Source organism: Neobacillus sp. BP17 (assembly GCF_059579525.1).
This window is the reverse complement of record NZ_CM184198.1, coordinates 12,501-70,171: the sequence shown is the minus strand read 5'-3', so window position 1 is coordinate 70,171 and position 57,671 is coordinate 12,501. Positions and strand designations below refer to the sequence as shown.

At 41.6% G+C, this 57,671-nt stretch carries 51 protein-coding genes, 3 tRNA genes, 5 rRNA genes, 1 other RNA gene and 1 other annotated feature (2 of these 61 cut by a window edge); of the genes, 5 read left to right on the top strand and 55 right to left on the bottom strand.

Annotation, left to right across the window (positions count from 1 at the left end; translation table 11 throughout):
• From spoIIE to metG, 27 genes are all read right to left on the bottom strand, one after another.
• Positions 1-2,441: the 5' portion of a stage II sporulation protein E gene (gene spoIIE, locus AC4QJR_RS00350; protein ID WP_496524962.1), read on the bottom strand. It extends 37 nt beyond the left edge of the window; 2,441 of the gene's 2,478 nt are visible here — the first part of the coding sequence; the start codon lies at positions 2,439-2,441; the stop codon falls past the left edge of the window.
• A gap of 298 nt (positions 2,442-2,739) precedes the next feature.
• Complete coding sequence (locus AC4QJR_RS00345; protein WP_098576773.1) at positions 2,740-3,177, bottom strand: S1 domain-containing RNA-binding protein; 438 nt, start codon at positions 3,175-3,177, stop codon at positions 2,740-2,742.
• Positions 3,178-3,423: 246 nt separating this feature from the next.
• Complete coding sequence (locus tag AC4QJR_RS00340; protein ID WP_496524961.1) at positions 3,424-3,828, bottom strand: FtsB family cell division protein; 405 nt, start codon at positions 3,826-3,828, stop codon at positions 3,424-3,426.
• Positions 3,821-4,453, bottom strand: a complete 633-nt coding sequence (gene yabQ / locus AC4QJR_RS00335) for a spore cortex biosynthesis protein YabQ (protein WP_098576772.1) — start codon at positions 4,451-4,453, stop codon at positions 3,821-3,823. Before yabQ ends, AC4QJR_RS00340 begins: the two co-directional genes overlap by 8 nt.
• Positions 4,450-4,752: a sporulation protein YabP gene (gene yabP, locus AC4QJR_RS00330; RefSeq protein WP_098576771.1), complete on the bottom strand. Its 303-nt coding sequence runs from the start codon at positions 4,750-4,752 to the stop codon at positions 4,450-4,452. Before yabP ends, yabQ begins: the two co-directional genes overlap by 4 nt.
• A 76-nt stretch (positions 4,753-4,828) precedes the next feature.
• Positions 4,829-5,104, bottom strand: coding sequence for an RNA-binding S4 domain-containing protein (locus AC4QJR_RS00325; protein WP_098576770.1), 276 nt, complete (start codon positions 5,102-5,104; stop codon positions 4,829-4,831).
• A gap of 17 nt (positions 5,105-5,121) precedes the next feature.
• Positions 5,122-6,591, bottom strand: coding sequence for a bifunctional methyltransferase/pyrophosphohydrolase YabN (yabN, locus tag AC4QJR_RS00320; RefSeq protein WP_496524960.1), 1,470 nt, complete (start codon positions 6,589-6,591; stop codon positions 5,122-5,124).
• Positions 6,585-8,201 carry a putative polysaccharide biosynthesis protein gene (locus AC4QJR_RS00315; RefSeq protein WP_496524959.1) on the bottom strand — a complete coding sequence of 539 codons (1,617 nt, stop codon included), beginning with the start codon at positions 8,199-8,201 and terminating at the stop codon, positions 6,585-6,587. The genes yabN and AC4QJR_RS00315 overlap by 7 nt, the downstream gene beginning before the upstream one ends.
• Positions 8,202-8,449: 248 nt before the next feature.
• On the bottom strand, positions 8,450-8,986 hold the full coding sequence (spoVT, locus tag AC4QJR_RS00310) for a stage V sporulation protein T (RefSeq protein WP_098576767.1): 537 nt from the start codon (positions 8,984-8,986) through the stop codon (positions 8,450-8,452).
• A 422-nt stretch (positions 8,987-9,408) separates the two neighbouring features.
• Positions 9,409-12,954 carry a transcription-repair coupling factor gene (gene mfd, locus AC4QJR_RS00305; protein ID WP_496524958.1) on the bottom strand — a complete coding sequence of 1,182 codons (3,546 nt, stop codon included), beginning with the start codon at positions 12,952-12,954 and terminating at the stop codon, positions 9,409-9,411.
• A 102-nt stretch (positions 12,955-13,056) separates the two neighbouring features.
• Entirely contained in the window at positions 13,057-13,287 is a 231-nt protein-coding gene (gene fin, locus AC4QJR_RS00300) for an anti-sigma-F factor Fin (RefSeq protein WP_098576765.1), read from the bottom strand.
• A 143-nt stretch (positions 13,288-13,430) separates the two neighbouring features.
• Positions 13,431-13,994: an aminoacyl-tRNA hydrolase gene (pth, locus tag AC4QJR_RS00295; protein ID WP_496524957.1), complete on the bottom strand. Its 564-nt coding sequence runs from the start codon at positions 13,992-13,994 to the stop codon at positions 13,431-13,433.
• A 176-nt stretch (positions 13,995-14,170) separates the two neighbouring features.
• Positions 14,171-14,803: a 50S ribosomal protein L25/general stress protein Ctc gene (locus tag AC4QJR_RS00290; protein WP_496524956.1), complete on the bottom strand. Its 633-nt coding sequence runs from the start codon at positions 14,801-14,803 to the stop codon at positions 14,171-14,173.
• A gap of 156 nt (positions 14,804-14,959) precedes the next feature.
• Positions 14,960-15,916, bottom strand: a complete 957-nt coding sequence (locus AC4QJR_RS00285) for a ribose-phosphate diphosphokinase (protein ID WP_251463043.1) — start codon at positions 15,914-15,916, stop codon at positions 14,960-14,962.
• A gap of 23 nt (positions 15,917-15,939) precedes the next feature.
• On the bottom strand, positions 15,940-17,313 hold the full coding sequence (gene glmU, locus AC4QJR_RS00280) for a bifunctional UDP-N-acetylglucosamine diphosphorylase/glucosamine-1-phosphate N-acetyltransferase GlmU (RefSeq protein WP_496524955.1): 1,374 nt from the start codon (positions 17,311-17,313) through the stop codon (positions 15,940-15,942).
• Between the two features lie 229 nt (positions 17,314-17,542).
• The gene (spoVG, locus tag AC4QJR_RS00275) at positions 17,543-17,833 is read right to left on the bottom strand and encodes a septation regulator SpoVG (protein ID WP_026565468.1); all 291 of its coding nucleotides are present in this window, start codon (positions 17,831-17,833) and stop codon (positions 17,543-17,545) included.
• A 140-nt stretch (positions 17,834-17,973) separates the two neighbouring features.
• A complete protein-coding gene (locus tag AC4QJR_RS00270) occupies positions 17,974-18,348 on the bottom strand; it encodes a RidA family protein (RefSeq protein WP_251463040.1) in 375 nt (124 codons plus the stop codon).
• A gap of 15 nt (positions 18,349-18,363) precedes the next feature.
• Positions 18,364-19,182 carry a pur operon repressor gene (gene purR, locus AC4QJR_RS00265; RefSeq protein WP_251463037.1) on the bottom strand — a complete coding sequence of 273 codons (819 nt, stop codon included), beginning with the start codon at positions 19,180-19,182 and terminating at the stop codon, positions 18,364-18,366.
• Between the two features lie 56 nt (positions 19,183-19,238).
• Entirely contained in the window at positions 19,239-20,108 is an 870-nt protein-coding gene (ispE, locus tag AC4QJR_RS00260) for a 4-(cytidine 5'-diphospho)-2-C-methyl-D-erythritol kinase (RefSeq protein ID WP_251463035.1), read from the bottom strand.
• Between the two features lie 309 nt (positions 20,109-20,417).
• The gene (locus AC4QJR_RS00255; protein WP_098576757.1) at positions 20,418-20,603 is read right to left on the bottom strand and encodes a small, acid-soluble spore protein, alpha/beta type; all 186 of its coding nucleotides are present in this window, start codon (positions 20,601-20,603) and stop codon (positions 20,418-20,420) included.
• Between the two features lie 164 nt (positions 20,604-20,767).
• Positions 20,768-21,031: a biofilm formation stimulator Veg gene (gene veg / locus AC4QJR_RS00250; protein ID WP_066249244.1), complete on the bottom strand. Its 264-nt coding sequence runs from the start codon at positions 21,029-21,031 to the stop codon at positions 20,768-20,770.
• A 208-nt stretch (positions 21,032-21,239) separates the two neighbouring features.
• Positions 21,240-22,130, bottom strand: a complete 891-nt coding sequence (gene yabG, locus AC4QJR_RS00245; protein WP_496524954.1) for a sporulation peptidase YabG — start codon at positions 22,128-22,130, stop codon at positions 21,240-21,242.
• Positions 22,131-22,574: 444 nt separating this feature from the next.
• Complete coding sequence (gene rsmA / locus AC4QJR_RS00240; RefSeq protein WP_496524953.1) at positions 22,575-23,456, bottom strand: 16S rRNA (adenine(1518)-N(6)/adenine(1519)-N(6))-dimethyltransferase RsmA; 882 nt, start codon at positions 23,454-23,456, stop codon at positions 22,575-22,577.
• Positions 23,449-24,009 carry a ribonuclease M5 gene (gene rnmV / locus AC4QJR_RS00235; RefSeq protein WP_496524952.1) on the bottom strand — a complete coding sequence of 187 codons (561 nt, stop codon included), beginning with the start codon at positions 24,007-24,009 and terminating at the stop codon, positions 23,449-23,451. The genes rsmA and rnmV overlap by 8 nt, the downstream gene beginning before the upstream one ends.
• 204 nt (positions 24,010-24,213) lie before the next feature.
• Entirely contained in the window at positions 24,214-25,398 is a 1,185-nt protein-coding gene (locus AC4QJR_RS00230; protein WP_496524951.1) for a ubiquitin-like domain-containing protein, read from the bottom strand.
• Positions 25,399-25,633: 235 nt separating this feature from the next.
• Positions 25,634-26,401, bottom strand: coding sequence for a TatD family hydrolase (locus tag AC4QJR_RS00225; protein ID WP_098576792.1), 768 nt, complete (start codon positions 26,399-26,401; stop codon positions 25,634-25,636).
• A 229-nt stretch (positions 26,402-26,630) separates the two neighbouring features.
• Entirely contained in the window at positions 26,631-28,598 is a 1,968-nt protein-coding gene (metG, locus tag AC4QJR_RS00220; protein ID WP_496524950.1) for a methionine--tRNA ligase, read from the bottom strand.
• A gap of 482 nt (positions 28,599-29,080) precedes the next feature.
• Between metG and abrB the strand changes: the two genes are divergently transcribed.
• Positions 29,081-29,365: a transition state genes transcriptional regulator AbrB gene (gene abrB / locus AC4QJR_RS00215; RefSeq protein ID WP_098576751.1), complete on the top strand. Its 285-nt coding sequence runs from the start codon at positions 29,081-29,083 to the stop codon at positions 29,363-29,365.
• A 55-nt stretch (positions 29,366-29,420) separates the two neighbouring features.
• Here abrB and rsmI read toward each other — a convergent pair whose 3' ends face one another.
• The 22 genes from rsmI to tadA all read right to left on the bottom strand — a co-directional run bounded on the left by rsmI (position 29,421) and on the right by tadA (position 46,305).
• The gene (gene rsmI, locus AC4QJR_RS00210) at positions 29,421-30,293 is read right to left on the bottom strand and encodes a 16S rRNA (cytidine(1402)-2'-O)-methyltransferase (protein WP_496526586.1); all 873 of its coding nucleotides are present in this window, start codon (positions 30,291-30,293) and stop codon (positions 29,421-29,423) included.
• Positions 30,271-30,558 carry a GIY-YIG nuclease family protein gene (locus AC4QJR_RS00205; RefSeq protein ID WP_251463023.1) on the bottom strand — a complete coding sequence of 96 codons (288 nt, stop codon included), beginning with the start codon at positions 30,556-30,558 and terminating at the stop codon, positions 30,271-30,273. The genes rsmI and AC4QJR_RS00205 overlap by 23 nt, the downstream gene beginning before the upstream one ends.
• Positions 30,545-31,288 carry a tRNA1(Val) (adenine(37)-N6)-methyltransferase gene (locus AC4QJR_RS00200; RefSeq protein WP_496524949.1) on the bottom strand — a complete coding sequence of 248 codons (744 nt, stop codon included), beginning with the start codon at positions 31,286-31,288 and terminating at the stop codon, positions 30,545-30,547. The genes AC4QJR_RS00205 and AC4QJR_RS00200 overlap by 14 nt, the downstream gene beginning before the upstream one ends.
• 61 nt (positions 31,289-31,349) lie before the next feature.
• Positions 31,350-31,721, bottom strand: coding sequence for a DNA replication initiation control protein YabA (gene yabA, locus AC4QJR_RS00195; protein WP_375377428.1), 372 nt, complete (start codon positions 31,719-31,721; stop codon positions 31,350-31,352).
• A 13-nt stretch (positions 31,722-31,734) separates the two neighbouring features.
• Positions 31,735-32,562, bottom strand: a complete 828-nt coding sequence (locus AC4QJR_RS00190; RefSeq protein ID WP_098576747.1) for a PSP1 domain-containing protein — start codon at positions 32,560-32,562, stop codon at positions 31,735-31,737.
• Positions 32,555-33,562 carry a DNA polymerase III subunit delta' gene (gene holB / locus AC4QJR_RS00185; protein WP_098576790.1) on the bottom strand — a complete coding sequence of 336 codons (1,008 nt, stop codon included), beginning with the start codon at positions 33,560-33,562 and terminating at the stop codon, positions 32,555-32,557. Before holB ends, AC4QJR_RS00190 begins: the two co-directional genes overlap by 8 nt.
• 47 nt (positions 33,563-33,609) lie before the next feature.
• Positions 33,610-33,939: a cyclic di-AMP receptor DarA gene (darA, locus tag AC4QJR_RS00180; RefSeq protein WP_026565487.1), complete on the bottom strand. Its 330-nt coding sequence runs from the start codon at positions 33,937-33,939 to the stop codon at positions 33,610-33,612.
• A 105-nt stretch (positions 33,940-34,044) separates the two neighbouring features.
• Positions 34,045-34,680 carry a dTMP kinase gene (gene tmk, locus AC4QJR_RS00175; RefSeq protein WP_098576746.1) on the bottom strand — a complete coding sequence of 212 codons (636 nt, stop codon included), beginning with the start codon at positions 34,678-34,680 and terminating at the stop codon, positions 34,045-34,047.
• Between the two features lie 33 nt (positions 34,681-34,713).
• Complete coding sequence (locus AC4QJR_RS00170; RefSeq protein ID WP_496524948.1) at positions 34,714-36,153, bottom strand: aminotransferase class I/II-fold pyridoxal phosphate-dependent enzyme; 1,440 nt, start codon at positions 36,151-36,153, stop codon at positions 34,714-34,716.
• 93 nt (positions 36,154-36,246) lie between these two features.
• Positions 36,247-36,465, bottom strand: a complete 219-nt coding sequence (locus tag AC4QJR_RS00165) for a sigma factor G inhibitor Gin (protein ID WP_098576744.1) — start codon at positions 36,463-36,465, stop codon at positions 36,247-36,249.
• A gap of 206 nt (positions 36,466-36,671) precedes the next feature.
• Positions 36,672-36,788 (bottom strand): 5S ribosomal RNA (rrf, locus tag AC4QJR_RS00160).
• A gap of 80 nt (positions 36,789-36,868) precedes the next feature.
• Positions 36,869-39,804, bottom strand: a 23S ribosomal RNA gene (locus AC4QJR_RS00155).
• 141 nt (positions 39,805-39,945) lie between these two features.
• A tRNA-Ala gene (locus AC4QJR_RS00150) sits at positions 39,946-40,021 on the bottom strand.
• An 18-nt stretch (positions 40,022-40,039) separates the two neighbouring features.
• A tRNA-Ile gene (locus AC4QJR_RS00145) sits at positions 40,040-40,116 on the bottom strand.
• A 102-nt stretch (positions 40,117-40,218) separates the two neighbouring features.
• Positions 40,219-41,756, bottom strand: a 16S ribosomal RNA gene (locus AC4QJR_RS00140).
• Together the 16S, 23S and 5S rRNA genes with 2 tRNA genes alongside form the textbook arrangement of a ribosomal RNA operon.
• Positions 41,757-42,058: 302 nt before the next feature.
• Complete coding sequence (locus tag AC4QJR_RS00135) at positions 42,059-42,322, bottom strand: pro-sigmaK processing inhibitor BofA family protein (RefSeq protein ID WP_098573014.1); 264 nt, start codon at positions 42,320-42,322, stop codon at positions 42,059-42,061.
• An 85-nt stretch (positions 42,323-42,407) separates the two neighbouring features.
• Positions 42,408-42,629, bottom strand: coding sequence for a YaaL family protein (locus AC4QJR_RS00130; protein WP_026565814.1), 222 nt, complete (start codon positions 42,627-42,629; stop codon positions 42,408-42,410).
• Positions 42,630-42,650: 21 nt separating this feature from the next.
• On the bottom strand, positions 42,651-43,247 hold the full coding sequence (gene recR / locus AC4QJR_RS00125) for a recombination mediator RecR (protein ID WP_496524947.1): 597 nt from the start codon (positions 43,245-43,247) through the stop codon (positions 42,651-42,653).
• A 17-nt stretch (positions 43,248-43,264) separates the two neighbouring features.
• Positions 43,265-43,588 carry a YbaB/EbfC family nucleoid-associated protein gene (locus AC4QJR_RS00120; RefSeq protein WP_373561683.1) on the bottom strand — a complete coding sequence of 108 codons (324 nt, stop codon included), beginning with the start codon at positions 43,586-43,588 and terminating at the stop codon, positions 43,265-43,267.
• Positions 43,589-43,616: 28 nt separating this feature from the next.
• Entirely contained in the window at positions 43,617-45,305 is a 1,689-nt protein-coding gene (gene dnaX / locus AC4QJR_RS00115; RefSeq protein ID WP_496524946.1) for a DNA polymerase III subunit gamma/tau, read from the bottom strand.
• A 137-nt stretch (positions 45,306-45,442) separates the two neighbouring features.
• Positions 45,443-45,707, bottom strand: an RNA gene (gene ffs, locus AC4QJR_RS00110) — signal recognition particle sRNA large type.
• 76 nt (positions 45,708-45,783) lie between these two features.
• On the bottom strand, positions 45,784-46,305 hold the full coding sequence (gene tadA / locus AC4QJR_RS00105) for a tRNA adenosine(34) deaminase TadA (RefSeq protein WP_496524945.1): 522 nt from the start codon (positions 46,303-46,305) through the stop codon (positions 45,784-45,786).
• A 148-nt stretch (positions 46,306-46,453) separates the two neighbouring features.
• On the opposite strand from tadA, the gene AC4QJR_RS00100 reads away from it, so the two are divergent.
• The 3 genes from AC4QJR_RS00100 to AC4QJR_RS00090 all read left to right on the top strand — a co-directional run bounded on the left by AC4QJR_RS00100 (position 46,454) and on the right by AC4QJR_RS00090 (position 49,312).
• Complete coding sequence (locus tag AC4QJR_RS00100; RefSeq protein WP_496524944.1) at positions 46,454-47,740, top strand: LysM peptidoglycan-binding domain-containing protein; 1,287 nt, start codon at positions 46,454-46,456, stop codon at positions 47,738-47,740.
• Positions 47,741-47,939: 199 nt separating this feature from the next.
• Complete coding sequence (locus AC4QJR_RS00095) at positions 47,940-48,581, top strand: deoxynucleoside kinase (protein ID WP_496524943.1); 642 nt, start codon at positions 47,940-47,942, stop codon at positions 48,579-48,581.
• A gap of 35 nt (positions 48,582-48,616) precedes the next feature.
• Positions 48,617-49,312: a deoxynucleoside kinase gene (locus tag AC4QJR_RS00090; RefSeq protein WP_496524942.1), complete on the top strand. Its 696-nt coding sequence runs from the start codon at positions 48,617-48,619 to the stop codon at positions 49,310-49,312.
• A 297-nt stretch (positions 49,313-49,609) separates the two neighbouring features.
• Here the strand turns inward: AC4QJR_RS00090 and AC4QJR_RS00085 are convergent.
• The 4 genes from AC4QJR_RS00085 to guaB all read right to left on the bottom strand — a co-directional run bounded on the left by AC4QJR_RS00085 (position 49,610) and on the right by guaB (position 54,655).
• Positions 49,610-49,702 (bottom strand) — tRNA-Ser (locus AC4QJR_RS00085).
• Between the two features lie 273 nt (positions 49,703-49,975).
• A complete protein-coding gene (gene serS, locus AC4QJR_RS00080; RefSeq protein WP_496524941.1) occupies positions 49,976-51,256 on the bottom strand; it encodes a serine--tRNA ligase in 1,281 nt (426 codons plus the stop codon).
• Between the two features lie 93 nt (positions 51,257-51,349).
• Positions 51,350-51,573, bottom strand: a binding site (T-box leader).
• 100 nt (positions 51,574-51,673) lie between these two features.
• A complete protein-coding gene (locus AC4QJR_RS00075; protein WP_375377739.1) occupies positions 51,674-53,050 on the bottom strand; it encodes a D-alanyl-D-alanine carboxypeptidase family protein in 1,377 nt (458 codons plus the stop codon).
• A gap of 141 nt (positions 53,051-53,191) precedes the next feature.
• On the bottom strand, positions 53,192-54,655 hold the full coding sequence (gene guaB, locus AC4QJR_RS00070) for an IMP dehydrogenase (RefSeq protein WP_375377738.1): 1,464 nt from the start codon (positions 54,653-54,655) through the stop codon (positions 53,192-53,194).
• A 107-nt stretch (positions 54,656-54,762) separates the two neighbouring features.
• On the opposite strand from guaB, the gene AC4QJR_RS00065 reads away from it, so the two are divergent.
• Complete coding sequence (locus AC4QJR_RS00065) at positions 54,763-55,713, top strand: YaaC family protein (RefSeq protein WP_496524940.1); 951 nt, start codon at positions 54,763-54,765, stop codon at positions 55,711-55,713.
• A gap of 98 nt (positions 55,714-55,811) precedes the next feature.
• Here AC4QJR_RS00065 and rrf (AC4QJR_RS00060) read toward each other — a convergent pair.
• Positions 55,812-55,928: ribosomal RNA gene (rrf, locus tag AC4QJR_RS00060) — 5S ribosomal RNA — on the bottom strand.
• Positions 55,929-56,006: 78 nt separating this feature from the next.
• Positions 56,007-57,671, bottom strand: a 23S ribosomal RNA gene (locus AC4QJR_RS00055); it runs 1,271 nt beyond the window's last position.

Here is a 57,671-nt window from a genome sequence, read left to right as displayed (position 1 = left end):
GCCCATTTTGGTGTATTATGGTTTATTTTTGCAACCGTTACTGTCATATCATCATGGATAATCTCAGAGCGCGAGCGTATCACTTCCTCTAGGATTAAATCAGCTACTTCTTGTGGGTCGTTTGTCTCTAATCCTTGTAGTTTCCGTTTCATCCATAAATCATAGTTCTCTACATGCAAGGGTCCTTCAAATACCCCATCACTCATCATGATGAGTAAATCTCCGGCCTTCAATTGCTCACTTACCACGTCCACTTCAAATTCCTGAATCATTCCAATTGGCAAATTGCTGGCTTGGATTTTAATAATCTTATTTCCTCTCTTTATAAAACTAGGTGTGGATCCAATCTTAAGGAACTTCGCTGATGCATTTTGCAGGTCAATCATGGCTAAGTCTAACGTAGAAAAAATTTCATCCGTTGTCCGAAGTGAAAGGATGGAATTAACTGATTTTATCGCCACCTTTTCCTCAATGCCCGATTGCAGGATTTTTTGTAAAAGAAGCAAGGTTTCTTTACTTTCGTAATGTGCTCTTTCTCCATTTCCCATCCCATCGCTGATGGCAATCGCATACTTACCAAATCCTAGTTCAATCGTCGAATAGCTATCGCCTGAAACAAGTCCGCCATCCTTTGCTGCATGAGCTACACCTGTTTCCACCGTATACGCCTTTGACGACCTGAATGTCACATGACAAAAGTCAGTCGGAACGGTTGCACATTCTTCCAGTTTTACAACGATCGTCTCACCAAGAATATCTGATAACATCGGGGCAATTAATTTTTCACATTCACCATGGCCATTGCAAAATGGCAAGGACATTTCAATATCGACATTTCCTTGTTCAAGGCTATAAATTTCCACCTGCTCAATGTGAATACCGAACGATTGCATCGCCTCCATAATTTGCTCTTCCTGTTTGTGGTGATTTTCCCTTTCCCGTTGAATCTCCTTTGCGAAATTCTCCATTACCTCTGATACACCTAACAATTGATCAGCAACCAACTTACGACTCTCTTGAACCTGTCTCTTCAGCTTTTGGTTGGCTTGGAAAAAGGTTAATTCCTGGCCAATTGATTCATAGACTTTTTTGGAACGTGTACAAATTCTTTCCCAATCCCTTGCTAGTTTAGAAGAAATATTCCCACCGTTTTGATCCATTTCATGAATAATCTCTTCCATATAAGCATAGGTTGTATTAAAATTACTTGCCCAACATTGATCTTTCTTAAAGCAGGTTTGGCAGGTCTTTTCAGTCACGTTACTCATAAAGTAATCCATTTCCCGCTCATTTTCATCTTCCCGCGGTTGAACCTCCATCTGTGAAAAGCTTTTGGACAAGGCATGGAAGACATTCGAGAATTGTGACACTCGCTGCGCGGTGACGTCGCGCATCTTCCGCATATATTTTTGCTGTTCAGCTGTGTATTCCGGCGTACCAGGGATATACTTCGCTAATCTTGAGGTTAATACTTGAGGTGTCAGCAGGAATAAGAAAACAGCTGCCGAGGTTTCCAAAACGGTCATCAGAATCGAACCATCCCCACCTTCTCCATACATGCCAATGAGGAGCGTGGCAATAAATAAACCAATCGAAACACCTATTTTCTTCCCTTCCTTCATGAGGCCGCCCAGAACACCTGAAAAAGCTAGTAGACTCATATGATAAAAACTTGAAACACTCGCAAGGCTGAAAATCAACCCCGTAACCACCCCAACAGTAGAGCCGACAGTTGCCCCAGCAATAAATGAAAACACTAACACTAAGTATCTCGACAAGATATGTTCCACTGATAAATCATATACCTTCCAGCCGATCGTCCCTGTCATGATGGAAGCAAGCATGATAATTAAACAGACGATTTCTTCCGTCTTTAATAATTGTCTCCGTTTGTTAAAGGTTAACAAGGGAATACTTTGTAAAAAGATAAGCGTCAATATAAAAGCTAGACTTGTTTGTACCCCTACCATCATGAAATCATATAGTGTCAATTGTGTTGAAAGGATAAATGCCTCAGCTAGTTTCCCCAGTCCAAGCACAATGGCGACAAAAAACGGCGCTGCCTTCAACTCATTTCTTAGCCATTTCTTGCTAATACGAAAAACAACGATAAAGCAAAGGGTAATGATAAAGGTACTGGCAGCATTTGATAAGGAAATGGTCACTGCCCCGATAACCAGTCCGATCAAGGCAAGCGGTGCCCGATCTCGCTTAATTAAATAAACAGAAGCAAAAAAGGGAAGGCAAAAAGGGGTCAGCTTCGCCAAAATCAAGGCCCGTCCAAGCAAAAAACCAACCAATAATAGTAAGAACCCTTTTTTTATGAAAAAGGACTCCAGCATTAGTTGAATTTTTTTCAATCCACTCTGCAAAGCCCATTTGGATGGCTGAAGATTAACTTCACTGACCGGTTCTATGAAACTAGCATTTGTCTTTTCCATAAATCACACTCCCTATTCTTTCATTGTTCAGATAATTATAAAATTAATAGACACAGAAGTTTGTCAAATTAGTGAACTAGCAAAAAAAATCGTTCGACTGTTTTCACTATTATCATTCAAATAATATTAATTAGTGTCGAAACAAAATAGGTGTCAGGCACCATGTGAATAAATTCACATGGTGCCTGACACCTATTTTCCATTTAAAGTACAAAAAAGACAGGTCATTTTCGACCTGTCTTTACCTATAGATATGAAGTGAATCCACTCTTTATCCTATTAAAAGTTTAGCAGCAAGTTACCCCCGCTTAGCTCCTCTTCCTCCACGTTTGGACTCTGTGTTCCTTTTTAAGGAAGATAAACGATCTTCACTATCTTTTAAAAATTTGGCCATTTTGGTTTCAAAATTTTCCGGCTTAAAATTATTACGATCGTTGTTTCTACCCTGACGAGGTCGTTGTGAGTGTGAGTTTGAGTGGGATCTTTGCTGTGACTCAGGGCGATCCTTTGCCTTTTTAATCGACAGCCCAATCTTCCCATCCTTCTCAACATTAATGACTTTTACCTCTACTTGGTCGCCAACCTTCAAATGGTCATTAATATCTTTCACATAATTGTCTGCGACCTCACTGATGTGTACGAGTCCTGTTGAGCCCTCCGGCAGCTCCACAAACGCTCCAAAATTAGTAATCCCGGTTACCTTTCCTTGTAACTTGCTGCCTACTTCAATTGACATAAAAAGAATGTTCCTCCTTAAAAGTATAAAGTGAAACTTCAATCAGTGGGGGGTTTTTCCATCTCCCACTGATTGTTAGTTGAACCAATCGGGCATTTATGGGCAGTTGACCCCCACCAATCCTTTTTGTCCCATCAAAGTCTTGAAGTGTGGGTCTTACTGCCCGTTGATGCGGGATAAAAAATCAATCTTACTCTATATTATACAAAAAGAAAAAAATCAGTGTCAATATGACTATAAAATGGTTCATTTACCCTTCTTTTCATCTGGAATATTAAAAATGATTTCACCTTTACTGGAGAAAAAGTACTCTTTTCTTGCCAACTTTGCAATATAATCATCATCATTTAATTTAATAATATTTTCATTTAGAATATCTTGCTGCCCTTTTAATTGCCTTAACTCATGATCCAGCTGCTTCTTCTGTGCAATCTTAGCATTGAGCTTTGCCGTTTGGGAAATGTTACTGGAAATCATCAAGTAAGAGAGAATGCTCGCAAATACCAGAAACATTGTCAGCCTTCTTGCTAATAACTTCTTTTTCCTAGCTGAAGCAATTTCTGCATATTCTTGCTGCTTTACAAAGGTTGTCTGAATCTTTGATACACTACTCTTTTGTTCTGCTCCCATTTCCCTCACCGCCTTACTCATTTCGTTTTTTCCATCTATCTATAAACTTAGTAATATAATTCCTGATTCTCTGAAAATTTCCTGCCGTTTTATTATATAACTTCTCGACGGATTTTTTAATACTTTTCGGCAAAAGTTTCCAAAAGAGCAACAGGATTTTTTGCATCGGAACGACAATAATTTTGACTATTAATAATAAAACCTTACCAATAAATTTTACAAGGGTGAAAAGGCCCCTGCCAATCGCAATGATAATGATGATAATAAACTGAACAAGACCAACAATTGGTTTATAGATCAATAGCTGAAAGGTCTTTTTTAAGAAGCGGCTGATCGCAATCACAGATTTTATCACAAATTCGAGCAAGCGAAGATAGATCCCTTTAAATAGACTCTGGTAAGCAGCAAATCCACAAATAAGAGCGAGGAAGATATAAAATCTAAGCTCGCCATTATTGACTAAAAATAGGGTATAGAAAATAATCACTGCTTGGATAATCCAAAAGAGTAAATCATTAAAAAAGACTATCCATTGCTTTCGTTTCGGCCGTTTTAAAAACCGTTGATAAGTATCGAACATGGCACCAAACAAGGTGCCCATTCCAATCATCGAAAGCAGGGTGAAAAATTGAGTCGAGAGGCTCATCGGAATAACTTACTAAAGAATCCTTTAGCTTTCTCCCCGTGCTGTTCATCAAGATAAACTAGATCAAAGATCTTCCCCTTGATCGAAACAAGCCCCTTTTCTACATCTAAGTTTTTCATTTGCAGGTTCTGCCCTTTGATAGCTAAAAACCCCATGGTGGTCTCGAGTAAAAACTCCTCATTATCAAAACTTTCAACTTGTTTAACCCCAGTAATATCAAGCAGCCTTCTGCCCCTCATGATGACATCATGTTCTGGAACGGTGCTCTTTGATGGATTATTCTCATAAAATTGGCTCATTAACATCCCTCACAATCTTTGTACAACCTTTTTGATACATATTTATGTGAGGGATGAAAAAATTAGAACCCGGTTACTAAAAGGGCGATTCGGTGGAGCCAATTCTTTCTTCATTGATGATAGTATACATTTCTGCTGCATCTTCCTTGCGTGTGGTATCTTGAATTCGGTCAATCCTCGCTGTTACCTTCCTCTGCCCTAAACGAATGGTTAATTCATCGCCGACTTTTACCGTTGAGCTGGCCTTAGCCTCTTTCCCATTAATTTCAATTCGTCCCTGATCCGATACTTCTTTTGCTAAGGTCCTTCTTTTAATTAAACGAGATACTTTCAAAAATTTATCAAGACGCATGTAGTTGTCCTCCTCTTTTATAATCCCTTAACTTTTGCCTCATCCCAATATTTGTCAAGTTGTTCAAGTGTATGTTCCTCAAATGTCCTGCTGCTTTCCTTTACCCTTTCTTCGACAAACTGAAACCGGCGTGTAAACTTCTCATTGGTTTCAAACAAAGCTTCTTCCGGATGAATCTTTAAGAATCTGGCGACATTTACAAACGCAAATAATAAATCACCGAATTCCCCTTTCGCACGTTTCATCCCTTCTTCCGTTCCATCAAGTTCCTGCACAAATTCTTCGAGTTCTTCTTTCACTTTCTCCAAAGCAGGGGTAATTTCCTGCCAATCAAAGCCAACCTTGGCTGCTTTCTTTTGCAGTTCATAGGCTCTTAACAGATTGGGTAAGGCCAATGACACCCCCTCAAGTAATGAGTTGGGTGCTTCTTCCCCCTTTTCCTGTCTCTTAATCTCCTGCCAATTTCGAACGACTTCATCCGCATTCTCTGCCTCAACATTTCCGAACACATGGGGATGGCGTCGAATCATTTTTGCTGATAATCCCTCAATAATGTCATCTATCGAAAAATAACCATCATCCTCACCAATTTGTGCATGGAGCATGACCTGCAGCAGTACATCGCCAAGTTCCTCAATTAAATGATCAATATCTCCACTATTTATTGCATCAATCACTTCAAAGGTTTCTTCAATTAAGTATTTCTTTAAGGATTCATGTGTTTGCTCCCGGTCCCATGGACAGCCCGTCGGACTCCTGAGTTCGGCAATAATTTCCCTGAGTTTTGAAAAATTCTTCAAAAGAATTTGTTCTTCTTTAACTGGAGGGATATAAACGGACGTTAAATTGTTGATTGATACATTTCGATCCAACTCATACAAAGGTACTTTCTCGATAATCTCAGCGCTGCTTCCTGCGGCCGTTACAATATACACCAAATAATCATCAGGTAACTTTTCCATTAACGTTAGTTTCACGTTCGAAGCAACAAATTGATCGTAAACTTGGCCAATGATCATATGTTGTTCAATCTGCAGCTGCTCTTTGCTTAGTGATGTCCCATCAAGCAATTGGAATCCATCAATGGGGTCAATTTTTAACGACGTAAATAAGGCGTCAATAAAACTTTGACCGCCGCCAATCGTAATCTCAATCTCTTGCTTTGGACCATACTCTAAAAGGAGCTGTACGGTCTGCTCCGCCACTAGCGGGTGTCCGGGGACCGCATAAACCACCGCCTCGCGGCCGGCCTTATCTAATAGTGTCTGAGCAATTTCTTCATACACATCCTCAAATTGATCATGTTTTTCATAAATCGCATCAAACGAAAGATAAGTAAATCCTTCTTTCTCTAACTCAGCGACGACAGGGTGCTCCTTCGTCCGTAAAAATACCTCTCCTGCATTCATTAATTTCTTATACACTCCAACGGGAAGCTGCGCTAAATCCCCTGCACCTAAACCAAGAATCTCAATCTTTTTCACCATTTATTCCTATCCTTTCGTGCCATTAATTTTATTAATTTACTTCCAAATGGAAATAATGATAGTTCTTCTTCAAGAAACACTCTCCCCCGAATCATCACCAATAAGAAGAGGAATCCACCTAATATAGCGGAACTTAGCGATTGAAAGACGGACTCGATTCGTCCAACATCATCTGTGCCCCATAAATATAAATAAACTTTTAAAAAGGCAACCATAGTTACTGTCGCCATGACCACCGTCCACGAAAAGCGCAGAGAAAATAGCGAAATCCTGGTGATCTTTTTAAATTGAACGAATAACAGAACTGTGACGAGAAATAGTGAAAGCAGTGAAGAAATGGCTGCCCCCATTGTTCCATATAAGGGAACGAACACACCATTTAGTATATATTTTACTGGAAAGGCAAGGGCTGCCGCGAGGGCAGGAAAAAGCATGACACCAAGCCCTTGCATAATGGCAATAATCGTTGATGTAATCGATGTAAATAGAATCATAAAGCCAAGCACACCAATGACCTCAGATCCTGCGTTATTTTCAAACAGCATCGTATTGGTTGGTTCAATAATTGCCCATAGTCCTGCCGATGCCCCGACACCAATGATCACACTTACCTTAAGAGCTACTTGAATTTTGTGTTGCAAAAATTCCGGTTTGGCTGATAAACGCTCTCTTGTAATTAAAGGAACCAGTGTTAATGACATCGAGGTCGCAGCAATGGTACCTAATTGAATAAGCGGCTGCCCCCGATCAAATATCCCCTTAAGGCCCTTGGCCATGTCTTTTTCCACACCACTTGAGACAAGCAGGGAGAAGAGACTTAACGAATCCCCTAACTGGATAAAAATCATCAGCATCCCGCTGATACAAATCGTTAGACCTTGGAAGATCAGTGCCTTTAGGATCTTTTTGGCCTCGCCAGTATAGTTTCGAAACATACCTGGACTGGGTGCTATTACCTTCCATTCTTTACGAATCCACAAAAACATAAACAAGATGATTCCTGAGACCATACTGCCTGTAATCGAGCCAAACATGGCCCCTCCGCCAACAAGATACTGTGAATAGCCCTTTTCCATAAAAAGATATGCTAGAAAGAGGATCGTTACCACCCTGGTTGATTGTTCACCCACCTGGGATAAGGCGGTAGGAACCATGTTGCCGCTGCCTTGGTAATACCCGCGTAGGATTGATATCAGTGGAAACATCAAAAACACGATCGAGACAACCCGTAAAAGAATCGCTAGGTGCGGGTCATCCATCCAAACCGCGATGCTGCCCGCCCCAAAATAAAGAACCAAGAAACAAAGAAAACCAAATAATTGCAAATAAATAAAGGAGAAAAATAACAAGAGACGAGATTTGATATCGTCACCTTTTAGTTTCTGCTCCGCATACAGCTTAGAAATAACCACCGGAAAGCCCGTCGTCGACAGGACGATGGCCATTCCATAAAACGGGTACACCTGTTGGTATATGTAAAAACCGATATCACCGACAATATTTTGAAAAGGAATTCGGTAAAAGGCACTTAAAATTTTTGTAACCAGTGCCGCCAGCATTAAAATAAAAGCCCCCCTAAACAGAGCCCTAGACTGATTCACAGACTTCATTCATTCACCTACTAAAAAGAAAAGCGCAAGCGCCCGTTTAGCGGCGTATGGACTGGAGCACTTTGACTGAGATAAAGGAAACACGGAGAGCGGAGCGCATCCGTGCTTGACTTATCGACAGGAAAAGGGCGAAGTACACTAGCCGCTGGGCGCTGGAGCTAGACATTATAATACAAACTCGAAGGTTATTATAGCACACGCACAGCCGTTTTTAAGCTAAATAAAAAAGACAGCTGTCGCTGCCTTTTTTATGATTCCATTTGTCGAGCGAGGAACCCAGCTGCGGTTTCAACCGCCTTTTGTTCAACCTCGCCAAGAGTTCCTTCTTTAGAAAAAATAATGACTGCTCCGATTGGGTCACCATTTGCAATAATAGGTCCAATCGTATAGGAAGTTACTGCTTCCTCATTTCCATCCACTAAGGCAATATCGCCCTTTTGCGTATTCAAGATTGAATTTCGCTCTTCCATGGACTTTTCAATGACATCACTAATATTTTTATTTAAGTATTCCTTCTTAGAACCGCCGGCCATTGCGATAACAGAGTCTCTATCACAAATTAATACAGGGTTTCCAAGGCTATCAAAAAGCGCTTCAGCATATTCTTTGGCAAAATCACCCAATTCACTAATAGGTGAATATTTTTTCAAGATGACTTCTCCGTCTCGATCCACAAAGATCTCTAACGGATCCCCTTCGCGTATACGCAAAGTTCTGCGTATTTCTTTGGGAATGACAACACGACCCAAATCATCGATTCGACGAACTATTCCAGTTGCTTTCATCCAATGTTGCCTCACTTTCATCTGATGATTATTCAACTTGGTAATGATCCTTGAGAGGTAAGAAATAGACTAGCTTTTTCAAATTAGATAATTGTCTAGCTCCAGCTCCCAGCGACTAGTGTACTATCCCTCTCCTCCCTACGACAAGTCAACATCGACTCGCAAAAAGCGCGATTCGTGTTTCCTTTATCTTGTTCGGAGCGGTCTAGTCCATACGTCGCTAACCGGTCGCTTCCGCCTTTCTTGCCAATCATCACCAACTTTGAACTTAGTATCTTTCATCTGGAAAGTTATATACATAAACGTAATTTTTTTTCAAATATCTTAGAATTATCCCAAATTGGATAATGCTTCATTTCTTTGGAATGATTCGCTCAAACGGATTAACTTGGTTAGAGTAACTCTGTGTTGGTCAATTCCTCTTAATTCACGGGATTTTCATGACCCTTTTTGGCTTTGGATACACCCTTAACCATTTCAAAGGTAATATTCAACCATTCTGAAACAGAATAATCCTTGATTTTAATAACAATTTTCAGTCGAGGACCTTCCATTCCTGGAGAAACATTTCGCCCAAACTGACTTCCAATTTGGAAAATCTTACTTCCATCAATGGTGTTGGTCACCTCTTCATTTATTAAAATGGTTACTTCTTGTTTCGATTGTTTAATTTGGTCCACGCCATTTAATAGAGCATAAACTTTCATTTCAGCAATCTGAAATAAAGAGGCAACCTCTTCCGGATACTCCCCAAAACGGTCGAGCATTTCTGATTCAAGTTCCTCAATATCATCGAGAGACTCAGCACCCCTGAACCGTTTATACATCTCTATCTTTTGATGCCCATCCTTAATATATGTATCAGGAATATAAGCATCTATTTCAAGGTCAATTTCGACTGATTTCTTTACAGCTGTTCCAGGTACGCCGATGCTTACCTTTCGCTCTTCAATCGCCTCTTTTAACATCTGGGAATAAAGGTCAAAACCAACAGAGTCAATAAAGCCATGCTGTTGGGCACCTAATAAATTACCCGCTCCCCTGATCGATAAATCACGCATGGCAATTTTAAAACCAGAACCTAACTCGGTAAATTCCTTAATAGCTTGAAGACGCTTTTCTGCGACCTCCGTTAAGACTTTATCTTTTCGATAAGTGAAATAGGCATAGGCGACACGATTTGAACGACCGACGCGGCCGCGGAGCTGATAAAGCTGAGACAGCCCCATTCGATCCGCATCATAAACGATTAAGGTATTTACATTCGGTATGTCCACACCGGTTTCAATGATGGTGGTACTGACAAGAACATCATATTCACCCGCTAAAAAGCCGATCATCACCGTTTCTAATTCATTTTCTGTCATCTGACCATGAGCACATACCACGCGTGCATCCGGCACAAGCATCGATATCTCTTCCGCTTTTCGCTCAATATCTTCCACCCTGTTATATAAATAATAAACTTGTCCGTCTCGGGCTAGTTCCCTTTCGATCGCTTCCCGCACCAATGATCCATTATATTCCATTACATACGTTTGGACAGGGAATCGGTTTTCAGGCGGCGTCTCGATGACCGATAAATCTCTGACACCAAGCATAGACATATGCAGCGTTCGAGGGATTGGCGTTGCCGTTAAGGTTAAGACATCAACATTTGTTTTTAGTTTCTTGATCTTTTCCTTATGGGTCACTCCAAAACGTTGCTCTTCATCAATTATCAACAGGCCTAAATCACGGTATACAATATCTTTGGATAGCAGGCGGTGTGTTCCTACGACAATATCGATCGTCCCTGCCTTTAATCCTTTAATTGTTTCTGTTTGTTGTTTTTTCGAACGGAAACGGTTTAACAGGCCAATATTAATGGGATAATCCTGAAACCTTTCCCGTAATGTTTCATGATGCTGCTGGGCCAAGATGGTAGTTGGAACCAGAAAAGCTACCTGCTTGCCGTCAGCGATGGCCTTGAAGGCGGCACGAATGGCTACCTCTGTTTTTCCATAGCCAACATCCCCGCAAAGAAGACGATCCATCGGACGCGGTCTTTCCATGTCTTTTTTAATCTCATGAATAGAGCGCAATTGATCATCAGTTTCTTGGTAAGCAAAAGACGTTTCAAAATCTTTCTGCAAATCTCCATCAGGTGAATAGGCATAGCCAACCGCTGCTTCCCGCTCTGCATATAATTTAATTAGATCGTCAGCAATATCTTGAACAGAAGATTGAACCTTCTTCTTGACCTTTTTCCAATCCGTTCCGCCCAGCTTATAGATCTTTGGCTCTTTGCCTTCCGAACCAACATACTTCATGACTAGGTCAATCTGTTCGACAGGGACATATAGTTTGTCTGTTCCTTGATAACGGATATGGAGATAATCCTTATGAATTCCGTTAATGACAAGCGTTTCAATCCCTAGATATTTACCGATTCCATGATTGACGTGAACTACAAGATCACCGATTTTTAGCTCAGAGTAACTTTTAATTCTTTCAGCATTTGATAGTTTTTGGCGATTAGTAGATTTTTTGACACGTTTATTAAATAGTTCTTCCTCAGTAATCACCGCTATTTTCTGAATGGACAGTTCAAAACCTGTTTGCAGATTCCCATGCATAATTTGAACTTTACCAGGCATCAGCTGTTGTCCGCTTTTGATTACACTCGCACTGATCTCATAATCCTCGAGGACACGCTCTAGCTTTTTAACCCGTTCTTCATCAGGTCCTAAAAATAAAATAGAATAATTGCTTTTTTTCCAACGGTCCACCTCTGCTTTTAACAAATGCATCTGACCGTGGAAGTTTTGCATTTGCTTGCAGGATATATTAATAATATTTTGCGGGCTGGTATTTGCCACATGCCGCAAAAATAAGGACATATAAACGATTGGCCATTCCTTTTTATGCAAAAGTACAGTTAGGTCATGGGAAATATGTAAATCATGGATAATCTGACCAGTGCCAAGTAAACTTGTATACCATTCTGCCTCTTCTTTTACTAATGAATCATTCATTTCTTGAACTCGGCTTATTTCATCAACAAATACAAGTCCATTTCTTGGCAGGTAGTCTAGTAGACTACTAGCACGATCGTACGCTAGTGATAGGTATTTAAATACTTGGTCAGGCTTCTGTCCATTTTTTAATTGCTCTAATTCAAAACTGATATTCTGTGACAGTTGCATTTTGGCCTTATCATCCTTCAGCTTTCGAAGGCTATTCCCTAACCCTGCTTCAAGCTTCTCAACAATTTGGCTATAATTCTCTGCTTCCAGTACTACCTCTGTTGCAGGTCCAATCTGAATCTCTGAAACCTTTTCCTTCGAACGTTGGTCTTCTAAAGAGAAGGAACGAATCGAGTCGATTTCTGTATCGAATAATTCAATTCGGAGCGGATTTGACTCCGTTAGCGGATAAATATCAATAATCCCGCCTCTTACACTAAATTCCCCTGGTGTTGTTACCATTTCTGCTCGAACATACCCCATTTTGATAAATGTGTTTAAGGTTTGGTCAATATTTATATCTTCTCCTAATTTTAATGAGAGCTGGTATTTCTCCCAGATTGACTTAGGTGGGACAATTTTCTTTAACCCTGCAACAGGAACAATTAATATTCCCTTTTTATGTTTACTCCAGTAATTCAAGGCTTCTATTCTTTGTGCCTTTAATTCAGGACTGGCAATACTCATTTCGGCAGCAATTAACTCATTCGCAGGAAAAAGAAAAACTTCCTTTTCGCTTAATAGATTGACAATATCATCATAAAGTTTTTGTGCTTGTAGTAGATTATGTGTGACGAGCATGATCGGCCTTTGCATTTGTTCGTAAATAGATGCGGCTAACACGGTTCTAGACGATCCTGATAACCCAGCAATCAGCTGTTCCTTTAGGCCCTCTTCCACTCCAGCAATCACGGAATGGACATCTTCCTGCTTGAGGAATAACGATGTTAAAGCATTCAAGATTTCTCCTCCCTCCTTCTTCCATCAAAAATCATATGATTTTCATTCTTATATTAGTAAATTATAAATAGAAAAACGCTTTGGACGGAGCTCCAAAGCTGGTTAATGAATAAGGAAATCGTATTGGTGGTAATCTGGTGTTCGTTCTAAAGCTTCTTGACAGTCTTCACAAATGGCTGTGATGTGAATATCGCCAGATGAGTCATACGCAACCATTTCCAGTCTTTCTTGATCAGATAATTTATGAAGACCGAGTGCTTCGCTGTGTATGGATGCTTTTTCAATCGACCCAAGGTTCGTACCACAATGACGACAATGGTAATGGATGGCCACGCCTGTCCCTCCCTAATCTAGGATTCCTTCATAGTATGAACCTTTTGGGAGGAACTTATTCAATTAGAAACCGCTATCATCACGACCCATCGTATCTTTTTATTGCTTTTATTGTATGAAACAAATAGTTAATTCATGAATCATCACGACTGATTAAATTCATTCATGACCTGCAAGAAAGGCTTTTCAAGCCACGCTGAGCAAGCTTCTGCACTTTTTTTGACAGCCTCTTCCATTGGCCCCTTTTCTTCTGGGCGAAAACGGCCAAGGACATAGTCAGGGACGCTCATTCCTGCTTGAGGGCGATCAATCCCAATTCTAATTCGATTAAACACCTGTGTACCAAGATGAGCAACGGTTGACTTAATTCCGTTATGTCCGCCCGGGCTCCCTTTTTGCCTTAGTCTAATCTTTCCGACAGGCAAGTCAAGATCATCATAGATTACAAGGAGATCTTCTTCAGCAACTTCATAATAATCGATGACAGCTCTGATTGATTCCCCGGATAGATTCATATAGGTTAGCGGCTTTAACAAAATGACCTTTTCGCCATTATAAAAGCCCATTCCATACAATCCTTTAAATTTTGACTGGTTAAGTGGAATTGAAAAAGTACTTGATAGTGCATCAATGACTTCGAATCCAATATTATGTCTTGTATGTTCGTATTGTTTTCCAGGATTACCTAAACCAACTATTAATTTCATTCTGGGTCCCACCAATCCGTTTTAGCCAACCTTTTAAATATTTTTCGAAACATCTTTATTCTCCCATGAGAGTGTAATGAGGTAAAAGACGTAACCTTGTAAAGATTACGCCTTGTTGCTACTCTTTAATTTAACAGTGAACAGTGAAGATTGTCTAGCCTAAGATACAGGTCTTTTTATTCTGGAGTGGTCTCTCGGCCTTCTTCATTATCAGGATGTCCGCCATCTTGCTGTTCTCCTGCATTAATTTCTTCTTCTTGTTGCGGAGGAAGAATGGAAGCGATCACTTCATCATTTTCATGGTTAATTTGGAAAGTAGATCCTTGATTGAGAATGTCTGCAACGGTTAGCGTTTCACCTACCTGCAGATTCGTCACATCGACCTCAATTTGTGGTGGGATATTATCCGGTGTCGACGTAATCGATAATTGATGGAGCGGTTGCTGTAAGACACCGCCATCTTTTACACCTGCTGCATCCCCAGCTAAAACAAGTCTTACATCTACATTAATCTTCGAGGATTTATCGACTGCTAAGAAATCCACATGAATGATTTCTCTTTTAATCATATTCTCTTGATAATCGGTTAAGATTACATCTTGCTTGCTCCCATCAACATCCAAGGAGATGACTCCATTTCTGCCCACTTGACGAATTGTTTTTGTTAAGTCCGCCGCACTAACATACACTGGCTTACTATCAACTTTTGACCCATAAATGATGGCTGGTATATTTCCACCCGTTCTAATTTGTTTTAGTGCTGAGTGGCGCAATTCCTTCCGTTCCTTTGCTTGTAAAACTGTACTCATGATTAACACCCTCCTATTTTATCAAAAACCGTCTATATAAAAATGCCCCAAAACAGGGAGGTCTAAACATTTAAATTTGATCGTCTATCCAAAACAGGAGAATGCCGATAACAGAAATAGGATCCAGCCTTACTGGCCAGATCCTTAAACTTTTGATCAATCAAACAACGTACTTACAGATTGCTCTTCGTGAACCCGAATAATTGCTTCACCAAGAAGCGGGGCAACGGATAGGTTAATAATTTTATCAATCTTTTTCTCTTCTGGAAGTGAAATCGAATTAGTAATAACTAATTCTTTGATTTTCGAATTTTGAATCCGTTCAATTGCAGGTCCAGAGAGTACAGGATGGGTACAGCAGGCATATACTTCAGATGCCCCGTTTTCGATTAAGGCATTTGCAGCTAATGTAATTGTACCAGCTGTATCAATGATATCATCAATTAAAATGGCTATTTTACCTTCGATGTTACCAACAATATTCATTACTTCTGCTACATTTGGTCTTGGACGACGTTTATCAATAATCGCAATTGGAGCTTTTAAACGTTCAGCCAACTTTCGAGCTCTTGTCACACCGCCATGGTCCGGAGAAACAATGACAATCTCCCCTTCGAATTCTCTCGCTTTAAAATAATCTGATAAGATCGGTACACCCATTAAATGATCGGTAGGAATATCAAAGAATCCTTGAATTTGTGGTGCATGCAGATCAAGACAAATCACACGGGTTGCTCCCGCCGTTTCAAGCAGAGTAGCCACTAATTTAGCTGTAATTGGCTCACGGGCACGGGCCTTACGATCCTGACGTGCATAACCATAATAAGGCATAACAATATTAATGGTCTTAGCCGAAGCTCTCTTTAACGCATCAATCATGATCAATAATTCCATGATATTTTCATTCACTGGCTGGCTAGTAGACTGGATGACATAAACATCACCGCCACGGATACTTTCCTCGATATTAATTTGAATTTCTCCATCACTAAATCTTGTAACCGAACATTTACCTAATTCAACACCGATGAATTTCGCAATTTCTCTTGCAAGCGGTAGATTTGAATTCAAACTAAACACCTTAAGATTTGGGTCTAAATATTGATTCGACATGATAGCCTCCTAAAATCATTCACTTATTTCTTTAGATTCAGCTTTTGGACGTAATTTTCCTTATTTACTTGCTGTGCCCGGGCAATTGATAAGGCATCGCCTGGTACATCTTTTGTAATCGTCGAACCGGCCGCCACATACGCACCCTTGCCAACGGTAACAGGGGCAACTAGATTTGAATTGCAGCCAATAAAGACTCCATCTTCAATCTTGGTTAAAAATTTATTTTTACCATCGTAATTAACCGTGATTGAGCCGCAGCCGATATTCACATCTGCACCTACCTCTGCGTCACCAATATAACTTAGATGGGAGGCTTTGCTTCCTTTTCCAAAGACGGCTTTTTTAATTTCAACGAAGTTGCCTATTTTCACTTCATCCTTAATAGTTGAGTCTGGGCGAATATGAGCAAATGGCCCAATATTAACGTGAGCACCGATAGAACTATTATGTGCAACGGATTGACGGACAACCGTTTCCGCACCAATTTCACACGAAGCAATTTCGGAGTTTGGCCCAATCTGACAATCTGAGGCAATCACGGTTTTGCCTTTGATCATTGTTCCTGGATAGATCACCGTGTCCTGTCCGATTTCGACATCCGTTTCTATATAAGTGTTAGCAGGGTCAATGATGGTTACCCCGTTTCTCATATGAGCCGCATTCGTGCGAGCGCGCATAATCCGCTCTGCTTCTGCAAGAGCGACACGATCATTCACACCTAGTGTTTCTTCAAAATCATCTGTTTGGAAAGCTGTGACCACTTCCCCTTGCTTCTTTAAAATTTCAATGACATCGGGTAAATAATATTCACCTTGTACATTTTCATTCGAAACATTCTTCAATGCTTCAAATAAGGCTGTATTATCAAAACAATATGTCCCTGTATTGATTTCATTTATTTTTCTCTCGTCTTCAGAGGCATCTTTGTGTTCAACGATTTTTTCTACCAATCCGTCTGCATTCCGAATGATTCGGCCGTATCCAGTCGGATCTCCAATTTTTGCTGTAAGAATCGTCGCTTTAGCCCCTAATTCCTCATGGTGTTTAAATAAAGCTTCCATTGTTTCGGCTCTGATTAAGGGGGTATCACCGCAAACAACAATTGTTACTCCAGCTTTGCCTTCAAGGATGCTCTGTGCTTGGCTTACAGCATGGGCGGTTCCTAACTGCTGATCCTGTAGAGCATATTGACTGCTGTCACCCAATTGGGCTTGAACCATTTCTGCCCCATGACCAATAATTGTGACAATTTCTTTTATATTAAGCTTCATTACTTGGTCAACCACGTGCTGTACCATTGGTTTCCCACATACAGGGTGTAATACTTTATATAACTTAGATTTCATCCGCGTTCCTTGTCCCGCGGCTAAAATCACAGCATAACGATTAGACATGGACAGTCCTCCAATTAACCTTTTTATCCATTAAAAATATTAACGTAATTGTGCGCTCTTTTCAAGGTATGTGAGGGAAGTGTCTATTTTTGTAATAATGAGTTAATTTATAATGGAGAGTTAAGTAGGAGGCTGTTGAGAGGAACATTTATAGCTTTCATATGATGTTCTGTCCTTTGCACAGTAAAAAGAGCCTTCATAGAAGAAAGGCCCTAGTTGTAAAAAATCCTTAGGAAGCTCCGGCTTCTTCAAATTCTACTTCCAATTCACCTAAACGGTGGTACTCAGCCAAAACAGCTTCTTGGATTTTACCGCGTGTACCTGAATTGATTGGATGCGCAATGTCACGAAATTCTCCATCAGGAGTACGTTTGCTTGGCATAGCTACAAATAAACCGTTGTTACCATCGATAACACGAATGTCATGAACGACAAACTCATTGTCCAAAGTGATGGATGCAATCGCTCTCATTCTCCCATCAGTGCTAACGCGGCGTAATCTTACGTCAGTTACTTCCATGTGCTCACACCCTTTTCTAATAGATAAAAAGCTAAGTAAATAAATTCAACAATTTTTTCAAAAATCCTTCTTTATTTTCAAAATATTTTTGAAAAATTGAGGCAAATTCGTGAACACTATGGAATGGAAAATCTAATTTCCTATTTAACGAGTGCGACTACTTCGATTTCCACTAATACATCTTTTGGCAAACGAGCAACCTCGACACACGAACGAGCAGGTTTATGTGTGGAGAAGTATTCACCATAGACCTCATTTAATGCTGCGAAATCATCCATATTTTTAATAAATACGGTGGTCTTTACCACTGTTTCAAATGATGCACCTGCAGCAGTTAATACCGCCTGCAAATTTTGGAATACTTGGTGCGCCTGTTCTTTAATATCGCCTGTTATTAAAGTTCCTTCCGCTGTTAATGGGATTTGTCCAGAACTGTAGAACAGATTATTAACAATAATTCCTTGTGAATATGGGCCGATTGCAGCCGGTGCTTGATTTGTTTGAACTACTTTCATATGTATTCCCTCCATCTATTTTTTAAAATAATTGCCAGCTTGAACATTAATCTTCTTTTCTTTCAAATCCACATTAGATAATTGCACGAGTGAAGTATATTCATCGACGAGCCGCTCTTGTATTCTTTCTGCCTCTACTAAAACAGCAATTCCCGCCAGATGACCATTGAATTCCTCAAGCAGACTGATCATTCCCATAACCGTTCCGCCGGCCTTCATGAAATCATCGACTACAAGGACGCGGGAACCTTCTTTCATACTTCGTTTTGAAAGGAGCATGGTTTGAATTCTTTTCGTTGAACCAGAAACATAATTAATGCTTACGGTTGGTCCCTCTGTCACTTTACTATCCCTTCTAACAATCACAACAGGAACATTTAACTGACTTGCTACTGCATATGCAAGTGGAATTCCTTTTGTGGCAACGGTCATGACCACATCAATTTTTGCTTCGGTATAGGCAGAGGCAATAATTCGTCCGGCCTTTTGGACCACCTGCGGATCGCCCAAAATATCCGTTAAATATAAATATCCTCCAGGTAGGAGCCTGTCAGGATTAGCAATTAAATCACATAATTCATTGATAAACGGTGCTGCTTCTTCATGGCTTACTTTTACAAAGAATTTAACCCCGCCAGATGCCCCTGGCACGGTTTGGATCGTCCCAATTCCTCTATTTTCGAACGTCTCTTTGATGATTGCTAAATCTTCACTTATCGAAGATTTCGCAGACGCATAACGTTCAGCAAAAAAAGTGAGCGGAACTAATTGTCGAGGATGATCCAGTAAGTAATTTGTCATATCAATCAAGCGTTCACTGCGGCGAAATTTCATAACAATCCCCCAAAAACACGAATATTCTAACTTAAGGATACCATTTTCGTACGTCTTCAATCAAGTGAGTGTCGTTCTCCTAACATGCGAACGGCAAAGACTTGATCACAGAATCCTCTTAATCCGTTATAAATTCTATGCATTCTTGAATCGTGCTGAACTATTCCAAACACTGTCGGCCCGCTCCCGCTCATTAAGACTGCATCCGCACCAAAACGTTTCATTTGTTCTTTAATTAGCGCAACTTCGGGATGGAGGTTTAAGGTCACCTCTTCTAAAACATTCCCCACGTTGACGCATACCTCTTGGTAATCATGTGCATTGATTGCTTCAATCATACCAGCTATATTAGGATGGACTGTTTCAGCAATATTCAGCCTGCGATATACTTCAGCTGTTGACACCCCTATAAAAGGCTTTGCCAGGATGACCCAGCATGTTGGCGGGGCAGGGATTTGTGTAATAATTTCTCCTCGCCCTTTTGCCAAGGCTGTCCCTCCATAGACACAAAAAGAAACATCCGACCCAATTTCGCTGCCCAGTTCGGCCAATTCATCCATTGATAATCCAAGATTCCAAAGTTTATTTAACCCTCTTAAAGTAGCCGCAGCATCACTGCTTCCCCCCGCAAGTCCTGCTGCAACCGGAATGGTTTTTTCAATCGAAATCTTCACACCCTGTTTGACATGAAATCGATCTTTTAAAAGCTGAGCAGCTTGAAAAGCTAAATTCCGCTGGTCATCAGGAACATAGCGATTGTGAGAAAGAATATGTATTTTATCTTCATGTAATAACTCTAACTCTACCCGATCCGCCAAATCAATCGTGGTCATAATCATTTCCACCTCATGAAAGCCATCGGGGCGCTTGTGTAGAACATCTAATGCTAAATTTATTTTGGCCGGTGCTTTTACTAAAAGCTTCACTACGTCCACCTACTTCTATATTGTCCAGATCAGCGCTACGGGCGCTTCAAATTTCTTGTCCAGTTTCAGCGCTAAACGAGCGCTGCCACTTTTCTTTTTCCGAAAAATCCACATTTTGTCCTATTTTACCACAAAATGATAAAAGTAAGACGTGAGATATGCGAAAACCTCTCAAATTTCATAATTTATTATATGTTTTATATAAATAAGGTTAAATTTTGGAGAAAAAAGACCAAAGGAATATATTCCTCTGGTCTTGCTGCAGTAAGTGATTGATTATAATAATAAGCGGAACTCCTTTATTAAAAGTTAACCTCTTGGACTTCGATTGGCTAATTGTCCTTGTGCAAGTTCAACCGCACGTTTGACCATATTCCCCGCATCTTTGGCTTTGATGCCGCCCCATCCTTCTTTTTGAACAACATCATAAAATCCAAGTTCCTTTGCTAACTCTTCTTTAAAGTGACTGGACATGATTCCTCTTCTTCTGCCCATCTAAACAACCCCTTTCATGCTACAGCATTCTTAGTATGGGAAAGATATTGGTATTTATGATGGATTGCATAGATCCGCTCTCTATTTCCAGCAGCTCATTACTTCCGCTTAATAAATAGCAAAAAGCAGTAAACATTTGTTCACTGCTGTAGATTGCTTATATACTAATTTAAGGCTAAATGTCCTGATGCATCTTCGTAGAAAGTGATTTGAACTGTTTCTGTTAACACATCCGCATAGCTGTAAGAAACACGTTCGAATGAGTTTTCATCCTGATCTAGTTCAATAACAAAAACAGATGGATAAGTTTCCGCTAAAACACCGGAACGTTCAATGGTTTTTCTACGTCCACCATTGGCTTTAAGCAGTAATCTTTTCCCTAAATTTGTGTCAAGAGCCTTTTTAATATCGGCTAAGGTTTTTGGCATTCGGTCCACCTCACTGTGTAAAGTATAACACACTGACATAGTTATGTCAAACAAAAACATAAATTATATCAGTCAAACAAAAAGATTGTCAATATGTTTTGTTCTACTTTTTCTTCTAAATTTCAACATTTTTATCTTACCTTAAATCGCGGGGGATTATGTACCAGCCATTAAAATAAAAAAATAAGCCTTTTCGTTTTGGAAAGGCTTATTCATCTTCTTCTTCTTCCTGGATTGGCCGATAAGGCATCCCTGTCCTTAACACTCCCTTTGTTTCGATCCCGCCAAGTCCCTTTTCCCCTGTTAAAGTATTCCGTAATACATCCCATACATTGATCCGTTCCATGAATGGTGTAAAGCTAATTTTAGCAACAATATACACTGGGTCCAGAGCATGAATGTTAATCCTTTCTGGTGAACTAGCAAAATTTGCCCCAGCGTGAATCAATGATTCAAAATGTGATTGACATGCACCAGCAAAGATGACGAGCTGGTCCAAGTGGGGGATTTTTTTCCGTGCTTCCTTAACCGTTTGAACAAAATGCTTTGAGTGCCGGTAAGCGTTAATATCTGTCATCTTCCCTTTTACTTTTGAATATGCATCATGTCCAGTGATAACGAGTATGTCAGGACGATACGTGTCAATCAGATTACCAATTCGATCAGGCATTTCCCTTTCATTACAGTGTAAGCCCATAACAGGGATACCCACTTTTTCATATACCGTCATACATTTCTTTAAATAGGATGGATCACCGTCTAGATGGAGAACCTTCCCTGGCATTTGAAAATAATTACTTGGTTTTACATAGCCTCCAGTTGCCGCGTATTCCTGCCGGTGCTTAATTAATTCCACATCTTGAGTAAACAGCCGAAATGACTGCTCCTCCAATGTCCGGTATTCATTCTTCAGCTTTGCTCTTTGATTATGGTCAATTACAACCAAATCCTCGTATGGAGCATCTGCTACGAGCCGAAAATCCTCTCCATATAGGACTGCAAACTTCTGGTCGTTCATTTTTCGGACATCAATTATTCGAAAGAGAATATCACAGTTATACGAGCGCCTGCCGACAATATCATTTATTTTTATATCCACTGTCGTCACTCCAATAAGACCAGCAAATAGGCCTAAATAAGGTTTCTCTCATAGGCTATGCAACTACCTAACTTTTTGTGAAAAGGTCTATTTAAATTCGTTTGTTAATTGGCGTTCCAGTCATGTACGGTTCGTGGGAGTGACGGGGTGGCTTCCGCTCCAATCAATAGTGTGCCGAAGGCGAACGATGTTCGGACACGATTGCCTTTGAAATCACCATTGCTGTCCGAAGGCGAACGATGTTCGGACACTTAAAAATCACCATTGCTGTCTGAAGACGATCGATGTTCAGACACGATTGACTTGAAAATCACCATCGCTGTCCGAAGAGGAACGATGTTCGGACACGATTGTTTTTGAAATCACGAAAGTAGTCCGAATAAGACACGAATCGAATACAGCAACAAACGAAAGAGCCTAAAAAAATAGACCCTTAGTGAGGGTCTATTGGAAAAACGGATATAATTCTTCGCTTAAGCGGCCAAATTCTTCTAAGGAAAGGGTCTCGCCTCTTCGGGTAGGATCAATCCCACTAGCACTTAGGGCTTGAAGGATTTCCTCCTTTTTTTGTTTCCCATCTGGCAGCTGACTTGTTAGATTATTAAGCAGGGTTTTCCGACGCTGAGCAAAACTTGCCCTTGTCACTTGGAAAAAGAACGCTTCATCAGTCACTTTTACTGCTGACTGTTCCCTCTTTGTCAAACGAATTACAGCTGAATCAACATTTGGCTGCGGGACAAACACTGTTTTCGGGACAATCATGACGGTCTCAGCCTCTGTGTAATACTGAACAGCGATGGAAAGAGATCCATAATCTTTCGTCCCAGGCTTTGCTGAAATACGGTCTGCCACCTCTTTTTGTAGCATACAAACGATCCCGCGGATTGGCAAATGCTCTTCAAGAAGTTTCATAATGATTGGCGTAGTTACATAATACGGTAAATTCGCAACAACCATGATATCGCTCGTTTCAGAAAATTCTTCAGTGATGACTTCGGCAACGTCTGCCTCTAGCACATCATTATGAATGACATTTACATTTGGATAGGGAGATAACGTGTCCTTTAGGATTGGTAATAACCGTTGATCGATTTCAAACGCAACCACTTTTTTACTCGTCCGGGCAAGCTGCTCAGTTAGCGCGCCAATACCTGGTCCGATTTCAATCGCACCAGAGTCTTCTGTTAAATCCGCAAAACTAACTATCTTTTTTAAAATATTTGTATCGATTAAAAAGTTTTGACCGAGGCTCTTCTTAAATGAAAAACCATATTTATTTAGAATTTCTTTTGTCCTTACCGGGGTAGCAATATCTTTATTATTCATGTAGTTCCTCCTGACGTACAACCCTTAGTGCTTCTGAAAATTCTTGTTTACTGATTTGGAACATCATTAAGCGCTTATGGAGCTGTTTCCCATTTGTATATCCTATTTTTAAAAATTCACCCAGGATGATTCTTCTCTCTTTCGCCCCTTCGCCGCCAATAAGTCCAGCGGTAAGTAAGTCCTCTTGAGTTATTTCTTCTTTATATGTCTCACTCATAACCTGGGCATCCTTTAGTGCCTCTTGGATTGCCTCTGGACTGGCATGCTCCACACCAAGGCTTTCGCCGGCTTTTCCCATCGCTGCTTCCTTTGTTAAAAAAGCATGTTTACAACCAGGGACAGCTTCAGCAATGGTCTTCCTAATTTTTTCACCTGGAAAATCAGGATCGGTAAAGATAATTACGCCTCTTGCCTCTTGCGCACGCCGTACCTTTTCGATGGTCGTCCCATTTACAGCAGACCCATTGGTTTCAATTGTATCAGCATTTACTGCTCGTTTAATCGCTGTTGTATCATCCTTGCCCTCAACAACAATAATTTCTTTAATCTTCATTTTGTGAATGCAGGCCTCCGTAATAAAAAAATAAAAAATTGAAAAAAACTTGAAACATTTTTGTAATGTCAATCGTCTATATTATTGAACGATTTCATATAATAAGTGTAAGGAACAGATGAAATGATATGTATTCGTTGTTAGTATAAAGAAATTTACGAAAAAAGCAAAATGCAGAGGATAGGACCCTCTGCATAAAGGAAATTAATCTAATACTTTAATCTTTACTTTTTTCCGCCCCCAGCGGTATGCATCACTTTTTGATGGCATGAATAAATCAATGATATATCCCTTAATAGCACCGCCTGTGTCACCCGCCACGGCGTAACCATAACCATCAACATATACCTTTGATCCGAGTGGAATGATTCTCGGGTCAACCGCGATTACCTTCATGTTCGGATTCGCCCGGAGATTAAGTCCTGTTGCTGTTCTTCCTGAACACCCATTGCAATACGCAGTATAGGCAGTTGCAGTCACATAAAACTCTTTTCCCGACTCATTAGCAGCACCACGGGAAACTTGTAATGATAAATCCTTCGTTCCGACAGCCACAACTTGATCTTGTTTCTCTGCAATCTTTTGCTCACTTAATAATTTTCTCGATACTTCTTTGCCATTTTCAAGCCAGACTTCATATTGTTTAGAAACGCGGCCTTTTTTACCTTTGGTGATGGTTTTCTCCTTGCCTTTTTCTAAACTTTCATCTTTTTTGGTTACCACAGCAAATTGAACAGGTTCTTCCACTACATCGGTGACTTTTTCTACCCGAATGACGTTAACAACACCATTCTTAGCAATGGTTTCTGTTAATGACGGTTCAACTCGGTCTAATTTGTTTAGCTTAATGCCCTGTTGTGATAAAAAGTCAGCGACCGTAGCCGAAGTGGCCCAAACTTGTTGCTTTTTACCGCCGTCAACATATGTAAGATGAAACGCCTTCTTTATTCCAACTTCCATCTTATCTTTAATTGCTGTTTGCGGACTAGGTGAGATTTCATCATGCTTGCTCAAAACAATTTTCTGCTCTTTTAGGAGTCCAGCCAATGTATCAGCTGTCGTCCAGATCGTTTTCTTCTCGTTGTCCTTGACAATGTGAACCTGTTTAGCTTGCTTCCATACGACCATTAGGTGGTCCTTCACCTTTGAATTCGCTTTTGGCTGCAAATAATCTTGTGAGCGGATGGATACATCCATTTCATCCAATAATTCATTGACTGTATCCGCATGTGTCTTTACGACCTTTTGCTGATTGTTAAGAGTGATGGCAACAGTTTTCTTTGACCCTTCATAAAAAAGAATTCCAAGAGATGTCAACAAAACTACGAAACTAGCAAAAGCAATGGTCAATGTCTTCCGGCTCAAAGACTTGGGAAACAGGTTTTTCATGTTTTTGAATACGATGAAAAACGCCTCCTTCTCTTAGAGAGATTAATGAACCATGCTGTCGGCTGTCTATCCTTGCATACTCTGCGAGGGTATTTTTAATTATGCACAAAGTTAGAATATTTGCAAAGAGAAACTTCTCGACACGGTTATCCTATGTAGAAAAGGAGACATGTAGAACTTTTAGTTTTCATTAAATTTTAAGACAAGCTTCCGCTGCTTTCGACAAATTCCCCTATCATTTTATGGCGAATAATTTTTTAGCATTTCGTGTCGTTGCTTCTGCTACTTCTTCAAATGTCAACCCTTTTATTTCGGCAATTTGTTCAGCAACTAATTTTACATAACTAGGCTCATTTCTTTTCCCACGGTATGGATGAGGAGCTAAATACGGACAATCTGTTTCGATTAACAGCATCTCTAAAGGCACTTCAGCTGCTACTTCCTTCGGCTTTTTGGCATTTTTAAAGGTCACCGGTCCACCTAGCGAAATATAGAAGTTCATTTCCACACATTGTTTCGCCACTTCAGGACTGCCGCTAAAGCAGTGCATAATCCCGCCTACCTCTTCTGCTCCTTCCTCCTTTAAAATTCCCACGATATCGGCGGTTGCCTCCCGATTATGAATGACGATGGGCAGCTTCACCTTTTTAGCCAGCCTAATTTGTTTCCGAAAGACTTCCTTTTGGATATCCTTTGGTGATTTGTCCCAATGATAATCCAAGCCCATCTCACCAATGGCAACAACCTTTGGATGGGCGGTTAATTCCTCTATCCACACTAAGTCTTCTTCCGTCATGTCAATCGCATCAACTGGATGCCAGCCAATACAGGCATAAATAAACTCATAGGATTCGGCTAATTCCATAGCCCGTTTTATGGTTGGACGATCAAATCCGACAACCACCATATGTGTGACTCCCTCTCGTTTCGCCCTTCCAATCACTTCTTCTAGGTCTTCGTTGTACTGTGTATCATTTAAGTGTGCATGTGTGTCGAATAGCATAGTAAGTAAGAACCTCGTTTCCTTATTTTTCTCTAAATTGTGCACTTACGGCCATCTAATGTCAAAAAATCGAATAAAAAAAGGGAATGTCCCGATAAAATGTTTCACGTGGAACATCTAAAAGCGGAAGCGCCTTGATCAGGGGCTTATGACCCCGAGCCACTAGGCGCTTGCAGCTGGATATAACCAAAAGTAAAAGCGCCCTTATCAGGCGCCTTAACCTTAATTATTATTTTACTTTAGCACCATTTGCTAATGTCTGATCAACTGTTGCGAGGGAAAGTTGGCCATTTTTTGAGCCGGCTAAGATCATCCCCTGTGACAATTCGCCGCGCAGTTTGACTGGTTTTAGATTCGTAATACAAATCACCTTGCGGCCGACTAATTCTTCAGGCTTATAATATTGAGCAATTCCCGAAACAACCTGACGCTTTTCATAGCCTAAATCAAGTTGAAGTTTAAGGAGTTTATCTGCTTTTTTTATTGGCTCTGCTTGAATGACCTCCGCCACACGCAAATCTATTTTCATGAAATCATCAATCGCAATTTCAGCGATTTCTTCTGGTTGTTCTTCCGGCTTTTCTTCTTTCTTTTCTTCCTCTGCTGGCGCTGAGCCTTGCATTTTCGTCTTAATAAAGTCTACTTCTTCAACAATTTCAAGCCTTGGGAAGATTGGCGCAGCCTTCTCGACCTTTGTTCCATTTGGTATCAAGCCAAAATCAGCAAGACTTTCCCATGCTTTTAGCGATTCCTCTTGAATACCCAACTGTGTAAAGATTGCATTCGGCGTACGGGTTAGAAAAGGCTGTAATAAAATTGCTATCCGTCGTAATGATTCAGCCAAATGGACCATTACACTAGCAAGATCCTCACGATTCGCCTCATCTTTCGCTAATGTCCATGGCTTTGTTTCATCAATATATTTATTGGTTCGGCTGACTAACTGCCAAATCGCTGTTAACGCTACAGAGAATTCCATCTTCTCCATCGCTTCCTCATATTTTTGAACGGTTTCTTGATTCACTTGCAGCAGTGACGCATCAAATTCCCTAACAGAGCCAGTGTAATCAGGAATCACCCCGTTAAAATACTTCTCGATCATTGCAACGGTACGATTAAGCAGATTTCCTAAATCATTGGCTAAATCAAAGTTGATTCTTTCAACAAATCCTTCTGGTGTAAAGACGCCATCCGCTCCAAATGGAACTTCTCTTAATAAGTAATAACGAAGAGCATCGAGACCATAACGGTCAATGAGAGTAACAGGGTCAACCACATTCCCCTTTGATTTGGACATTTTTCCATCTTTCATTAACAACCAGCCGTGGGCAAAAACCTTCTTCGGAAGTGGAAGGTCTAAAGCCATGAGCATAATTGGCCAATAGATGGTATGGAAACGGACAATTTCCTTCCCAACAAGATGTACATCAGCTGGCCAATAGTTTTTGTATTTGGCATCATTTTCTGTCCCAAACCCCAGCGCTGTAATATAATTGGATAAAGCGTCAATCCAAACATAAATAACATGCTTTGGATTTCCCGGCACCTTAATTCCCCAATCAAACGTAGTCCTCGATACCGCTAAGTCTTCTAAACCTGGCTTGATAAAGTTATTAATCATCTCATTCTTACGAGATTCAGGCTGGATGAAATCAGGATTTTCCTCATAATATTGCAGGAGACGATCTACATATTTACTCATTCTAAAAAAGTAGGATTCTTCTTTCACTTTTTCAACTGGTCTTCCACAATCTGGACAATTCCCATCCACTAATTGCCTGTCAGTAAAAAAGGATTCACACGGTGTACAATACCAGCCTTCATACTGATCGAGATAAATATCGCCTTGTTCAAGGAGTCTTGCGAAGATTTTTTCGACAACCTGTTTATGCCTTTCCTGGGTTGTTCGTATAAAATCATCATAGGAAATATCAAGTTTATTCCATAACTCTTGAATACCATCAACAATATCATCAACATACTGCTGCGGAGTAATCCCCGACTCTTCTGCCTTTCGTTGAATTTTTTGTCCATGCTCATCCGTCCCAGTTAAGTACATAACATCATAGCCGCGCATCCGCTTATAACGTGCCATTGCATCACCTGCAACGGTAGTATAGGCATGCCCAATATGTAAATTTCCGCTAGGATAGTAAATTGGTGTTGTCAGGTAAAAAGTCTTTAATTTATTCTCCATTTGTATACCTCCAATAGTTGGCTAGCGCACAACCCTATTAAACCATTATTGCCTGTTTTTTCCCGTCTCTATCATCAAAATATACCTAAAAATCAACTTTTGTGCAAGGAGACACGCTGTCGTTCACTTCCGGTTTTATAAAATTATTACCGCTTACACCCATAATCGCTTTACTACCTTCGAAGTATTTGTAGTTCAATAGTATCAAAATATGCAGGAATTTGTCGAATAACATCAGGATGAACAAACGATTCCTCAAAGGCCAATTATACTATTTATTGGTATAATTTAGATAACTCCCAGATAAAACGTCGTCACATCAACACTTTTCTAGCCTAAAAAATACCAGTATTATTTTTCAAGATTTAGTAATTGACGGATATGGGAATATCTTGTATTATAAGGTTATGAAAATTTTGTCGAATATTGACGAATAAATAGATAGAGAAAAATATGTTCATAATATGAGAGGAGCTACAAAAATGAAATCTACAGGTATCGTTCGTAAAGTTGATGAGTTAGGCCGTGTGGTAATTCCAATCGAATTAAGACGTACTCTTGGTATCGCAGAAAAAGATGCTCTTGAAATTTATGTGGATGACGAGCGTATCATCTTAAAGAAATACAAGCCAAATATGACTTGCCAAGTAACAGGAGAAGTATCAGATGATAATCTATCTCTTGCTGGCGGTAAATTGATTCTAAGCCGCGAAGGTGCAGAACAATTAATTAAAGAAATCCAAAACAACTTTGAATTAGTAAAATAAGAACAGGCTCCAGCATATTTGCTGGAGCTTTTATACTTTTCATATGATGATTTAATTATTCGACATGATAGGCCTGATACACATCTCTCTTATTCATTTCACGGTCTTTTGCCGTTAACTTAATCGCTTCCTTCGAAGGTATATTTTTTTCAGAAATATAATGATTTACATGTTCTTCAAGCGTTAAGGTTTGCCACCAACTTGGTGCTTCCTCCTGCTGCTGGTCTGTCCCTTCAACAATCAAACAAAACTCCCCGCGGATTTCATCCTGTTGAGTCCAAGCGATTACTTCATTGATTGTTCCTCGAATAAATTCCTCATACTTTTTCGTTAATTCCCTGCATATGGCCATATTCCGGTTTCCCAGTACATCTGCCATAATGGATAAGGTTTCTTTTAACCGATGCGGAGATTCATAGAAGATTAACGTTGCCGACTGCCACTTTAAAGCTTCTAATTCCAAACGCTTCTCCTTCTTATTTCGATTTAAAAATCCAAAAAAGTAAAAGGGCTGACACGACAAACCTGAAGCAATTAATGAGGTTAATGCAGCGTTTGCACCTGGCAAAGGAACGACTGTTACCTTTTCCCGTGTAGCAGCTAGTACCAACTCATAACCAGGGTCAGAAATTGCAGGCATACCCGCATCACTTACAAGGGCTATTTTTAACCCTTCCTTTACCTTTTGAATCAATTTATCACCGCTTGTTTCTTTATTATGCTCATGATAACTGACCACAGGTGTTCCAATTTCAAAGTAATTACAGAGTTTCTTTGTATTTCTTGTATCTTCAGCAGCAATTAGATCTGCCTCTTTTAATAATCGAATTGCTCGGAAACTCATATCTTCTAAATTTCCTATCGGGGTAGGAATTAAATATAAGATCCCCTTTGTTGCTTCATTTTCAAAGCTCTTTTGCTGCCACATCATAATCACCCTTTTCGCGACTTAAAAACTCATCTTTTTTCTTTCTTGTTAGCCGCTTAAAATTATATTCTGCCCGGAGCGCATCCCCTTTATTTTCAAAACATTGATAGTATGTAAGTTCGACTGGGCCTCGGCCCCGTGTATACTTTGCGCCTTTTCCTTCATTATGCATCTTGATCCGCTTTTCCAGATTATTCGTATATCCACCATACAAACTACCGTCCTTACAGGTAAGCACATAAAAAAAATGTTCATTTTTCTCCATATAGAATCTCTTTTATTTCTGAAGTATATTCATTAGTTTCATTATAGACAAATAACGGTGGGAGAATTTTCAAATCTGGACTGCCATCCTTGATTGCCTCAATCAAAAGAGTATTTGCCTCTTTTCCTCTCTTCGGATAGACAAATTGAATCCGTTTTGGTTCAAGCCGGTATTCTCTCATCAGTGTAATGATGTCCAACAGTCGTCCAGGCCGGTGGACAAAGGCGACCTTTCCGCCTTGTTTCACTAATTGACTCGAGGCTTTAACCGCGTCTTCTAATGTGCAAAGAATTTCATGGCGAGCAATGGCTAGATGTTCATTCGGGTTCATTTCTTCCTTAGAAGGTGTAGGAAAATAGGGTGGATTACATGTAACAACATCAAATTTGCCATACCCCAGTTGCTTAGGAATCTCCTTAATATCACCATGAATCATTTTCAGTTGACTCTCCAGCTGATTATATTCAATACTTCGAACGGCCATATCGTACAATCGTTCCTGTATTTCGACACCGGTTATTTGCCCTTTCGTACGTGCACTTAAAAATAAAGGGATCACACCATTTCCACTGCATAGATCAATTAAGTTACCTTTCTGAATCGGAACATAGACAAATCGTGCAAGTAAAACAGCATCAAGGGAAAAGGCAAAAACGGATGGACTTTGAATAATCCGTAAGTTTTCTGCTAACAAATAATCTAACCGTTCATCTTCCTTTAAGATAACCAAGGTTTCCATCCTCCAACAAAGTGTATGAAAATAGAGGCTGATTATTTTCAGCCTCTTAAAGTTATTTCTTATTTAAAAAGGAAAGGCAGAATAAGCAATCGCCTTCTTTGCGTAAACTTCCAAAATGAAGGTTACAAATATGAAAACCTTCATGATATAGACGGGCAAGGTTATCATATCCTTCCCCTACATCAAATGGCTTTACACCAGAAGTCTCGGGCACAGAGGACCCTTTTTTATTCTCTGCTTCTTTCTTTTCCTCTTCGGTTGTTACATCTAAACGGCGTCTCAAATGTTCATTTTCTAGCTTTAAATAATGATTCTCTTCTAGTATCTCGGCTAAATGCTGCTTTAATTCTCCTAGCTTTTGGTAAAGATGGCCAATTTGTGTTTCCATATTACTTACTGATTCAAATATTTCTTTTTTATCCACGTCTTCCACCTCATTAATCTGTGGATTGTATAGAAAAGGCACCTTCTTTATTGATTTCCTCCAAGGTATACTCCAGAACACGTTCCTGTTCCTTTAGTTCCACCTGTAGTACCCGCTCTAATATATTTAATCCTACTACTTTTCCTTTACCTTGCGGTGTTTCAATGATTTCCCCTAAATCCGGCAGCAATGCTTTTGCAGATTCATATTCATCATTTTCATATTTTAAACAGCACATTAATCTGCCGCATAATCCGGATATTTTTGTAGGATTTAATGACAGGTTTTGGTCCTTTGCCATTTTGATCGAAACAGGATCGAAATCCCCTAAGAAGGTGGAACAGCATAACATTCTGCCACATGGACCAATACCGCCAAGCATTTTCGCTTCATCCCGAACACCAATCTGGCGTAATTCAATTCTCGTCCGGAAGATAGCTGCTAAATCCTTTACAAGCTCACGGAAATCAACTCTTCCATCAGCAGTAAAATAGAAAATCACTTTGTTTCGATCAAATGTATATTCAACATCAACTAGTTTCATATCCAGCTGATGCTCATTCACTTTTTCATTACAAACCTCATAAGCTTCTTTGGCGGCTTGCTTATTCTCTTCAACGATCATCTTATCCTTCGGGTCGGCAATTCTAACCACTTTTTTGAGTGGAAGGACAACATCATGCTCCTCAACCTGTTTGCGAGCAATTACTGCTTTGCCATATTCCACTCCACGAACTGTCTCGACAATGACAAAGTCGTCTTTTTCAATGGAGAGTTCTCCTGGATCAAAATAATAGATTTTCCCCGCTTTTTTAAAGCGTACTCCTACAACATCATACAAATGAAGATCCCTCCTGCAATTTTAACACAAGCTGTTCCATCATCAGCTGAGGATTCATATTCCTCTCCAGCTTCCTCTTTGCATCAAGGATAGCTGACATTTGATCCGATATGCGCCGTCCAGATGTATGCAGGGCAAATTGTCGCAGCCGTTCACTTTCCTCTCGAAAAACAATTTGCTCCTGCCTATCTAATTGTATATATAGTAAATCCTTAAAAATAAGAAGTAAAAGGTCTAAACCACGATGTATCTGTTCTTTCTCTTTAAAGTGTGAGAACCAGTCAGCCTGAAGCGTTACCATTGCCTCTAGCGGATTTTTTTTCAACACCTCATATAATTTTACCACTATTTTTTGGGCTTGTGCAAACCATTCATCGACATTTAAATTTTGGGCTTCTTCCAAACTGTTGGTCAATTGTGCTAACAATGGGGCCTTTTGCGGTTCTACGCCGTTTTCCACCAATTGTTTAATCATCACTTGTGGTGATAAGGGATGAAATGTAAGTATTTGGCACCTCGAAAGGATGGTTGGTAATATTTTTTGCGGCTGTTCTGTTAAGAGAAAGGCAACCGTCCCGGGATTAGGTTCCTCTAAGAATTTTAGTAAACTATTGGACGCACTAACACTCATTTTATCGGCATGGACAAGTAAATAAACCTTTTTCAGAGATTCTAATCCCTTTTTAGAAAACTCTACCTGTAGGTTTCTAATTTGGTCAACCTTAATGGATAACCCCTCTGGTTCGACAATATGTACGTCGGGATGGTTCCCATGGTTGATGCGCCGGCAATTGCTGCATTCCTCGCATGGCCGGTACTGATCAATGATTGCTTCGCAAAATAGCGATTTTGTCAGTAACAACGCGATTTCTCGCTTCCCGGTCCCTCTGATGCCCTCAAGAAGGTATGCATGGGCCACTCGATTTTTCACTAAACTGTTTTTTAGCATTTTTAACACAGTTGGCTGAAGCTCTTCTAGTTGCTCCCATGATTTTCCCAAGTTCATCACTCACTAACCTTATTATAATAACGGATCTATTGTTTATTTTAAAAATGCATGTATTGTTCGATTGGCAGGACGAATACGGTGGCTCCGCCTACTTCCACTTCTACTGGATAAGGAACATAGGAGTCAGCGTTCCCGCCCATGGGCGATACTGGGGCAACTAATTGCTCTCTAGCCCTGCAGTTATCCTTAATAATCTGGAGGGCCCGGTCCACGCGGATATCCTCTGTACCAATCATAAAGGTCGTATTACCTGACTTAAGAAATCCACCTGTACTAGCTAATTTGGTTGCTCTAAAATTATTATCTACTAGTGCCTTTGATAATCGATTACTATCCTGGTCCTGTACGACAGCTATGATCATTTTCATCCGAACCACCCTCTCCTTTTATTACTAGTTTCGTTTCTTATATTATAACAGGTAACAGAGCTCCTTACATTCGTAATGACAGATTCTTTAGGATAAAAAAAAGCCCTACAGTGAAGGCTTCCTTGTTGTTAGTGTTTCTTCAATGACCTTTATCGTTTGCTGAAAAACTTCTTCCACCGTACCCGAAGCATCAATGCATCGTATTCTCTCTGGAAAACGGTCAATTAATAGATGATATCCTTCACTTACCTTTTTATGGAACTCCAAGTTTTCCAAATCTAAACGATTGATTTCCCGGCCTTTATTCTTATTGATCCGCTGCAGACCCAACTCTGGCTCGATATCAAAGTAGATAGTTAACTCTGGCATCAAATTTTTAATGGCAAATTGATTGATCGCAAACACCTCATCAATCCCTAATCCGCGTGCATGACCTTGATATGCTAAAGAACTGTCAACGAACCGGTCGCACAAAACGATTCTCCCTTCATCTAGTGCCGGTTTTACCTTTTCTATTAAATGCTGTCTTCTAGCAGCAGCATAGAGTAACGCTTCCGTCCGAGGGTCCATGGCCGTATTCTCTTTTGCTAATATGACCGTTCGAATCTGTTCTGCGATATCAATACCACCTGGTTCACGGGTAAGAAGGACATCCCCAAGCTGATTTGCTACCATATCAATAATCGTAGACTTACCTGCACCATCCGGTCCCTCAAATGTAATAAATAATCCATTGTTCATTTATATAATCCTCCAAAACTGTATCTTGCTCTTTTAAGCTGTGCAATAAATCTTTATGTAACCTTCTTTTAACGAAGATTCTCCTTGAAACCTTGCCCCGGTTTGTATTAGGAGGCTAAGCTGACTGAGCCTTTCTTTTGTGACTCTTTCTCCCTTTAATAGCAAAGGGATACCTGGCGGGTATGGAATAATGGTTTCGGCACATACCTCTCCTAGCGCTTTAGTTATTGGTAGTTCCTTTATCTCTAAATTCTCCATTTCTTTAAAGGGAATGGCTAAAGTGGAGATTTTCTGCCTGACTGTTTCAAATATCTCATGAGGAGTATGTACTGGCAAGCCAGCCAGTACCTTTTTTATTTTCAAAAGTGTTTCTTCAAAAGGGAACCTTTGCCCCTCTTTAAGTAAAGGTAAAATAAGGAGCACATTATTCGGGTCAGCTAATTCTGTAAAAATCGCTGCCTCTTCCAGCCTCCGTTGAAGTTCAAATCCATTTAAATGGCACCGGGACTGAATCGTTATTTTTAGAGGGTCGCCGCTCTCGTTAGGATAGTCAAGCACCCTAATGGCCGGAATTTTCACCAACTCGTCCCTAAAACGTCTAATTTCCGTTAAAAGAAAGGTTACATCTTCATGCATATAGGCACTTAAATAATTCCTGGCCAAATCCAGAGATGCCATAATTGGATAGGACGGGCTGCTTGATTGGAACATAGCGAGGTATTCCTCCAGCTTATTGCGATTAACTAAATCACTATTAATATGTAAGTAGGAGCCCATTGTCATTGCTGGGAGAATCTTATGCGCGGATTGAACCACAATATCTGCACCTAATTGAAGAGCGGAAGACGGGAAGGGATCGCCAAGGATGAAATGCGGCCCGTGAGCCTCATCCACTAGTACCAAGATATTGTGCCGATGCGCTTCATCTATTATTTCTTGTAATGCATATCCCAAACCATAGTAGTTGGGATAGGTCAGAATGAGTGCCTTCGCATCAGGATATAGACTGATAGATTCTTTGACTGTTTCTAAACTGATTCCAGAGGGAATTTTCCACTCTTGGTTATATTCAGGCTCTAGAAAAATAGGATTGGCCTTCGCCAAACTTAGACCATTCAGAACAGACTTATGACAATTCCTTTGGACGAGAACTTTTGCCCCTTCCTCACATGCTGCCATAATCATTGCTAGATTTCCGACAGTTGAACCATTCACAAGAAAATAACTTCTTCTCGTCTGATAGAGGTCCGCTAATAGCACTTCTGCCTCTAGAATCGCCCCTTCGGGTGAGTGCAAGTCATCTAATCCCGATAATTCAGTCGCATCTATTTCTAGGATATTCTGAAAATAGCGGTGAGCTTTGGGTTGAAGCACTTCCCCATATTTATGTCCAGGAACATGAAAGGAAACTGGTCTTTTATTTATGTGTTGACTCAAAGCATCATATAATGGTGTTTTTGATTGATTATTCATTCATTTACTTCCTTCTTAGTGTCTAATTTATTCTAACAAAAAAACGATCCCCTTTCTCATTTGACTTAAAAAAAATAAGCCCATAATGGACTTTTATGAAAAAATTTCTGGCGTGGTTATTTTTTTCAGCTGTTTAAGAAAATATTTATATTTTGGATCCTTTGTATCTGTTTGTATTAAATCATTTTCACATTCTGTACAAATAAATGAAGTATATAGATGTATGCCTTTTGGTTTTAAATTCTCACATATAACACACATTTCCTGATGATATTTCTGTGCTAAAAATGAACTCAATCCCTCCACCTCCATACATCCATTCTGCCCGGAAAATTTTAATTGTATGCAATTTTTCGAATAATCTTTTCGCGCCATCTTAATTAATATAGTATGTAACAGTTCACGATTGGGTGTATGTCTATTCGTAATTTCTTTAAAAACACTTCGTACTTTTTACTATTGTTATTGTCCTTATTAAGAAAACACAAAAAACAACCTTTTCAGGTTGTCTTTGATATGCCTGGCAACGTCCTACTCTCACAGGGACGCGTGTCCCAACTACCATCGGCGCTGAGAAGCTTAACTTCCGTGTTCGGTATGGGAACGGGTGTGACCTTCTCGCCATTGCTGCCAGACTATTTTGTTTGAGGCTTCATTCCCTCAAAACTAGATAATGCTGAAGAAGTTTTTGTAAACTCAGAGTTCACCCTAAAATATGGTTAAGTCCTCGAACGATTAGTATCAGTCAGCTCCACATGTTACCACGCTTCCACCTCTGACCTATCAACCTGATCATCTTTCAGGGTTCTTACTAGCTTGCGCTATGGGAAATCTCATCTTGAGGGGGGCTTCATGCTTAGATGCTTTCAGCACTTATCCCGTCCGCACATAGCTACCCAGCGATGCTCTTGGCAGAACAACTGGTACACCAGCGGTGCGTCCATCCCGGTCCTCTCGTACTAAGGACAGCTCCTCTCAAATTTCCTGCGCCCACGACGGATAGGGACCGAACTGTCTCACGACGTTCTGAACCCAGCTCGCGTACCGCTTTAATGGGCGAACAGCCCAACCCTTGGGACCGACTACAGCCCCAGGATGCGATGAGCCGACATCGAGGTGCCAAACCTCCCCGTCGATGTGGACTCTTGGGGGAGATAAGCCTGTTATCCCCGGGGTAGCTTTTATCCGTTGAGCGATGGCCCTTCCATGCGGAACCACCGGATCACTAAGCCCGACTTTCGTCCCTGCTCGACTTGTAGGTCTCGCAGTCAAGCTCCCTTGTGCCTTTACACTCTGCGAATGATTTCCAACCATTCTGAGGGAACCTTTGGGCGCCTCCGTTACTTTTTAGGAGGCGACCGCCCCAGTCAAACTGCCCACCTGACACTGTCTCCCACCCCGATCAGGGGTGCGGGTTAGAATTTCAATACAGCCAGGGTAGTATCCCACCGACGCCTCCACGCAAGCTAGCGCTCACGTATCTCAGGCTCCTACCTATCCTGTACAAGCTGTACCAAAATTCAATATCAGGCTACAGTAAAGCTCCACGGGGTCTTTCCGTCCTGTCGCGGGTAACCTGCATCTTCACAGGTACTATAATTTCACCGAGTCTCTCGTTGAGACAGTGCCCAGATCGTTACGCCTTTCGTGCGGGTCGGAACTTACCCGACAAGGAATTTCGCTACCTTAGGACCGTTATAGTTACGGCCGCCGTTTACTGGGGCTTCGATTCAGAGCTTCGCGTGAGCTAACCCCTCCTCTTAACCTTCCAGCACCGGGCAGGCGTCAGCCCCTATACTTCGCCTTGCGGCTTCGCAGAGACCTGTGTTTTTGCTAAACAGTCGCCTGGGCCTATTCACTGCGGCTCTTCGAGGCTATTCACCTCAAAAAGCACCCCTTCTCCCGAAGTTACGGGGTCATTTTGCCGAGTTCCTTAACGAGAGTTCTCTCGCTCACCTTAGGATTCTCTCCTCGCCTACCTGTGTCGGTTTGCGGTACGGGCACCTTTTATCTCGCTAGAGGCTTTTCTTGGCAGTGTGGAATCAGGAACTTCGGTACTAAATTTCCCTCGCTGTCACAGCTCAGCCTATGTGAGAGGCGGATTTGCCTACCTCTCAGCCTAACTGCTTAGACGCGCATATCCAACAGCGCGCTTACCCTATCCTCCTGCGTCCCCCCATTGCTCAAACGATAAAGAGGTGGTACAGGAATATCAACCTGTTATCCATCGCCTACGCCTTTCGGCCTCGGCTTAGGTCCCGACTAACCCTGAGCGGACGAGCCTTCCTCAGGAAACCTTAGGCATTCGGTGGATGAGATTCTCACTCATCTTTCGCTACTCATACCGGCATTCTCACTTCTAAGCGCTCCACCAGTCCTTACGGTCTAGCTTCAACGCCCTTAGAACGCTCTCCTACCACTGACACCAACGGTGTCAATCCACAGCTTCGGTGATACGTTTAGCCCCGGTACATTTTCGGCGCAGAGTCACTCGACCAGTGAGCTATTACGCACTCTTTAAATGGTGGCTGCTTCTAAGCCAACATCCTGGTTGTCTAAGCAACTCCACATCCTTTTCCACTTAACGTATACTTTGGGACCTTAGCTGGTGGTCTGGGCTGTTTCCCTTTTGACTACGGATCTTATCACTCGCAGTCTGACTCCCACGGATAAGTCTTTGGCATTCGGAGTTTGTCTGAATTCGGTAACCCGATGAGGGCCCCTAGTCCAAACAGTGCTCTACCTCCAAGACTCTTACTACGTGAGGCTAGCCCTAAAGCTATTTCGGAGAGAACCAGCTATCTCCAAGTTCGATTGGAATTTCTCCGCTACCCACACCTCATCCCCGCACTTTTCAACGTGCGTGGGTTCGGGCCTCCATCCAGTGTTACCTGGACTTCACCCTGGACATGGGTAGATCACCTGGTTTCGGGTCTACGACCACATACTCAATTCGCCCTATTCAGACTCGCTTTCGCTGCGGCTCCGTCTCTTCAACTTAACCTTGCATGGGATCGTAACTCGCCGGTTCATTCTACAAAAGGCACGCCATCACCCATGAACGGGCTCTGACTACTTGTAGGCACACGGTTTCAGGAACTATTTCACTCCCCTTCCGGGGTGCTTTTCACCTTTCCCTCACGGTACTGGTTCACTATCGGTCACTAGGGAGTATTTAGCCTTGGGAGATGGTCCTCCCTGCTTCCGACCGGATTTCACGTGTCCGGCCGTACTCAGGATCCACTCAGGAGGGAACGAAGTTTCGACTACAGGGTTTTTACCTTCTCTGACGGACCTTTCCAGGTCGCTTCATCTACCTCGTTCCTTTGTAACTCCATGTTGAGTGTCCTACAACCCCAAGAGGCAAGCCTCTTGGTTTGGGCTATGTCCCGTTTCGCTCGCCGCTACTCAGGGAATCGCGTTTGCTTTCTCTTCCTCCGGGTACTTAGATGTTTCAGTTCCCCGGGTATGCCTTCCATACCCTATGTATTCAGGTAAAGATACTGTTCCATTACGAACAGTGGGTTCCCCCATTCGGAAATCTCCGGATCAAAGCTTACTTACAGCTCCCCGAAGCATATCGGTGTTAGTCCCGTCCTTCATCGGCTCCTAGTGCCAAGGCATTCACCGTGCGCCCTTTCTAACTTAACCTAAAAGGTTTATAACTCTTACTCACATAAGAGAGAAAATCTAAAATGGCGATTACTCGATGTTTACTTTGCTTCTTCATTACGATTATCTAGTTTTCAAAGAACGAATGAGTTGAAAGTTATTTGCTTTCACAAAAAACTTTGGTGGAGTCTAGGGGGATCGAACCCCTGACCTCCTGCGTGCAAAGCAGGCGCTCTCCCAGCTGAGCTAAGACCCCATTATGAAAGTGAAAGTATGGTGGGCCTAAATGGACTCGAACCATCGACCTCACGCTTATCAGGCGTGCGCTCTAACCAGCTGAGCTATAGGCCCCCACTTCAAAAATATGAGAGAGATTGCACTCTCAAAACTAAACAAACAAAAATCGCAAACAAACTATTTTGTCTGGCTCACATGTCCAGCTTATATCCTTAGAAAGGAGGTGATCCAGCCGCACCTTCCGATACGGCTACCTTGTTACGACTTCACCCCAATCATCTGTCCCACCTTAGGCGGCTGGCTCCTTACGGTTACCCCACCGACTTCGGGTGTTACAAACTCTCGTGGTGTGACGGGCGGTGTGTACAAGGCCCGGGAACGTATTCACCGCGGCATGCTGATCCGCGATTACTAGCGATTCCGGCTTCATGCAGGCGAGTTGCAGCCTGCAATCCGAACTGAGAATGGTTTTATGGGATTGGCTAAACCTCGCGGTCTTGCAGCCCTTTGTACCATCCATTGTAGCACGTGTGTAGCCCAGGTCATAAGGGGCATGATGATTTGACGTCATCCCCACCTTCCTCCGGTTTGTCACCGGCAGTCACCTTAGAGTGCCCAACTAAATGCTGGCAACTAAGATCAAGGGTTGCGCTCGTTGCGGGACTTAACCCAACATCTCACGACACGAGCTGACGACAACCATGCACCACCTGTCACTCTGTCCCCCGAAGGGGAAAATCCTATCTCTAGGAGTGTCAGAGGATGTCAAGACCTGGTAAGGTTCTTCGCGTTGCTTCGAATTAAACCACATGCTCCACCGCTTGTGCGGGCCCCCGTCAATTCCTTTGAGTTTCAGCCTTGCGGCCGTACTCCCCAGGCGGAGTGCTTAATGCGTTAGCTGCAGCACTAAAGGGCGGAAACCCTCTAACACTTAGCACTCATCGTTTACGGCGTGGACTACCAGGGTATCTAATCCTGTTTGCTCCCCACGCTTTCGCGCCTCAGCGTCAGTTACAGACCAGAAAGCCGCCTTCGCCACTGGTGTTCCTCCACATCTCTACGCATTTCACCGCTACACGTGGAATTCCGCTTTCCTCTTCTGCACTCAAGTCCCCCAGTTTCCAATGACCCTCCACGGTTGAGCCGTGGGCTTTCACATCAGACTTAAAGGACCGCCTGCGCGCGCTTTACGCCCAATAATTCCGGACAACGCTTGCCACCTACGTATTACCGCGGCTGCTGGCACGTAGTTAGCCGTGGCTTTCTGGTTAGGTACCGTCAAGGTACCGGCAGTTACTCCGGTACTTGTTCTTCCCTAACAACAGAGCTTTACGACCCGAAGGCCTTCATCGCTCACGCGGCGTTGCTCCATCAGACTTTCGTCCATTGTGGAAGATTCCCTACTGCTGCCTCCCGTAGGAGTCTGGGCCGTGTCTCAGTCCCAGTGTGGCCGATCACCCTCTCAGGTCGGCTACGCATCGTCGCCTTGGTGAGCCGTTACCTCACCAACTAGCTAATGCGCCGCGGGCCCATCTGTAAGTGTCAGCCGAAACCGACTTTCAGCTTTTCCTCATGAGAGGAAAAGGATTATCCGGTATTAGCACCGGTTTCCCGGTGTTATCCCAGTCTTACAGGCAGGTTGCCCACGTGTTACTCACCCGTCCGCCGCTAGACTCCGAAGAGTCTCGCTCGACTTGCATGTATTAGGCACGCCGCCAGCGTTCGTCCTGAGCCAGGATCAAACTCTCCAAGAAAGTTGATTAGCTCATTTGTTACGTTGGCTTAGCTTCTTAAAGGAAGCTAAAATTTATTGTTTGTTTACACGATTTTGTTTGTTTAGTTTTCAAAGAACAATTTCTCCGCCGCCCAAAAGCGACTTTATTATCTTACCAAGTTATCAACCAGAAGTCAACAACTTTTTTCTTTCGTTTTGCATCGCCTCAGTGACGACTTTTCATATATTACAGCATATAAAAGCATTGGTCAATACTTTTTTTGAAATTGATTTTTATATTTTTTCAAAAAGAAAAACCGCTTTTTTTCAGCGGTTTTCGATCTAGAGTACCCAATGTTGAATAGCAGCTAATGCAATCAGACCCGGTATTCCTAAAAAGCCTGAGATGGCGGAGGTGGCCACATTAATCGGTACATGTATACCATAACGGTTTCCTGCTGCATTTAGGAAGAATAAAAATAGCGCCCCAATGACTAACTTGATTGCGGCTTGACCAACAAATCGAGCAGGCTTAAAGGGAGCTCCCGTAAATAATAGGATAATCACTAAACCGCCTAGGATAGATATTACGATAATTGGTTCCAAAAAAGCTATCCCCCTTCTTAAGTCATTTTATTTACAACTTATGTACAAGCTGCCAAGAATAGACCTAAAAAAGGAAATAGCTTATTTATGATTTTATTAAATTCACGTTCCGCTGCTTTGCCTCTCTTAAGAGAAAGATATATTTTGCCTCAGCTATTTTCGTTTGACAAATTACTTCGTCAGAAGGATCGAAACTTTTCTCTAACAGCAGTTTTTCTTGCTGCCAATGCTCTTTAAATCGATTCAACTGCACTAAAAGCTTTTCATTATACTCTTTACGAAGCCGCCCTTTACGCTGAAAAAACATCATTGATTCCTCCGCGTCTTCTTAAAATTCTCTTCGGCCCTCAATCGCTTTGGATAAAGTAACCTCATCTGCATATTCGAGATCCCCGCCGACTGGAAGTCCATGAGCAATCCTTGTGGTTTTAATTCCCGATGGTTTTAACAAACGGGAAATGTACATGGCTGTTGCTTCCCCCTCGATATTAGGGTTTGTCGCTAAGATTACTTCAATTATATTTTCATCTTGAAGACGCTTTAGGAGGCTTGGAATATTAATATCCTCTGGTCCGATCCCATCCATAGGGGAAATGGCCCCATGAAGGACATGGTATAATCCATTGAATTCCTTCATTTTTTCCATCGCAATCACATCTTTTGGATCTTGGACGACACAGATGATACTCTTATCGCGGCGCGCGTCTTCACAAATGTAGCAAGGGTCTTGATCTGTGATATGACCGCAGACAGAACAATACGTTAAATTCCGTTTGGCGTTAACAAGTGCTTTAGCAAAATCAAGCACCGTATCTTCTTTCATACTTAAGACGAAAAAAGCCAGACGACCGGCCGTTTTAGGACCGATACCTGGCAGCTTCATAAAGCTGTCAATCAGCTTTGAAATTGGTTCTGGATAATGCATCTTTGGCTATTCCTCTCCTAAAAAGGAAGGTTCATTCCTTTTGTAAATTGCCCCATCGTACTGTTTGTTAACTCTTCTGCTTTTTTAAGAGCATCGTTTGTAGCAGCTAAAACAAGGTCTTGAAGCATTTCTACATCATCTGGATCAACAGCCTCAGGTTTAATAATTACATCAACTACTTCCTTATGTCCTGTAACAATCACAGTAACCATGCCACCGCCAGCAGTTCCTTCAATCTTTTTTTCACCTAATTCTTCTTGTGCCTCTGCCATTTTCTTTTGCATCTTTTGCATTTGTTTCATCATATTTTGCATATTTCCCATTCCGCCACCACGCATCATTGTTCATCTACCTCCAATTAGTTAGTTATTAATCAATAATCTCCACAAATTCTTCGCCAAATATTTTTTTCGCCTCGGCAATATGTGGTTCTTCTTCCTTTGGTACTTCACTGGTTTCTCCTTCAGCACCTTCATGACTATTCAAAAAGCTTTCGCGAATTGGCAGCCACTGGTCTTCCGGAACACCTAAGATTGTAAATCGTTTGCCTGTTAATTTATATAAAGCGGCGATCACTGCATCCAGAAAATCTGTTCGACTCATCGCCATCTGGCAAATCATTTCATGCTTAAATTTTATGATAAAAGCAGCTGCTGATGCGGCGATAGGCTCGGCATCGTTCAATAGGGCAGCTTGTGATTTTAACAGACTTGCACGCAATTCTGCCCAATTCGATTTAATCAGATTCAAATCGCTTTTTGTTGCCTGCTTTAATACTTCATTTATTTTTCCGACCGCCGGCTGGAATGCCTTTTTCGCCGATCTTTGGGCTGGCTTTTGTGTTTGCTGCACTGCCTCTTGCGGAGAAGCTGTTACACCATTCGCTTTTAAATGCTCGAGCTCCATCTCCAATTGGCCGATTCTTGTTAACAGCTGGTCAATTTGAGCAGGCTGTGCCTGTGATGTCTGCTTTACTTCCATTTGACATAGCTTCACAATCGCCACCTCAAGAAAAATTCTTGGATGATTGGTCCAACGCATTTCTTGTTGTGTTTTATTCAAGAGATCGATCAGTTGGTAAATCTGATCTGTTGATATCGTTTCAGCAATGTTTCGAAAATCATCATCCAACATCACTCGTTCCAGCGATTCTTCAAGGTTTGGTGCCGTTTTATATAGAAGCATGTCACGATAGAACAAGATTAGATCCTCAATAAAACGCATCGGGTCTTTTCCATGAAATAAAAGCTCATCCAACGCTGCTAAGCCGTTTGCGACATCCTTTTCCCGGAATGCCAAAGCAAGTCTATTTAAAAATCCCTGCGAAACCGATCCTGTAACCGTTAATGCATCTTCAATGGCAACATGGTCCTGGCTATACGATATCGCTTGATCCAATAGACTAAGTGCATCGCGCATCCCGCCATCTGCTGCCCGAGCAATCAATTGAAGGGCACGTTCATCACAATCAATTCCAGATTCCTCGACAATTAACTTCATCCGATTGACAATTGCCCCAGCTGTAATGCGTCTAAAATCAAAGCGTTGACATCTTGAAATAATTGTTAAGGGGATTTTATGAGGTTCTGTTGTAGCTAATATAAAAATGACATGCTTAGGCGGTTCTTCCAGCGTTTTTAGCAAGGCATTAAAGGCGCTAATGGATAGCATATGCACTTCATCGATGATATAGACTTTGTAATTCACAGCTGTCGGTGCAAATCTTACCTTATCTAGGACGTCCCGCATTTCCTCCACACGTGAGTTCGAAGCCGCATCAAATTCTAATACATCTGAAATCGTTCCATCGGTGATTCCACGGCAGGCTGCACACTCATTACAAGGTTCGGAAACAGGTGATCTCTCACAGTTAATTGCTTTTGCTAATATTTTAGCTGCACTTGTTTTCCCTGTTCCTCTCGGGCCGGAAAAAAGATACGCATGTGATATCTTTTGCTGAAGCAGGGCGTTTTGCAATGTCTTGGTTACATGTTCTTGTCCTACTACATCGAGAAATGTTTGAGGACGCCAAACACGATATAAAGCTTGATACGCCAATTGACACACGCCCCCTTCAAAATTTTCATTCCCTTTTATTATACCTTAATCATTTTGCTTTTTACAAAATGAATCTATTTAATGTGCAAAAAAACTCATCCCAAGTCTGAGATGAGTTAATTTATGTAATATAACTGCCGTGCACCTTCCGTCGACTAACGCCCATAAGCGTTACTTAAGCAGTTAGCTCGGCCCAGGCCACCCTGCGGCACATGGGAGCGTCCACTTAATGCTGCTTCCTTCCGGACCTGACATGGTTCATGGATTCCCATTGCGCAGGACCCGGGCGTCAACACCACTTACTTAAGGCAGACCCTACAGGTCGTTAGCCTCGGGAAGGGATTCAGTCCCGCTAGAGCGGATTGCGGGTACAGGGCACCGCTACCTCCCCACCTAGCACGGCAAAGTTGATACCAAAGTTTAATGCGTCACTATGACGCTTTCTTAGTATACAAATATTTTCGTAAAAAAGCAATCTTTATTCATTGTCATTTTTTGTAAGGTTGTCTTCCTTCATTCTCTTTGCTAACTTTTTTCGCTCTCTTATTTTTCGAAAAAAGTCGGAGAGCAGCTGTCCGCACTCTCTTTCCAAAACACCACTAGTAACGTCACTTTGATGATTAAAGCGGTTATCTTCTAATAGGTTCATCAGTGTCCCCGCACAACCGGCCTTAGGGTCAGCCGCACCATATACCACCCTTTTCACTCGAGATAAAATAATTGCTCCTGCACACATTGGACATGGCTCCAATGTGACATATAATGTAGATTCCTCAAGACGCCATGTACCTGTCTCTCTACAGGCTTGATCAATCGCGATTAGCTCAGCGTGTGCAATAGCAGTTTGGTCGGTCTCCCGTAAATTGTGGGCCCGAGCGACTATTTTTCCGTCCATGACGAGCACTGCACCAATCGGTACCTCATCTATCGCTTCAGCCCTTTTGGCTTCCTTCATCGCTTCCTTCATAAAATATTCATCAATTGACTGATCTCCTGTCATGCTAATTCCCCTTTACTGTTCCCTTGGTCCCATTATTACCAAATTGGAGTTTTAATTGCTTCAGATGAAATTTATAAGCATTATATCATTTATCAGTTTCCTCGCTCATAAAATAGTTGCAACGCATATTTGCTTAGGAGGGGTTAGGATGCAAATCCATGTGGTAAGAGGTAATGAAACCTTAACAACGATTGCAAGGACTTATCAAACAACCGTCCAGGACATAGTAGAGGCTAACGATTTACCAAATCCAAATAATCTTGTGATTGGACAGTCGCTTGTCATTCCAATCATTGGGCAATTTTATTTCGTGCAGCCAGGCGATACTTTATTCACCATCTCAAGAAAGTTCGGCGTCCCTTACCAAGAGCTTGCCTCTATCAACCGAATCAACCCGAATCAGCCGCTTAATATAGGTTTTCGTCTCTACATTCCCCAAGGCAAAAAAAGAGATGCTGAATTTAACGCCTACGTTGAACCCCGCGGCACTACCGTAGCCCCAGTCTTAGAAACCAGCGCCCGCGAGGCAGCACCCTATCTGACCTATTTGGCTCCCTTTAGCTTTCAAGCCCGCCGTGATGGGACACTAAAAGAACCGCTGTTGAACAACTTTCCTGCTATCGCCAGGGCCAACCGCAATGTGTTAATGATGGTAATAACCAACCAAGAAAATGATCAATTCAGTGACGAACTCGGAAGAATTTTATTAAATGATATGGCCATTCAAGATAAATTTCTAAATAATATTGTTTCTACTGCTAATAAATATGGATTCCGTGATATTCATTTTGATTTTGAGTTTTTACGTCCGGCCGACCGTGAGGCCTATAATCGCTTTTTACGTAAGGCAAAACATCTATTCGGCAGTAAAGGCTGGCTCATGTCAACCGCACTGGCGCCAAAGACCAGTGCCTCTCAGAAAGGGAAATGGTATGAAGCACATGACTATAAGGCACACGGAGAAATCGTTGACTTTGTCGTGATTATGACTTATGAATGGGGATATAGCGGTGGCCCCGCAATGGCTGTGTCACCCATCGATCAAGTAAGAAGAGTGTTGGAATACGCTGTTACAGATATCCCGGCAAGAAAGATTATGATGGGGCAAAACTTGTACGGCTATGATTGGACACTTCCCTTCGTGCAAGGAACGGTTGCCAAGGCAGTGAGTCCACAGCAGGCCATACAGCTCGCCGCAAGGCACAATGTCCCGATTCAATATGACATCAAGGCGCAGGCACCACATTTTAGATATACAGAAGCGGGCAAACAGCATGAGGTTTGGTTTGAGGACGCCCGCTCGATTCAAGCCAAGTTTGATTTAATTAAAGAGTTAAATATTAGGGGAATGAGTTACTGGAAGCTCGGTCTTGCCTTCCCGCAAAATTGGCTGTTAATCGTCGACAACTTCAATGTCACTAAACGTGCAACCTAAATAATTTTATTTCTACAAAAACTGCCGGGATTCGGCAGTTTTTTCATATATTTGACATAAAACAACTTTCTACTAAATTTTCCTTATCCCTTCCTGAGTAAGATTATGATAAAATAAATCTTGCGTGTTTTTTGTGACTAAATAACCAGAGGATCTGGTGAAACATAGAGTGAAGGTAGCTTTCGAAGGAGGACTTGCAATGGGGGATACACCCTTTATTACCGTTGAAGGGCCGATTGGTGTTGGAAAAACATCGCTTGCAAAAGCCATTTCAGCGCAATTTAAATTTGCATTACTTAAAGAGATTGTTGATGAAAATCCATTTCTAGGGAAATTCTATGAAAATATTGAAGAATGGAGTTTTCAAACGGAAATGTTTTTCCTCTGCAATCGTTTTAAGCAATTAGGGGATATCAATACCCATTACTTAACTCAAAATCAATCCGTTGTAGCGGATTATCATATCTTTAAAAATTTAATATTTGCAAAGCGTTCCTTAAATGCAGATGAGTATCAAAAATATGATAAAATTTATCAAATTCTAACCGAAGATATGCCGAAGCCTAATGTTATTATTTATTTGAATGCCAGCCTCGATACACTTCTAAAACGAATTAAAATAAGAGGGCGTGAAGTGGAAAAGAATATCAGCCCCTTATATTTAGAACAGTTATCACTCGATTATGAAGAATCAATGACGCTCTTTGAAAAGGAACATCCAGAAATACCCGTTCTTCGCTTTAGCGGAGACGAATTGGATTTTGTCAAAAATGAACAAGATTTAAACCATATTTTTGAACAATTATCCTTAGCATTAAAAAAAAGCATCTGGATAAAGTGAAACTCAAAAAAACATTATAGATCAGGGGGATGTTAGTGAGTATCGTTATTGGTGGTATGATTGGTCTCGGTAAAACAAGTGTGGCAGACACATTGAATGCACACTTTCAAAATAAGGGAATTGAGAGTAAGGTGTTTTATGAAACGGTGGATGATAACCCGATTCTCCCGCTCTATTATGAACTGACACCTGAAGAATTAGATGCCAAAAGGATCCCTTTCCTGCTTCAATTATTCTTTTTGAATAAACGTTTTAAAACCGTTAAGGAATGCGTTAGCTGGAGAGAGCCTATTTATACAATTCAAGACCGTTCCATTTATGAAGATTGGTATTTTGCCTATGTGAATAAATCGTTAGGCAGGATTTCTGATTTGGAATTTAAAATATATGAAGAATTAGTGGAAAACATGCTGGAAGAACTGAATGAACTTCCAAAAAAGGCACCAGATTTAATGGTGTACTTAAAAGGGTCATTTGATACAGTGATTGACCGGATTATGGCCCGCGGCCGAAGCTTTGAAATAAATCCTGAACTGAAGGAATATTACTTCGAAGTGTGGAAGGGTTATGATGAGTGGGTGATGAACCAGTACTCAGCAAGTGAAGTATTAGTGATTGATATGGATACAACAGACGTTGTCAAAAGTGCAGAAGATGCCACTAGAATTTGCCTTGAAGTGGAAGAAAAGTTGAAAGAAATTCTAAATATAAGAAAAGCGCATATTGGATAATCCAATATGTGCTTTTTTATTTATAGGATTGATGCGATGGAGAAACTTCTGAATTTTGCTAGACCGGACCCTCTTCATTTACCGTTTAGCCTATTTTTTTCCTTCACCCGGGAAATGGAGATACTCTTCTTTTCCGCTTAGCACCCTTTTTCCTTCAGCAATCTTCTAACCATAGGCAAATATCCAGCTATTGCTCTCAGTTTAACAGTGCAGCTAAAAATGTCCATAAAAAAAGTCCGTTACATATGATGTAACGAACCTTTATCTCCAGTTTTTATGCGCGATTAGTAAATATTATGGAGGAGGAAGAGGGATTCGAACCCCCGCGCGGTATGACCCGCCTGTCGGTTTTCAAGACCGATCCCTTCAGCCAAACTTGGGTATTCCTCCGTATCAACAGAATCTAATTTACCATATTCATTTTTCTATGTCAACATACTAAATCAAAAAACTGGACAAATTTTTATCTGTCCAGTTTTTTTCTATGTTACAAATGCCTGTTGATTTCCACTCCAGGCACTTCGCTTTCCGCGGGCGGTCCGGGGAGCCTCCTCGTCGCTGCGCTCCTGCGGGGTCTCCCCTGCCCCGTCCTCCCGCAGGAGTCTTCGTGCCTTCCGCTCCAATCAACAGGGTGCCAACTATATGCTTTAACTTAGACTAAAATTACATTGGTGATATGACTTCACGGTTGCCCATATATGGACGCAGTACGGTTGGAATCACGACACTGCCATCGGCTTGTTGGTAATTCTCTAAGATGGCGGCGACCGTACGGCCAATCGCAAGGCCAGAACCATTGAGGGTGTGAACGTGCTCCGGCTTTGCCTTTGGTTCGCGGCGGAAACGAATGTTTGCCCGTCTTGCCTGGAAGGCTTCGAAGTTACTGCAAGAAGAAATTTCGCGATACGTTCCATAGCTTGGAATCCAAACTTCAATATCATACTTCTTCGCAGCGGTAAAGCCGAGGTCACCCGTGCACATGCTTAGCACACGGTATGGCAGCTCAAGTAATTGTAATACCTTTTCTGCATCTCGTGTCAGCTTTTCAAGCTCATCGTAAGAATCCTCAGGCTTAACAAACTTCACAAGTTCTACCTTATTAAATTGATGCTGACGAATCAAACCGCGTGTATCACGGCCCGCAGAGCCAGCCTCAGAACGGAAACATGCACTGTAAGCAGCAAAGCGGATCGGCAGGGCTTCAGCACTTAATATTTCATCGCGATGAAGATTAGTTACAGGAACTTCAGCTGTCGGAATCAAGAAGTAATCTTCGTTTTCAATCAAAAACGCATCTTCTTCAAACTTAGGAAGCTGGCCTGTTCCAGTCATACTCGCCCGGTTGACTAAATACGGCGGCAATATTTCTGTATAGCCATGCTCATCGACATGAAGATCTAACATAAAGCTCATTAACGCACGCTCTAAACGAGCACCTAGTCCTTTATAAAAGACAAAGCGGCTACCTGTTACCTTCCCGGCTCTTTCAAAATCAAGAATTCCTAGTTGATCGGCAACGTCCCAATGCGGTTTGGCTTCAAATTCAAACTCGCGCACCTTGCCCCATTGTCGTATTTCGATATTATCATCCTCAGTTTCGCCCACTGGAACACTTTCATGCGGGATATTCGGGATGCTCAACATCAAAAGTTCTAATGACTCTTCTACTACACGTAATTCATCATCAAACGTTTTAATCTTGTCACCCACCTCGCGCATTTCCTTGATCAAATGGTCAGCATCCTGCTTTTCTCGCTTTAAAGATGCAACCTGCTGTGATACCTCATTGCGGCGGCTTTTTAATTTTTCTGTTTCGACAATCAATTCGCGTCTTCTTTGGTCTAGTTCTTCAAATTGATCGAGAGCAGATAAATCTTCCCCCCGCTTTTGAAGTTTTTCTTTTACTTCTGCAAAATCAGCTCGTAACACTTTAATATCTAACATAAATATGGCACTCCTTTTTACTCATTTTATTATTTTAGACCATGCCGTGCGGTTCGCATTACCACATAAAAAACAAAAAACTCCCGCCCCTAAAACAGGGACGAGAGTTACTCGCGATACCACCCTGGTTGACAGAATAAACTGTCCACCTCAAAAAACGTTAACGGTTTCTACCGAAAGTACTTACTGATCTCAGGATGAGATGTTCCGCACCTTGCTCGAGGAGGGATTCACAAGTTTCATCCACCGGTTCACACCAGCCACCGGCTCTCTTGTAGAATGAGTCTCTTGTTACTAGTTCCTCTCATTGCTTTGATCATTATTTATGATTTTGTATTTATTAATTTACTATATATATTATCCAAAAGCAACCAATTTAAACAAATTGTTTTTGCTTAGCTTTCGTTAAAATATAAATTAAAACCATCCCTTAACAGTAGAGGAAATCCCATGAAAAACATCTCCAAAAAAGTTACCAATGCCTTTCATCATTAACACAAACCAGTTTGATTTTTCTACATCTTGTGCAGCGATCACATCAACCTTAATCGATTGTTGACCCTCTGAAGTTAAGAAACTAACCTTTTCACCATTTTTTGGTGCGATGGTTACATAACCAACTTTTTCACCCTTCTTAATTGGTGCTGTTAGCTTACCATCTTTCGTCAATTTCTTTTTATCAAGGACTAAGACTGGTTTGTAGTCTTGCTTGCTGCCATTTGGAATCATCATGCTAATGGCTGATTTTGTATAGATTTTAACCTGGTCTTCTTTTCCTTTTGTAACAGGAACCGTTTTTTGACCTTTTACTTGGTAATGCTTAGGAGTAATTTCTTCCTTTGCATAATTTGTAAAAGCATAATCTAGCATTTTTTTCGTTTCACCGAAACGCGCTTTATAACCATCATTTTTTCCGCTATCATCTTTTGCATTTTGGACAACGGTAATAAATCGTTTTCCATCTCTGCTCGCTGTCCCTGTAAAGCAGTATCCTGCAAAATCAGTTGTACCGGTTTTGAGCCCATCCATACCTTCATATCCATATACTAATGTTGGCAGCATCCAGTTCCAGTTTTGCATTACAATTCTATCATCTGTACCTTCACGAAATACCTTTTTAGGCGTGCTTGCTGTTTTTAGAACATCTGGATAATCATTAATGAGATGATAGGCTAATGTAGCCACGTCGCGAGGAGACATCACATTTTCTTCTTCAGCACCAGTTCCTTCTGGTTGCTCACCATTATAATCCTTATTATTTAAGCCAGTAGAATTCACAAATTTACTATTTTTCAATCCAAGTTTCTTTGCTTTTTCATTCATCAACTTGACAAAATTCGTTTCCGAACCGGCAATGACTTCAGCAAGTGCAATGGTTGTCCCATTAGCAGAATAAATAGCCATCGCTTCATATAATTCTCGAACATTATATTTTTCACCAAGGCGTAAAGGGACATTCGATAAACCCGTTGGCTGTGAAATCTTATAAACTAGTTCACTTACCGTATATTCCTGATCCCATTTGACCTTACCGTGCTTCACGGCATCTAGTAAAAGATACTCCGTCATCATCTTTGTCATACTGGCAATCCCTAATGGACTGTCAGCATTCTTTGCATATAAAACCTTACCTGTTTGTCCATCAACTAAAATAGCTCCGTCTGCATTCACATTTAATGCTGCATCCGCCTTCGCTATATCAACACCAGCAAATAGTCCAAAAAATAAAATAAGTGCCAGCGCACTGGCCATACATTTCTGATAAAAATGTTTGTTCACTTTAACGCCCTCCATGAATTTATACACCTTGGTTATTTTAACATAAGTCAATAGCAAATCATAGACGGAGCTATGAACCATCTTATGGCTATTTTTTTCAGTTTCTAGGTATTTTTACATAAAAAACAGAGAAGTCATCGCTTCTCTGTCTTGTTGTTATAGAGAGTAATTCGGAGCCTCTTTTGTGATTTGAACATCATGTGGATGACTCTCTCTTAATCCCGCACCTGTCATTTTAATAAATTGTGCTTTTGTTCTTAATTCCTCTAGATCTTTGGTTCCGCAATAACCCATTCCGGATCTGAGTCCGCCGATAAGTTGATATACAGTCTCTGCTAAAGGCCCTTTATAAGGAATCCGTCCTTCAATTCCTTCTGGTACGAACTTTTTATTATCTTCTTGGAAATAACGGTCTTTTGATCCTTTTTCCATCGCAGCCACTGAACCCATCCCGCGATACACTTTAAAGCGGCGTCCTTGGAAAATTTCTGTCTCTCCTGGACTCTCGGTTACCCCCGCTAATAAGCTGCCCAGCATAACGGCATATCCGCCTGCTGCAAGAGCTTTGACGATATCCCCAGAGTATTTGATGCCGCCATCGGCAATGATTGTCTTGCCATGCTTCATCGCTTCTCCTGCACAATCATAAACGGCTGTAATTTGTGGAACACCTACACCGGCAACGACCCTTGTTGTACAGATCGAACCAGGTCCAATTCCTACTTTGACCACATCGGCACCAGCTTCTATTAAGGCTTTGGTTCCTTCAGCTGTTGCCACGTTCCCAGCAATAATCGTGAGATTTGGATGAGCAGCTCTAATTTCCTTTACCATATCGAGGACACCTTTGGAATGTCCATGGGCTGTATCAAGCACAATTACATCGACATTGGCTTTTACAAGAGCTTCTACTCGTTTCATCGTATCGCTCGTTACTCCAACCGCAGCTCCAGCCAATAAACGTCCTTGACTGTCTTTCGCAGAGTTTGGAAATTCAATCACCTTTTCGATATCCTTAATTGTGATTAATCCTTTTAACTCACCCTGCTCATTAACAAGCGGTAGTTTTTCTATCTTGTAACGCTGCAGAATTTTCTCTGCCTCTTTTAATGTCGTTCCAACTGGGGCCGTCACAAGATTCTCCTTAGTCATAACGTCGGAAATTTTAAATGAATAATCTTGGATAAAGCGAAGATCCCTATTGGTGATAATCCCGATAAGCTTTTGTTCCTCTAAGTTATTAACAATTGGTACGCCGGAAATACGATATTTTCCCATTAAATGCTCCGCATCATACACTTGATGCTCAGGAGTTAGGAAAAATGGATCAGTAATAACTCCGCTTTCTGATCTCTTTACCTTCTCCACTTGCTCTGCTTGCTGCTCAATCGTCATATTCTTATGAATAATCCCTAAGCCGCCTTGCCGAGCCATTGATATGGCCATTTCAGATTCTGTTACTGTGTCCATCCCAGCACTTATGATAGGAATATTTAGCTTTACACTTGGCGATAGTTCTACTTGCAGATTTACATCTCTAGGCAATACTTCTGATTTACCAGGAATTAATAAAACATCATCAAACGTTAAACCTTCTTTTACAAACTTACTTTCCCACATTTTTCAGGCCCCCAGGAAAAAAAATATTATTTGTAGGTTATCAATTGGATAAAATACTGTCAAGGAATAAATATTAGTCTGATTCTTCTGAAAAAGGTGATATAGTCTTGGGTATTCAATATAAAGATTGGAAAAGCTTCTCTTGTTTCTTTTCGGCAGAATATTGCCAGCAATTTTTAAAAAGTTGTTATCAAAAACGGAATATCGAGAATCCAGAGCAAAAAAGCTATGAAAACTGTTATCCATTTTTATATTATCTGGAACATGGGCAAATTTATTATCAACAAGCCAGCAGTTCTCCACTTATTATTAAACCAATTTTACTTTTTTATGGTCTTGTCCATTTAATTAAGGCATGTATATTAACAATAGATCCTGCTTATCCCGAAACAACGGCTGTTTTGGCTCATGGTGTCTCAACAAGGAAAAGAAAGAAACAAAATTATCAATTCTTCCAGGATGAAGTGAAACTTCAAAAAAATGGACTTTTCCCCTTCATCTCTGAAAAATTGTTTCACATGAAACAATTGGAAGGGGAAAAAGTCATAATGGAGGAATTACTTAAGCTTATACCAGAGCTTGATGAATTATTCTTTTTACTTGAGGGGAAAAGGACATTCATTAAGGTAGAGTCCGACCATCAACAATTTCATGTGCCCGAAACCATCTTAGATCAATTCCATATGACTGAAAATCGGTTTAAGGAATTCTTGGCCTCCAAGTTTGAAAAGGGTGTGGAGTTTTCTGAGGAAGGCTTGTCTTTTCGGGTGAACCCGGCATCCTCTGTTGGAAGCTCGCCTTTGAAGTTTCATTTCGAGGAAAATTATTATGCGCTGCCCCTGAACAAGGACCATTATTTTAATTTTCCTGAGCTGCTCATTCATTATTTATTACTTTACAATTTAAGTATGATTGCTCGATATGAAACAGAGTGGTGGAGTGAGTTGACAAAAATGATGCCAAACCAGGATTATCCATTCATTTGCTCATTTCTGGATGTCACGTTACAAAAGGGGCCATACTTGGTTTATCAGTATTTAATGGAAAAATCAAATTGACAATTTTTAGTTACCGTGGAAGGATTCTTCATCCTCTTCGGTAACTTATTTATTTTCACACGCAAAAAAAAACAACCTTTTCAGGTTGTCTTTGCTATGCCTGGCAACGTCCTACTCTCACAGGGACGCGTGTCCCAACTACCATCGGCGCTGAGAAGCTTAACTTCCGTGTTCGGTATGGGAACGGGTGTGACCTTCTCGCCATTGCTGCCAGACTATAAAATTTGAGGCTTCATTCCCTCAAAACTAGATAATGTAGAAGAAGTTTGTAAACTCAGAGTTCACCTTAAAATTAGGATAAGTCCTCGAACGATTAGTATCAGTCAGCTCCACATGTTACCACGCTTCCACCTCTGACCTATCAACCTGATCATCTTTCAGGGTTCTTACTAGCTTGCGCTATGGGAAATCTCATCTTGAGGGGGGCTTCATGCTTAGATGCTTTCAGCACTTATCCCGTCCGCACATAGCTACCCAGCGATGCTCTTGGCAGAACAACTGGTACACCAGCGGTGCGTCCATCCCGGTCCTCTCGTACTAAGGACAGCTCCTCTCAAATTTCCTGCGCCCACGACGGATAGGGACCGAACTGTCTCACGACGTTCTGAACCCAGCTCGCGTACCGCTTTAATGGGCGAACAGCCCAACCCTTGGGACCGACTACAGCCCCAGGATGCGATGAGCCGACATCGAGGTGCCAAACCTCCCCGTCGATGTGGACTCTTGGGGGAGATAAGCCTGTTATCCCCGGGGTAGCTTTTATCCGTTGAGCGATGGCCCTTCCATGCGGAACCACCGGATCACTAAGCCCGACTTTCGTCCCTGCTCGACTTGTAGGTCTCGCAGTCAAGCTCCCTTGTGCCTTTACACTCTGCGAATGATTTCCAACCATTCTGAGGGAACCTTTGGGCGCCTCCGTTACTTTTTAGGAGGCGACCGCCCCAGTCAAACTGCCCACCTGACACTGTCTCCCACCCCGATCAGGGGTGCGGGTTAGAATTTCAATACAGCCAGGGTAGTATCCCACCGACGCCTCCACGCAAGCTAGCGCTCACGTATCTCAGGCTCCTACCTATCCTGTACAAGCTGTACCAAAATTCAATATCAGGCTACAGTAAAGCTCCACGGGGTCTTTCCGTCCTGTCGCGGGTAACCTGCATCTTCACAGGTACTATAATTTCACCGAGTCTCTCGTTGAGACAGTGCCCAGATCGTTACGCCTTTCGTGCGGGTCGGAACTTACCCGACAAGGAATTTCGCTACCTTAGGACCGTTATAGTTACGGCCGCCGTTTACTGGGGCTTCGATTCAGAGCCTCGCGTGAGCTAACCCCTCCTCTTAACCTTCCAGCACCGGGCAGGCGTCAGCCCCTATACTTCGCCTTGCGGCTTCGCAGAGACCTGTGTTTTTGCTAAACAGTCGCCTGGGCCTATTCACTGCGGCTCTTCGAGGCTATTCACCTCAAAAAGCACCCCTTCTCCCGAAGTTACGGGGTCATTTTGCCGAGTTCCTTAACGAGAGTTCTCTCGCTCACCTTAGGATTCTCTCCTCGCCTACCTGTGTCGGTTTGCGGTACGGGCACCTTTTATCTCGCTAGAGGCTTTTCTTGGCAGTGTGGAATCAGGAACTTCGGTACTAAATTTCCCTCGCTATCACAGCTCAGCCTTATATGAGAGGCGGATTTGCCTGCCTCTCAGCCTAACTGCTTAGACGCGCATATCCAACAGCGCGCTTACCCTATCCTCCTGCGTCCCCCCATTGCTCAAACGATAAAGAGGTGGTACAGGAATATCAACCTGTTATCCATCGCCTACGCCTTTCGGCCTCGGCTTAGGTCCCGACTAACCCTGAGCGGACGAGCCTTCCTCAGGAAACCTTAGGCATTCGGTGGATGAGATTCTCACTCATCTTTCGCTACTCATACCGGCATTCTCACTTCTAAGCGCTCCACCAGTCCT

Bases quoted from the DNA above. Each gene is read 5' to 3' on its own strand.
- AC4QJR_RS00285 (WP_251463043.1), bottom strand. From the start codon at position 15,916: ATGTCGAATCAATATTTAGACCCAAATCTTAAGGTGTTTAGTTTGAAT.
- guaB (WP_375377738.1), bottom strand. From the start codon at position 54,655: ATGTGGGAAAGTAAGTTTGTAAAAGAAGGTTTAACGTTTGATGATGTT.
- glmU (WP_496524955.1), bottom strand. From the start codon at position 17,313: ATGTCTAATCGTTATGCTGTGATTTTAGCCGCGGGACAAGGAACGCGG.
- purR (WP_251463037.1), bottom strand. From the start codon at position 19,182: ATGAAATTTCGCCGCAGTGAACGCTTGATTGATATGACAAATTACTTA.
- AC4QJR_RS00100 (WP_496524944.1), top strand. From the start codon at position 46,454: ATGCAAATCCATGTGGTAAGAGGTAATGAAACCTTAACAACGATTGCA.
- darA (WP_026565487.1), bottom strand. From the start codon at position 33,939: ATGAAAATGATCATAGCTGTCGTACAGGACCAGGATAGTAATCGATTA.
- AC4QJR_RS00345 (WP_098576773.1), bottom strand. From the start codon at position 3,177: ATGTCAATTGAAGTAGGCAGCAAGTTACAAGGAAAGGTAACCGGGATT.
- spoVT (WP_098576767.1), bottom strand. From the start codon at position 8,986: ATGAAAGCAACTGGAATAGTTCGTCGAATCGATGATTTGGGTCGTGTT.
- spoVG (WP_026565468.1), bottom strand. From the start codon at position 17,833: ATGGAAGTAACTGACGTAAGATTACGCCGCGTTAGCACTGATGGGAGA.
- tadA (WP_496524945.1), bottom strand. From the start codon at position 46,305: ATGACAGGAGATCAGTCAATTGATGAATATTTTATGAAGGAAGCGATG.
- AC4QJR_RS00165 (WP_098576744.1), bottom strand. From the start codon at position 36,465: ATGGAGGTGGAGGGATTGAGTTCATTTTTAGCACAGAAATATCATCAG.
- AC4QJR_RS00205 (WP_251463023.1), bottom strand. From the start codon at position 30,558: ATGGAGAAAAATGAACATTTTTTTTATGTGCTTACCTGTAAGGACGGT.
- AC4QJR_RS00270 (WP_251463040.1), bottom strand. From the start codon at position 18,348: ATGAAAGTAGTTCAAACAAATCAAGCACCGGCTGCAATCGGCCCATAT.
- AC4QJR_RS00075 (WP_375377739.1), bottom strand. From the start codon at position 53,050: ATGGAGGGCGTTAAAGTGAACAAACATTTTTATCAGAAATGTATGGCC.
- AC4QJR_RS00340 (WP_496524961.1), bottom strand. From the start codon at position 3,828: ATGAGTAAGGCGGTGAGGGAAATGGGAGCAGAACAAAAGAGTAGTGTA.
- metG (WP_496524950.1), bottom strand. From the start codon at position 28,598: ATGGAGAATAAATTAAAGACTTTTTACCTGACAACACCAATTTACTAT.
- AC4QJR_RS00225 (WP_098576792.1), bottom strand. From the start codon at position 26,401: ATGCTATTCGACACACATGCACACTTAAATGATACACAGTACAACGAA.
- yabQ (WP_098576772.1), bottom strand. From the start codon at position 4,453: ATGAGCCTCTCGACTCAATTTTTCACCCTGCTTTCGATGATTGGAATG.
- AC4QJR_RS00170 (WP_496524948.1), bottom strand. From the start codon at position 36,153: ATGAATAATCAATCAAAAACACCATTATATGATGCTTTGAGTCAACAC.
- AC4QJR_RS00325 (WP_098576770.1), bottom strand. From the start codon at position 5,104: ATGCGTCTTGATAAATTTTTGAAAGTATCTCGTTTAATTAAAAGAAGG.
- abrB (WP_098576751.1), top strand. From the start codon at position 29,081: ATGAAATCTACAGGTATCGTTCGTAAAGTTGATGAGTTAGGCCGTGTG.
- tmk (WP_098576746.1), bottom strand. From the start codon at position 34,680: ATGAACAATGGATTATTTATTACATTTGAGGGACCGGATGGTGCAGGT.
- AC4QJR_RS00315 (WP_496524959.1), bottom strand. From the start codon at position 8,201: ATGAAGTCTGTGAATCAGTCTAGGGCTCTGTTTAGGGGGGCTTTTATT.
- AC4QJR_RS00095 (WP_496524943.1), top strand. From the start codon at position 47,940: ATGGGGGATACACCCTTTATTACCGTTGAAGGGCCGATTGGTGTTGGA.
- yabP (WP_098576771.1), bottom strand. From the start codon at position 4,752: ATGAGCCAATTTTATGAGAATAATCCATCAAAGAGCACCGTTCCAGAA.
- pth (WP_496524957.1), bottom strand. From the start codon at position 13,994: ATGAAATTAATAGTTGGTTTAGGTAATCCTGGAAAACAATACGAACAT.
- veg (WP_066249244.1), bottom strand. From the start codon at position 21,031: ATGCCAAAAACCTTAGCCGATATTAAAAAGGCTCTTGACACAAATTTA.
- rsmI (WP_496526586.1), bottom strand. From the start codon at position 30,293: ATGTGGCAGCAAAAGAGCTTTGAAAATGAAGCAACAAAGGGGATCTTA.
- serS (WP_496524941.1), bottom strand. From the start codon at position 51,256: ATGTTAGATATTAAAGTGTTACGAGCTGATTTTGCAGAAGTAAAAGAA.
- yabN (WP_496524960.1), bottom strand. From the start codon at position 6,591: ATGGTGAAAAAGATTGAGATTCTTGGTTTAGGTGCAGGGGATTTAGCG.
- rsmA (WP_496524953.1), bottom strand. From the start codon at position 23,456: ATGAATAATAAAGATATTGCTACCCCGGTAAGGACAAAAGAAATTCTA.
- AC4QJR_RS00290 (WP_496524956.1), bottom strand. From the start codon at position 14,803: ATGAGTACAGTTTTACAAGCAAAGGAACGGAAGGAATTGCGCCACTCA.
- AC4QJR_RS00130 (WP_026565814.1), bottom strand. From the start codon at position 42,629: ATGTTTTTTCAGCGTAAAGGGCGGCTTCGTAAAGAGTATAATGAAAAG.
- AC4QJR_RS00255 (WP_098576757.1), bottom strand. From the start codon at position 20,603: ATGGGCAGAAGAAGAGGAATCATGTCCAGTCACTTTAAAGAAGAGTTA.
- AC4QJR_RS00230 (WP_496524951.1), bottom strand. From the start codon at position 25,398: ATGAAAAACCTGTTTCCCAAGTCTTTGAGCCGGAAGACATTGACCATT.
- rnmV (WP_496524952.1), bottom strand. From the start codon at position 24,009: ATGAAGATTAAAGAAATTATTGTTGTTGAGGGCAAGGATGATACAACA.
- AC4QJR_RS00120 (WP_373561683.1), bottom strand. From the start codon at position 43,588: ATGATGCGTGGTGGCGGAATGGGAAATATGCAAAATATGATGAAACAA.
- recR (WP_496524947.1), bottom strand. From the start codon at position 43,247: ATGCATTATCCAGAACCAATTTCAAAGCTGATTGACAGCTTTATGAAG.